Annotated in this window: 45 protein-coding genes; 9 read left to right on the forward strand and 36 right to left on the reverse strand. The window is 33.6% G+C overall.

Annotation, left to right across the window (positions count from 1 at the left end):
- Positions 1 to 609 precede the first annotated feature (609 nt).
- The 6 genes from APR43_RS11130 to APR43_RS11155 form a co-directional block, all read right to left on the reverse strand.
- The gene (locus tag APR43_RS11130; RefSeq protein ID WP_053473556.1) at positions 610 to 2,604 is read right to left on the reverse strand and encodes a DUF349 domain-containing protein; all 1,995 of its coding nucleotides are present in this window, start codon (positions 2,602 to 2,604) and stop codon (positions 610 to 612) included.
- Between the two features lie 246 nt (positions 2,605 to 2,850).
- On the reverse strand, positions 2,851 to 3,612 hold the full coding sequence (locus tag APR43_RS11135) for a hypothetical protein (RefSeq protein ID WP_053473555.1): 762 nt from the start codon (positions 3,610 to 3,612) through the stop codon (positions 2,851 to 2,853).
- A 65-nt stretch (positions 3,613 to 3,677) separates the two neighbouring features.
- On the reverse strand, positions 3,678 to 4,427 hold the full coding sequence (locus APR43_RS11140) for a shikimate dehydrogenase family protein (RefSeq protein ID WP_053473554.1): 750 nt from the start codon (positions 4,425 to 4,427) through the stop codon (positions 3,678 to 3,680).
- 2 nt (positions 4,428 to 4,429) lie between these two features.
- Positions 4,430 to 5,824, reverse strand: a complete 1,395-nt coding sequence (locus APR43_RS11145) for a tetratricopeptide repeat protein (protein WP_053473553.1) — start codon at positions 5,822 to 5,824, stop codon at positions 4,430 to 4,432.
- A gap of 156 nt (positions 5,825 to 5,980) precedes the next feature.
- Entirely contained in the window at positions 5,981 to 7,174 is a 1,194-nt protein-coding gene (locus APR43_RS11150; RefSeq protein ID WP_053473552.1) for an aspartate aminotransferase family protein, read from the reverse strand.
- Between the two features lie 312 nt (positions 7,175 to 7,486).
- Positions 7,487 to 9,163 carry an OstA-like protein gene (locus tag APR43_RS11155; RefSeq protein ID WP_088636411.1) on the reverse strand — a complete coding sequence of 559 codons (1,677 nt, stop codon included), beginning with the start codon at positions 9,161 to 9,163 and terminating at the stop codon, positions 7,487 to 7,489.
- A 339-nt stretch (positions 9,164 to 9,502) separates the two neighbouring features.
- Between APR43_RS11155 and APR43_RS11160 the strand changes: the two genes are divergently transcribed.
- A complete protein-coding gene (locus APR43_RS11160) occupies positions 9,503 to 11,374 on the forward strand; it encodes an alpha-amylase family glycosyl hydrolase (protein WP_053473551.1) in 1,872 nt (623 codons plus the stop codon).
- A 113-nt stretch (positions 11,375 to 11,487) separates the two neighbouring features.
- On the opposite strand, the gene APR43_RS11165 is transcribed toward APR43_RS11160, so the two are convergent.
- From APR43_RS11165 to rsfS, 14 genes are all read right to left on the reverse strand, one after another.
- Entirely contained in the window at positions 11,488 to 13,071 is a 1,584-nt protein-coding gene (locus tag APR43_RS11165; RefSeq protein WP_240514947.1) for an alpha-glucosidase, read from the reverse strand.
- A 284-nt stretch (positions 13,072 to 13,355) separates the two neighbouring features.
- Positions 13,356 to 15,077, reverse strand: coding sequence for a hypothetical protein (locus APR43_RS11170; protein ID WP_082356466.1), 1,722 nt, complete (start codon positions 15,075 to 15,077; stop codon positions 13,356 to 13,358).
- Between the two features lie 15 nt (positions 15,078 to 15,092).
- Positions 15,093 to 16,379: an MFS transporter gene (locus tag APR43_RS11175; RefSeq protein ID WP_082356465.1), complete on the reverse strand. Its 1,287-nt coding sequence runs from the start codon at positions 16,377 to 16,379 to the stop codon at positions 15,093 to 15,095.
- Positions 16,379 to 17,437, reverse strand: a complete 1,059-nt coding sequence (locus APR43_RS11180; protein ID WP_053473549.1) for a glycoside hydrolase family 130 protein — start codon at positions 17,435 to 17,437, stop codon at positions 16,379 to 16,381. Before APR43_RS11180 ends, APR43_RS11175 begins: the two co-directional genes overlap by 1 nt.
- Positions 17,438 to 17,621: 184 nt before the next feature.
- Entirely contained in the window at positions 17,622 to 19,169 is a 1,548-nt protein-coding gene (locus APR43_RS11185; protein WP_053473548.1) for a RagB/SusD family nutrient uptake outer membrane protein, read from the reverse strand.
- Between the two features lie 10 nt (positions 19,170 to 19,179).
- Positions 19,180 to 22,260: a SusC/RagA family TonB-linked outer membrane protein gene (locus APR43_RS11190; RefSeq protein WP_053473547.1), complete on the reverse strand. Its 3,081-nt coding sequence runs from the start codon at positions 22,258 to 22,260 to the stop codon at positions 19,180 to 19,182.
- Between the two features lie 206 nt (positions 22,261 to 22,466).
- Positions 22,467 to 26,672, reverse strand: coding sequence for a hybrid sensor histidine kinase/response regulator transcription factor (locus APR43_RS11195; protein ID WP_240514948.1), 4,206 nt, complete (start codon positions 26,670 to 26,672; stop codon positions 22,467 to 22,469).
- A gap of 234 nt (positions 26,673 to 26,906) precedes the next feature.
- On the reverse strand, positions 26,907 to 27,689 hold the full coding sequence (locus APR43_RS11200; RefSeq protein ID WP_053473545.1) for a superoxide dismutase: 783 nt from the start codon (positions 27,687 to 27,689) through the stop codon (positions 26,907 to 26,909).
- 9 nt (positions 27,690 to 27,698) lie between these two features.
- The gene (locus APR43_RS11205; protein WP_053473544.1) at positions 27,699 to 27,968 is read right to left on the reverse strand and encodes an acyl-CoA-binding protein; all 270 of its coding nucleotides are present in this window, start codon (positions 27,966 to 27,968) and stop codon (positions 27,699 to 27,701) included.
- Positions 27,969 to 28,622 (reverse strand): phosphatidylserine decarboxylase family protein, encoded by a 654-nt coding sequence (locus APR43_RS11210; RefSeq protein ID WP_053473543.1) that lies wholly within the window; start codon positions 28,620 to 28,622, stop codon positions 27,969 to 27,971.
- Positions 28,612 to 29,502: a phosphatidate cytidylyltransferase gene (locus APR43_RS11215; protein ID WP_053473542.1), complete on the reverse strand. Its 891-nt coding sequence runs from the start codon at positions 29,500 to 29,502 to the stop codon at positions 28,612 to 28,614. Before APR43_RS11215 ends, APR43_RS11210 begins: the two co-directional genes overlap by 11 nt.
- 1 nt (position 29,503) lies before the next feature.
- Positions 29,504 to 30,109, reverse strand: coding sequence for a lactate utilization protein B/C (locus tag APR43_RS11220; protein WP_053473541.1), 606 nt, complete (start codon positions 30,107 to 30,109; stop codon positions 29,504 to 29,506).
- A 116-nt stretch (positions 30,110 to 30,225) separates the two neighbouring features.
- Positions 30,226 to 32,151: an ATP-dependent zinc metalloprotease FtsH gene (gene ftsH, locus APR43_RS11225; RefSeq protein WP_053473540.1), complete on the reverse strand. Its 1,926-nt coding sequence runs from the start codon at positions 32,149 to 32,151 to the stop codon at positions 30,226 to 30,228.
- Positions 32,152 to 32,168: 17 nt separating this feature from the next.
- A complete protein-coding gene (gene rsfS, locus APR43_RS11230; RefSeq protein ID WP_012024667.1) occupies positions 32,169 to 32,540 on the reverse strand; it encodes a ribosome silencing factor in 372 nt (123 codons plus the stop codon).
- Positions 32,541 to 32,632: 92 nt separating this feature from the next.
- On the opposite strand from rsfS, the gene APR43_RS11235 reads away from it, so the two are divergent.
- Complete coding sequence (locus APR43_RS11235; RefSeq protein ID WP_053473539.1) at positions 32,633 to 33,361, forward strand: biotin--[acetyl-CoA-carboxylase] ligase; 729 nt, start codon at positions 32,633 to 32,635, stop codon at positions 33,359 to 33,361.
- A 180-nt stretch (positions 33,362 to 33,541) separates the two neighbouring features.
- Here APR43_RS11235 and APR43_RS11240 read toward each other — a convergent pair whose 3' ends face one another.
- On the reverse strand, positions 33,542 to 33,934 hold the full coding sequence (locus APR43_RS11240) for a hypothetical protein (RefSeq protein ID WP_053473538.1): 393 nt from the start codon (positions 33,932 to 33,934) through the stop codon (positions 33,542 to 33,544).
- Positions 33,935 to 34,094: 160 nt separating this feature from the next.
- Positions 34,095 to 34,739, reverse strand: coding sequence for an orotate phosphoribosyltransferase (gene pyrE / locus APR43_RS11245; protein WP_053473537.1), 645 nt, complete (start codon positions 34,737 to 34,739; stop codon positions 34,095 to 34,097).
- 7 nt (positions 34,740 to 34,746) lie between these two features.
- Between pyrE and APR43_RS11250 the strand changes: the two genes are divergently transcribed.
- On the forward strand, positions 34,747 to 35,355 hold the full coding sequence (locus APR43_RS11250) for an NUDIX hydrolase (RefSeq protein ID WP_053473536.1): 609 nt from the start codon (positions 34,747 to 34,749) through the stop codon (positions 35,353 to 35,355).
- Between the two features lie 86 nt (positions 35,356 to 35,441).
- Here the strand turns inward: APR43_RS11250 and APR43_RS11255 are convergent, their stop codons facing one another.
- The 3 genes from APR43_RS11255 to APR43_RS11265 form a co-directional block, all read right to left on the reverse strand.
- Positions 35,442 to 36,818: an energy transducer TonB gene (locus APR43_RS11255; protein WP_053473535.1), complete on the reverse strand. Its 1,377-nt coding sequence runs from the start codon at positions 36,816 to 36,818 to the stop codon at positions 35,442 to 35,444.
- A gap of 1,560 nt (positions 36,819 to 38,378) precedes the next feature.
- The gene (locus APR43_RS11260) at positions 38,379 to 38,852 is read right to left on the reverse strand and encodes a hypothetical protein (RefSeq protein WP_123924571.1); all 474 of its coding nucleotides are present in this window, start codon (positions 38,850 to 38,852) and stop codon (positions 38,379 to 38,381) included.
- Between the two features lies 1 nt (position 38,853).
- Positions 38,854 to 40,350: a hypothetical protein gene (locus APR43_RS11265; RefSeq protein WP_053473533.1), complete on the reverse strand. Its 1,497-nt coding sequence runs from the start codon at positions 40,348 to 40,350 to the stop codon at positions 38,854 to 38,856.
- 327 nt (positions 40,351 to 40,677) lie between these two features.
- Between APR43_RS11265 and APR43_RS11270 the strand changes: the two genes are divergently transcribed.
- Both APR43_RS11270 and APR43_RS11275 read left to right on the forward strand, forming a co-directional pair.
- A complete protein-coding gene (locus APR43_RS11270; protein ID WP_053473532.1) occupies positions 40,678 to 41,094 on the forward strand; it encodes a helix-turn-helix domain-containing protein in 417 nt (138 codons plus the stop codon).
- A gap of 271 nt (positions 41,095 to 41,365) precedes the next feature.
- Positions 41,366 to 42,580 carry a hypothetical protein gene (locus APR43_RS11275; RefSeq protein ID WP_053473531.1) on the forward strand — a complete coding sequence of 405 codons (1,215 nt, stop codon included), beginning with the start codon at positions 41,366 to 41,368 and terminating at the stop codon, positions 42,578 to 42,580.
- Positions 42,581 to 43,012: 432 nt separating this feature from the next.
- On the opposite strand, the gene APR43_RS11280 is transcribed toward APR43_RS11275, so the two are convergent.
- Together APR43_RS11280 and APR43_RS11285 are read right to left on the reverse strand one after the other, a co-directional pair.
- Positions 43,013 to 43,351: a cyclic-phosphate processing receiver domain-containing protein gene (locus APR43_RS11280; protein ID WP_053473530.1), complete on the reverse strand. Its 339-nt coding sequence runs from the start codon at positions 43,349 to 43,351 to the stop codon at positions 43,013 to 43,015.
- 258 nt (positions 43,352 to 43,609) lie between these two features.
- A complete protein-coding gene (locus tag APR43_RS11285) occupies positions 43,610 to 45,337 on the reverse strand; it encodes a M14 family metallopeptidase (protein WP_053473529.1) in 1,728 nt (575 codons plus the stop codon).
- 205 nt (positions 45,338 to 45,542) lie between these two features.
- Here APR43_RS11285 and APR43_RS11290 point away from each other — a divergent pair, with 205 nt between their 5' ends.
- Positions 45,543 to 46,904: a DEAD/DEAH box helicase gene (locus APR43_RS11290; RefSeq protein ID WP_053473528.1), complete on the forward strand. Its 1,362-nt coding sequence runs from the start codon at positions 45,543 to 45,545 to the stop codon at positions 46,902 to 46,904.
- A 177-nt stretch (positions 46,905 to 47,081) separates the two neighbouring features.
- Positions 47,082 to 47,528: a hypothetical protein gene (locus APR43_RS11295; RefSeq protein WP_053473527.1), complete on the forward strand. Its 447-nt coding sequence runs from the start codon at positions 47,082 to 47,084 to the stop codon at positions 47,526 to 47,528.
- Positions 47,529 to 47,652: 124 nt separating this feature from the next.
- On the opposite strand, the gene APR43_RS11300 is transcribed toward APR43_RS11295, so the two are convergent.
- From APR43_RS11300 to APR43_RS11315, 4 genes are all read right to left on the reverse strand, one after another.
- On the reverse strand, positions 47,653 to 48,231 hold the full coding sequence (locus APR43_RS11300) for a PhnA domain-containing protein (protein ID WP_053473526.1): 579 nt from the start codon (positions 48,229 to 48,231) through the stop codon (positions 47,653 to 47,655).
- 168 nt (positions 48,232 to 48,399) lie between these two features.
- Complete coding sequence (coaD, locus tag APR43_RS11305) at positions 48,400 to 48,858, reverse strand: pantetheine-phosphate adenylyltransferase (protein WP_053473525.1); 459 nt, start codon at positions 48,856 to 48,858, stop codon at positions 48,400 to 48,402.
- A gap of 118 nt (positions 48,859 to 48,976) precedes the next feature.
- The gene (locus APR43_RS11310) at positions 48,977 to 49,669 is read right to left on the reverse strand and encodes a DUF421 domain-containing protein (RefSeq protein WP_053473524.1); all 693 of its coding nucleotides are present in this window, start codon (positions 49,667 to 49,669) and stop codon (positions 48,977 to 48,979) included.
- A gap of 153 nt (positions 49,670 to 49,822) precedes the next feature.
- Positions 49,823 to 50,794 (reverse strand): D-alanine--D-alanine ligase, encoded by a 972-nt coding sequence (locus tag APR43_RS11315; RefSeq protein WP_053473523.1) that lies wholly within the window; start codon positions 50,792 to 50,794, stop codon positions 49,823 to 49,825.
- Between the two features lie 239 nt (positions 50,795 to 51,033).
- Here APR43_RS11315 and APR43_RS11320 point away from each other — a divergent pair, with 239 nt between their 5' ends.
- On the forward strand, positions 51,034 to 51,654 hold the full coding sequence (locus APR43_RS11320; RefSeq protein WP_053473522.1) for a PASTA domain-containing protein: 621 nt from the start codon (positions 51,034 to 51,036) through the stop codon (positions 51,652 to 51,654).
- Entirely contained in the window at positions 51,644 to 52,690 is a 1,047-nt protein-coding gene (locus APR43_RS11325) for an RluA family pseudouridine synthase (protein ID WP_053473521.1), read from the forward strand. Before APR43_RS11320 ends, APR43_RS11325 begins: the two co-directional genes overlap by 11 nt.
- Positions 52,691 to 52,973: 283 nt before the next feature.
- Here APR43_RS11325 and APR43_RS11330 read toward each other — a convergent pair whose 3' ends face one another.
- The 5 genes from APR43_RS11330 to APR43_RS11350 all read right to left on the reverse strand — a co-directional run bounded on the left by APR43_RS11330 (position 52,974) and on the right by APR43_RS11350 (position 57,582).
- Positions 52,974 to 54,215 (reverse strand): ATP-binding cassette domain-containing protein, encoded by a 1,242-nt coding sequence (locus APR43_RS11330; RefSeq protein ID WP_053473520.1) that lies wholly within the window; start codon positions 54,213 to 54,215, stop codon positions 52,974 to 52,976.
- 104 nt (positions 54,216 to 54,319) lie between these two features.
- On the reverse strand, positions 54,320 to 55,171 hold the full coding sequence (locus tag APR43_RS11335) for a sulfurtransferase (RefSeq protein WP_053473519.1): 852 nt from the start codon (positions 55,169 to 55,171) through the stop codon (positions 54,320 to 54,322).
- Between the two features lie 11 nt (positions 55,172 to 55,182).
- A complete protein-coding gene (locus APR43_RS11340) occupies positions 55,183 to 56,034 on the reverse strand; it encodes a ThuA domain-containing protein (RefSeq protein ID WP_082356464.1) in 852 nt (283 codons plus the stop codon).
- Positions 56,035 to 56,046: 12 nt separating this feature from the next.
- Positions 56,047 to 56,436, reverse strand: coding sequence for a DUF1398 domain-containing protein (locus APR43_RS11345; protein WP_053473518.1), 390 nt, complete (start codon positions 56,434 to 56,436; stop codon positions 56,047 to 56,049).
- 156 nt (positions 56,437 to 56,592) lie between these two features.
- Entirely contained in the window at positions 56,593 to 57,582 is a 990-nt protein-coding gene (locus tag APR43_RS11350; RefSeq protein WP_053473517.1) for an alpha/beta fold hydrolase, read from the reverse strand.
- Positions 57,583 to 57,671 lie beyond the last annotated feature (89 nt).

The following is a 57,671-nucleotide window of genomic DNA, read 5'->3' on the forward strand; positions in this document are numbered from 1 at the left end:
GAACTTATGTTTTTAAACATTCCTTAATAAAAAAATCTTTGCGGTCTTTGCGTTAAAAAAATAACGCTAAGGATTTGCGCAAAGTTTGCAAAGTTTTTGTTTTTATACTAGTATACAAAGTTCGTAAAGCTGTTATCTAGACAACAGCTTTGCGAACTTATGTTTTTAAACATTCCTTAATAAAAAAATCTTTGCGGTCTTTGCGTTGAAAAAATAACGCTAGGGATTTGCGCAAAGTTTGCAAAGTTTTTTGTTTTTATACTAGTATACAAAGTTCGTAAAGCTGTTATCTAGACAACAGCTTTGTGAACTTATGTTTTTAAACATTCCTTAATAAAAAAATCTTTGCGGTCTTTGCGTTAAAAAAATAACGCTAAGGATTTGCGCAAAGTTTGCAAAGTTTTTGTTTTTACACCAGTGTATAAAGTTCGCAAAGCTTTGTCTTGACAACAGCTTTGCGAACTTATGTTTTAAACATTCCTTAATAAAAAAATCTTTGCGGTCTTTGCGTTAAAAAATGAACGCAAAAAATGAACACAAAAAAAAGGTGCAATGAATTTCATTACACCTTTTATATTTAAATGGTTTCGACTTCGCTCAACCTGATAATTATTCTGGCTGATTTAAGTTTCTTAATTGTTTCAGTTTGTCTTTCCACACTTCAAGGCTTTCTTTGTGAATAGCAATGTTCTTACGTACTTCTGTAACAATTGAATTCTCTTTTTTAGCGTTTTTAGTATTGGTAAAGAACTGAATGTTATTTTCTAACTGGAAAATTTCATTTTGAACTTCTTCAATTTTACGCATAATGAAAATCTTTTCATTGTCTAATTTTCTTGTGTCGTTACTATCTGATAACGAATCGATTCTATTAGAGAAACGCATCATTTCAGATTCTTTTTTGCTTAAACTTAGTTTTTCAAAAAGAGCATCTAAAATTTTATTGAATTTCCCTTCAATATGACGTCTTGAAAAAGGAACTTTTCCGTAACCTTTCCAGATTTCAATATGCTGTTTTATAGCATCAAGATCTGTTTTGTGATCACCAGTTAACTGGTAAGCTCTCAAAATATCCAAATAAGCTTTTTTGTTGTCAAATGCAGCAACCTCATCAGCATTTTCTTCTGATTTGTGTTCTTTTAATTTATCAAAATAATGGTTGCACGCATCTTTAAATTCTTTCCAGATTTTATCTGAATATTTTTTAGGAACATGGCCAATCTGTTTCCATTCTTCCTGAATTTGTTTCATGATTGGAGTAGTAGAACCAAAATCAGTGCTTTCCTGCAATTCTTTGGCTTTAGCTACAAGAGCCATTTTTTTGTTTAAATTATCGTTTTGATCTTTCTTGATGTCTTTATAAAATGAATTTTTAAAGGCGTTGAAATTTCTAACAGCTGTTTTAAACGAAGCCCATGTTTCTTCATTTACTTCAGAAGGAACTTTCCCGGCAGCGAAAAACTCATTTCTTAAAGCTTCTACTTTTTGAATCTGAATAAGCCATTGCGAATGCGAGTTTACTTTCTCCGTTCCTAAAACCTCGATTTTAGAAATAATTTCTTTTTTAGCTTCAAGATTTTGTTGTTCGTTTGCTCTTTGGCTTTCGAATAAAACTTCTCTTTTATCGTGAATTTTTTTCGTCAGTTCGCTAAATTTATTCCAGATAGAATCACGGTGTTCTTTAGAAACAGGACCTATATCTTCTTTCCAAAGTCGGTGTAAATCCTGCAATTCACGGAATGCTTTGCTAATGTCAGTTTCATTTACAAGCTCTTCAACTCTTGCAATGATTTTTTGTTTTTGTTCTAGATTATGTTTAAAATCTAAATCCCTTGCTTCACGATCTAAATGCAGATAATCATAAAAATTTTCTACATGAAAGTGGTAATTGTTCCAAACGTGATTGTATTTGTCTTTTGGAATTGCTCCGGCATTTTTCCATCTTTCTCTTAAATCATTAAAATGCTTAAGAGTGTCTTTTATATTGGCCTGTGGATTTATAAGTTCCTTTAATTCCTCAACTATGGCAAGTCTGTTTTCTAAATTAGATTTTAGATTAGTTTGTAAATGTTTAAAGTGAGCATTTCTTTTCTCTCTAAAAATATTATAATATTCATCAAACTTAGATTTTAAAGGAGAATGATATTCAAATTCTTCATTTGGATCTTCTTTTGAAGCATTAAATTCTTCTCTTTTTTCTTCTATAAGATGGTTGTATTGCAGTAAAAATGATTTTTTGATTTCCTCAATATGATCTTTTACAGACATTGTTTTGTCTATATTAACCAATTTTTTAAGCTCGTCTACCAGTGCATCCAAAGAAAAAGTGTCATAATCCTTCATAGGAATATCATGACGCTCTTTTAGCGTTTCATCTTCACTTTCTTCGGCATTTGAATTTGTTATGGCATCTAATGCACTTTGATGATCAGTTTCTTCAATTTCTGCCGTTTCTTCAACTTCATTTTCAGGGCTTGAAACAGGAGTTTCAGTTACGGTTTCAGGTTCTGCAGCTTCAACTGTATCATCTTGTGTAGAATCACTAATATCGATTCCTAACTTTCCGTCTGCTTCTTGCAGGTTATCATTCTTTTCTTCTAACATTTTAAATGTATAAGGTTTTTACTTTAAACAGAGCGAAAGATAGTAAAGGTGTTTCTAACTACAAAATAAATCGTTTGTTTATGCTGTATTTTACGATGAAATTCTTATTCTTTACTATCATTTACACCTTTGATATGTTAATTTTTATAAATTGTTTGAAGGAAATAAAAATTTCAATTTCCCATTATTTTTAGAAGATTGAAGTTAAACTAATGATTTTAAACAGAAACTTTTGTCGATTCCTGATTAAAATAAAATCAGCATTCCAACTTCAATTCCCCAATTATAAGATTTATGATTTCCAAAACCAACGCTCGGATGAATATATGCCAAATCATTTGCCGTTATTTTTCGGCCAAATTCTATAAAAGCATTATTTGGAAAACCCTTATTTGTATTATTGTATCTAAATGCGGCATCGGCAGCAAACCAGTTTTTTCCAAAAATATACATAAAGTAATTTTCAAAAGAGGTTGTATTGATGTCGCTTCTGTTGTCTGATCCTGCGAAACTGGATTGATTTTCTATAGAACTTATCCATAATAATTTATTCATTACCAGATATTTTCCATAGAAAACAGCAGGAGCAACAACCCATTTTCCTGATCCCAAAGCAGGATCAACGGCCGAATTTGATATGACCCGAGCGCGAAAAGCAACTCCGCCATTTTTATGTTCCAAGTATGGAATATAGCTGATTCCGACACCAATATCTCCCATTCCGGTTTTGTTTATAGAAGAAGTATTAGTAGAAATCAAAGGAAGATCGATTCTTAAATTCCAGGCCTTATTGGCAATAGGATGTAAAAATCGGAGCTGTGTTGTATTAAATGAACCGGAATCAGTATCTAAATATTCATTAAAAAGTAAAATTGTTTTTAGATAATAATGATATCGGGCTTCTGTATACACACTACTTGCAGTCTCATTTGTGTTTTGAGATTCCTGTGCTGTGGAAGCAAGTGAAATAAAAAATAAAATGCAGAAGTAAAGTATTGATTTTTTCATAACTATCTACAAATGAGTAGACTAATTTACAAAAATTACTTTAATTTCCTACATTCCAAGTTTTTTTATTTATTCCATATTTTCCAGGCTTTCTCTGCCTGAAATATAAGCATATCATATCCGTTTTTAATTACGGCACCTCTTTCTTTGGCATTTTTAAGAAATTGAGTTTCGGCAGGATTATAAATCAAATCGTATGCAATGTGTTTTTCTGTAAAAAACTCATAAGGAAGATCAGGACAAGCTTCTATGTTAGGACTTGTACCAACTGGTGTGCAATTGATTATAATTTGATAATTGTCAAAAGTAGTAGCATTAATCAAGTTGTAATCAATGATATTTTCTTTTGCTTCTCTTGAAACAAAAGTATAAAGAATACCAAGTTCATCCAGTGCAAAAGCTACACCTTTTGAAGCACCGCCTGTACCAAGGATTAATGCCTTTTTATGATGCGGTTCTAATAAAGGTTTTAATGATTTTTTAAAGCCATAATAATCGGTGTTGTAACCTTTTAGCTTTCCGTTTTTGGTAAACTTAATAGTATTTACAGCACCAATTAAAGCTGCTTTTTTTGATAGTTTATCTAAAAAAGGAATTACCTGCTCTTTATAAGGAATCGTAACGTTTAAACCTTTCAAATCCGGATTGTTTTTTAATAATCCTGAAAAGTGGTTAATATCAGCAATGTCGAAGTTTTCGTAGCTGTTGCCGACGAAAATTTCATCATTAAATTTTTCTGTAAAATAACCTTTTGAAAATGAGTAACTAATATTACGGCCCAATAAGCCAAAACGCCTTTTTAAAATATCAATCATTATTATTTTCTGTGTTTTTCGATATAATTTCTAACTGTTTTTTTTGTCCAAACTACCGGAAATAAATCTTCGATAAGAATATAATTATCAAAGTTCAAACGCAATCCATTACTTAAATGGAATTTTGCTTTTGTATTGTCCTGAATCATAAAATACAATCCTGCCAAACGATATTCGATTTCGTTTTCTTCCGGAAAATATTCTGAAGCCTGAAGCAAGGTTTGAATAGCACTTTCAAATTCTCCTAAAAATTGAAGAATATCAACCCAATATAACCAGGTATCAAGAGCATAATCTCCAAATTCAACTGCTTTTCTGTATCCAAATTCAGCCTCTTCAAAAAAGTTCATTTGTTTATTGATCGTTGCATAACGTTTCCAATACAAACGATTTTGATTGTCGATTGCTAATGCTTTATTTACAAAAAATAATGCTTTTTGAAAATTCTTTTGGCGAACATGAAAATCTGTAATCGCAATCCAGCCTTTATCTAAAAGCGGATCTTCGTGAACAGTCTGGTTGTAATATTGAAGCGCTTTTACAGCATTTCCTAATTTTTCATAACATTTACCAATACGAAGTAAAGCATATGAAGTCGCATCGTCTAATTCAATAGTACGATTGTAGCTTTCAATCGCTTCATTGTACTTTTTAAGACGCTCGTAAGCTTTTGCCTTTTCCATAAATGCACCTAAAAACTCATCGTCGATTAGGGTTGCATAGTCAAAAGCACGAATGGCACTTTCATATTCTTTTACGCCATAATGCAGTCTTCCAAGCTGATGCCATGCAATTTCACTATATGGGTTTTTGTTGATGTAGTCGTTCAGATAAACAATAGCTTCCTGATTTTGATCTAAAAATTCAAAACAGTAAACCACGTTATATAAGGCAGATTGATCTTCTAAATCTTCTTCAAGACATTTGATGAAACTCTCTTTTGCCAGTTCAAGATTATCCATAAAAAGATATTCCATTCCAATCAAGTTGTACACGTCGGCGTAGTCATCAGTATATTGCAGGGCAATTTTAAGTAATTCTACTGCTTTTTCGTGTTGATCTCTTTTAGAACAAATATTTGCTTTTTGGATATAAATTTCCTCGTTGTTTGGTTCGATTGCATACAACTCGTTTAAAAGCTTCTCAGCGATTTCAAGTTTGTCTTCGTAAACCAGCATTTCTACTTGTACTAATTTTAAGCCTGTAGATTTTGGATGTTGGTCTAATGCAAGTTTTAAGGCCTTTTTTGCTAAATTAGCCTTGCCTATATCTAAATAATGAAGAATGATTTCTTCAAATTCTTCAGAATCAAAAAAGAGCACTTTGTTAGTTTTTAACATCGACTCAAATTTCGATAAGGATAGGTTATAATCTTCTTCTTCGTTGCTTAATTGCATACTTTGTTTTATTTGAAATTAGCCTGTTATAAATTTAGGCAACCATATAATTGATGTGGGGAAGGGAAATTAATTGTTTTGAACAATTTAATTAACAATGAATTTAGAATTTACATCCCAAATGTAGTTATAATCTTCTGATCTTTAAAAGATTATTTAATTATTGCCCGCTTTTAATATTTCATCCATAACATTTAAAATTATGGAACATCCTTCTCTTATTTCTTCTTCAGAAATCGTAAGCGGCGGCGTTATACGGATTGCACATCCTTCAAACAAAAGCCAAAACAGTATTAATCCTTTGTCCTGGCAGTTTAAAATAACCTGATTTGTTATATCTGCCGTTTCTGTCATCGCTGCAAGCATTAATCCCTTTCCTCTAACTTCCTTTATCAAAGGATGTACCAAAAGCGATCTGAACAGTTTTTCCTTTTCTAAGGCTTCCTGCATTAAATTTGTCTCAGTTAATTCCTGCAAAGTAGCCAAACAAGCTGACGCAATGACAGGATGACCTCCAAATGTAGTGATATGTCCAAGTTTAGGATTTTCGGTTAAAAGGTCCATTCTTTCTGCCGAAGCTGTAAAAGCGCCAACTGGCATTCCGCCTCCCATACCTTTTCCCATAACAACAATATCTGGAATAACATCGTAGGTTTGAAAGCCAAAAAGTTTTCCGGTTCTTCCAAAACCCGGTTGAATTTCATCTACAATCATTAACGCTCCAACTTCATCACAACGCTTGCGGACTTTTTGCAGAAAGTTATTTTCGGGCTGAATAAATCCGGCACCACCTTGTATCGTTTCTAACAGAATGGCAGCGGTTCTGGTTGTTATTTTTTCTAAATCGGCTTCGTTATTAAATGTAATGAAATCTACATCTGGAAGCAGCGGGCGAAAAGCTCGTTTGCGTTCTTCAAATCCCATAACACTCATAGAACCCATTGTGTTTCCGTGATAGGCGTTATGGCAAGAAATTAGCTGACTACGTCCTGTTGTTCGTTTGGCTAGTTTTAAAGCGCCTTCGATTGCTTCTGTTCCTGAATTTACTAAATACGTTTTGTTTAGGGATTCGGGAAGGAGTGAGGCCATTAATTTGCAATACTGAACTGCCGGACTTTGCGAATATTCTCCGTAAACCATTACGTGTGAATATTTGTCTAACTGGTCTTTTATGGCCTGATTTACTCTCGGATGCTGATGTCCAAGCGTACAAGCCGAAACTCCGGCAACAAAATCTAAATATTTTTTATCGTTTGTATCGTATATGTATGATCCAATGGCGTGCGAAACTTCCATTCCTAAAGGATAAGGAGAAGTTTGTGCCTGGTATTTTATAAAATCTGGGTTCATTTTTTTTAAGATGCTAAGTTGCTAAGGTTCTTAGATTTTTGTTTCAGGTTTAAAATTTCCAGGTTGCTGAAAACTGTGACTGCGACTGAAAATTGAAACTAAGACTATTTTTTTAACGCAAAGATCGCAAAGATTTACGCAAAGTTTGTAAGGTTAAAATTAAGATTGCATTGTTAATGCAAAGATCTCAAAGCTAAGGCTGAAAATTAAAATGTGTTTTTAAGTTTCAGGCTTCTGAAAATTGAGACTGAAAACTGCAAATAATTTTACCACAAAGTCTGTAAGCTGAAAACTGCGACTGAAAACTGAAAACTATTTAACCTTAGGTTTAGTCTCTGTTTTTACAGCTGGTTTTTTCTTGTCGTAATTCAAAGTCTCTTTCCTGACTTTCATAGGAACGTTTTTATCTTTTTCTTCCTGATCTTTTCCTTCCTTGACTAATTTGTCGTTCATTTCATTTTCTTCGGCAGTAAAAATATCGTCTTTTGATTTTATTCTTTCGTCACCGCGCCAGACAAAACCGCGCAGTTTACGGGCATTTTCAGGTAAATCTTCTTCGGGGAAAATATCTCCGTCAACACGATTAAAAAACGTAATCGTTTCTACGGCATTATTCTCCAGAATCAGGTTTATTTTACTGCTGACATTTTTATTAATTCCGATTAATTCATTGGCGTCATTCCGCATAAAATAGACGACTTCGGTATTTTTGACGACGTCAACATCGTGGAGTTTTCCTTCTTTAAACTTTCCAAATAAATTGAGTCCCTTGACCTGATTATATCCCGTTCCTAAAGTGTCCTTGGAGATCAGGAAAGTGTTATTAATAACCTTTAATGAATCTAATTTTTTAGTATTGTTATCGCCAATTAAATGCATTAAATCGCCTGTAATCTGACTGTCGCCGTTCCATAAAATCGGGCTTCCAATTAGTTTTGTTAAAGCGGTTTTAGAATTTGAATGTATCGAATCACATTTTCCGCTCATGTCGGTTTTATAAAAACGAACATTTTTAAACGCTCTCAAAATTCGTTCACCTTCTTTTCCGGTAACCATTAATCTTTGTCCGTGAATGTAAACCGAATCGTTTTCAACTAAATTAATAGCAACCGCCCTTTTGGTAACAAACATAGAATCTTTTAGTTTGTAAATCTCGGCATAATGCCCTTTTACAAGCCCTTTATTAATAGAATCCGTGATTTTTACATTTCGCGTTGCCGATGCAAATTCGGTGTTTCGATTATAAAATAAACTATCTCCTTCAATGAGTCGGTCATCGTATTTTATGTATGATTTCCGTAAAAAATGAGCGAGGTTTTTCTTGGTGTCGTAAAACCCTTTTTCAGTATAAATATAATTGGCTTTACTGGTAATTGTTGACGGACCAAGTAAATAAGTATGCCCTGAATTACTGTAATAATCCAAATGATTTGATTTTATAACATACTTCGGATTCGTAATCGTAACTTCTGTCAAAAACTGAAATTTTTTCTCAGCGACAAAATACCTTCCTGATTTACTCACTAAAGTATTGTCTTTGTTCACGATAGTACCTTTTGTATTGTAGAAAACTTCTTGAGTATTTCGGTCAAAATTAATAGTATCTGTTTGCAAAGTAGCATCTGGCGAAGTCATTACAGCATCTCCAGTTGCAAAAGCTTTTTTCATATTTCCGTTATATTCGGCATATTTACTATTTAAAAACAAAGTATCACCTTGTACTAATTGTACATTTCCAAAGGCTTTTAAATAATTTTCTTTCTGAAAATAATACGCTTTATTACAGGTAAGCACTACTCCGTCATGGTTTACTTTTACGTTTCCGGTAAGCAAGACCGCATCAGGCGCTGTAGCCTGATCCACATCTAAATAATCAGAATGTTCTATGTTGATTTTTTTTGGTCCCTGCGCTTTTTTTGGTGCTTGCGCAGAAATGATTTGAACACTTAATAAAAGCAGACAAGATATAAAAAAGAGTAATTTCTTCAAGTGATTAAATTTTTGTCAAATTTATAAAAAAGGATACAACCTTAGATTGTTATTAGCATTAATTTATATGTTTATTTTTAAGGTTCAAAGGTACAGAGAAACAAAGGTTCAAAGTTTTTCTGATTTTAAAACCTTTGTCCCTTTGAGCCTTTGTCACTTTGAACCTCATCTGAATTTATTAACAAAACCGTGAACTCTCACGTTGTAGTTAACGATTTAGTTATTGCAAAATTATAAATTGAAATGGCATTCATCGGAGTTATGAAAAATAAACTAAATTTAGGAATTGGATTTAGATTTCTAATTCAAAAAAACAGATACGTTTAGATTTAAAAAACTATGATAAAAAGTAAATTTATTGCTGCGGGAATGGCTGTGGTAATGTTGTTTTCTGGTTGTAAAACAAAAGATTTAAAAATGAGTGAAGTAAAAGAAGAAAATTCAAAAGATCATAAAATTGTTGTTTACCAGGTTTTTACCCGTTTATTCGGAAATAAAAACAAAACCAATAAACCGTGGGGAACTATTGAAGAAAACGGAGTTGGAAAGTTTAATGATTTTACAGATAAAGCGCTTCACGAAATAAAAGATTTAGGGGTAACTTATATTTGGTATACGGGCGTTCCGCATCACGCTTTGGTTCGTGATTATACGACTTACGGAATCTCAAATGACGATCCTGAAGTGGTAAAAGGCCGTGCAGGTTCACCATATGCCGTGAAAGATTATTATAATGTAAATCCTGATTTAGCAGTAAATCCCGCAAACAGATTGCAGGAATTTGAGGCTTTAATTGCACGAACTCACAAAGCGGGATTAAAATTAATTATTGATATAGTTCCGAATCATATTGCGAGAAAATACGAAGGAAAAAATAATCCTGAGGGTGTAAGAGATTTTGGTGCCGATGATGATGTAACTGCCGAATATAAACGTGACAATAATTTCTACTATATTCCAAATATGCATTTTGAAATTCCCGATGGAGATATTCCGTTAAACGGAGAAAAAAATGCACTTGTTGATGGTGTCTTTGAGGAAAATCCGGCAAAATGGACAGGAAATGGTTCGCGTAAAGTAAAACCGGATCAAAACGACTGGTACGAAACGGTAAAAGTAAATTATGGTGTTCGTCCCGATGGTACAAAAGATTTTCCTGAACTTCCGGCTGGTTTTGATCAAAAATCGTATGCCGAACATTTTGCATTTTGGCAGGATAAAGACGTTCCCGATTCGTGGAAAAAATTTAAATCAATAGCTTTATACTGGACAGCAAAAGGTGTTGATGGTTTCCGTTATGATATGGCAGAAATGGTTCCGTATGAATTTTGGAGTTATATGAACTCTGCAATTAAAATGAAAAATCCGAATGCTTTTTTATTGGCAGAAGTTTATAATCCAAATGAATACAGAAATTATATTCGTTTAGGAAAAATGGATTATTTGTATGATAAAGTAGAAACGTATGATAAACTGAAAGATGTTATTCGCGGAAAATCTTCTCCAGATGGATTATCTGATATTCAAAAAGGAATGGCAGATATTGAGCATCATATGCTTCATTTTCTTGACAATCATGATGAACAGCGTTTAGCAAGTCCTGAATTTGCAGGAACGCCGGAGCGCGGCAAACCTTTAATGGTAGTTTCGACAACTTTGAGCACTTCGCCAACAATGCTTTATTTTGGACAGGAAGTAGGAGAGGCCGGAAATGAAAATGCAGGTTTTGGGACTCGTTCCAGAACTTCGATTTTCGATTATGTCGGAGTTCCAAATCATCAAAAATGGATGAATGAAGGAAAATTTGACGGAGGACAATTGTCTGATTCTGAAAAGCAATTACGAGATTTTTACAAACGATTATTGAATTTTGCTATAAAAAGTCCGGCTTTGATGGGAAGCTTTCAGGAAATTCAATCAGTAAACCATCAAAATAATGTTGGTTATGATGAATTGATTTATTCGTTTGTTCGCTGGTCTGAAAATCAAAAACTGATAATTGTTGCTAATTTCTCTTCAGAAAAAACAAGTGAATTTGAATTAAAAATCCCATCAGATATTATTTCAAAATGGAATTTAAAAGATGGTTCGTATGTGCTTGTTGATAAATTATATTCTGAGAACAAAACCTATTTTACTGTAAAAAATGGTGAAGGTTCGGCAAGAGTTAAAATAAAACCTTCTGAATCTTTTATTTATGAAGTGAAATAGTCGACAATTAAACTTGTCAGATTTGCTAGTCCTGCAAGGTTTTCGAAACCTTGTAGGTCTTAACTATTTTAGAACCATACCTACAAGGTTTCGAAAACCTTGCAGGATGAAAACTAATTTTTATAAATAATAAAACTATTGGGTTTTAGAATTTTGCTTCCCATTAATACTTTGACATTCGCAGGCAGTGTTATTTCTTTTTTTATACCAAAATTAATTAGAACAGTAATTTTTTCATTTTCAAAAGATCTTGTAAATGAAATTTTATCTCCCTCAAGTTCCAGATTATCATAAATTCCATATTGCAAAACTTTTTCTTTATTCCGTAAAGCGATCAATTTTTTATAGCTGTTAAGAATAGATTTTTTTTGAGGTTTTAAAGCATCAACATTTATTTCTTTATAATCGGGATTGATTTTAATCCAGCTTTTTTCTGTTGAAAATCCTGCAAACGCTTCTCTGTTCCATTGCATTGGGCTTCGGGATTTATCGCGATTGTGTTCGTTTGCTTCAAGAAGTGCTTCTTTGTCGTTTTTGCCTTGCGCTATTGCCAGTTGATAATGGGTTTTCCCTTGTATGTCGACCATTTCGTTTATGTTTTGGGCGATAATATTATGCATACCAATTTCTTCGCCATAGTAAATAAACGGAACTCCTTTTGCTGTAAGTGTCAGAGCAGCAAGGGCAATGGATCTGTCTGTATTTCCGTCTGTAAGCCTGTCGATCATTCTGGGCATATCATGGCTTCCGAAAAATAAAGTGGGATAATTGCTCATGTTTTTTTCCATACTTTGCAACTCGTCAAAAATACGCTGTGTCGAAAATTCTTTGATGCTTCCAAAATTGAAATTAAAAACAACATCCAGTAAATCCTGTGATTGATATTGTTTTAATACCTCGATTTTATCGCTCCCAATTTCTCCTACAATAAAACGGTTATCATATTCATTTACAGTCGATTTTATAATTTTCATGGCATTTTTTACGCCTTCCTGATCAATATCGTTTAGATGTTCCTGCTGTCCGTTTTTCATCGGATTATCTTTTGTAATTCCATTAGTAGTCAGGAAATTGATTACATCTAATCTGAAACCATCTACACCAGCATCGAGCCAAAAACGAAGTATTTTTTGAACCTCAGTGACTACTTTTGGGTTTGACCAGTTCAAATCGGCCATTCTTTTATCAAATTTATGATAGTAATATTGATTGGTCGCAGCGTCTTTTTCCCAAGCTGTTCCTCCAAAAAAAGATTCCCAATTATTCGGTTCGTCTTTCCAGATATAATAATCCCGATACGGATTGTCTTTTGATTTTCTCGATTCCTGAAACCATTTACAATCTGTAGAAGTATGATTTAAAACCATATCGATGATGACTTTTATTCCTCTTTTATGGGCTTCATTTAAAAAAATATCAAAATCGGCTTTAGTACCATATGTTGGGTCTACTTCGTAATAATTGGCAATATCATAACCGTTATCGACTTTTGGTGAAGTAAGAAAAGGCGTAAGCCAAATGCCTTTTATACCTAATTCTTTTAGATAATCTAATTTTTTGGTCATTCCTTTAAAATCACCGTATCCGTCTCCGTTGCTATCAGCATAACTCGGCATATAGATTTGATAAAAAACGGATTCTTTCCACCGTTTTTTATCAGCTGTTTTTTGCGCGATCGCTGTATTTATATTAAACATTATTAGAAAAATGAATATATAATTCAAGGTATTAGATTTCATAGTATTATTGTCGATTATAATTGCGAAGAATGGATTAAAATCCATCCCTACAATATGTTTTGTTCCTTCGGAACGCTATATGAAATTCTGGATTTTAATCCATTATTTGTACCCAATCTTGTCATTCCGAGGAACGAGCAATCGCACGAAAAACTCCGTAAAGAATGTCGCCAATCTTTGTCGATTCTCTTGTGCGATTCCTCGTTCCTCGGAATGACAAACTAGGCGTGAAACTTAATGATTTATTTTTTTTGCTGATATTGATAATCTACAACTATACCATCAACTAACATTTTTGAGCCTTCATAGCTTACCTTTCCATTAGAAGGAATTTGTACAATTACAGCGGCACTTAATGCATCCATTTTTATTTTTGCAGAAGCAGAAACATTCTTGGCTACAAAACTTCCCGAAACGGTATTGTATAAATCTACTTTTGCATCTTTTTCAACTTTTACAGTTACTGTTTTACTTACAGAATACGGATTATAATACAGATAAGAAGGATAGGCTTTATCGCTATAAAAATCGGTTGCTAATAAATTTAATTGTAATATTCCTGTAACATTGGTTTCACGAATAATACTTCCAAAAATACCAACGTGACCGCTTCCGTAAACACTAAATTGAGATTCTTTTGGATTTTCGCCAAGTACCCAAAGCGGACCATCACCTTGCGCTACTGGACCTTTTAGGTTTTCATATTCTTTATAACTGGATTGCTTTATTATCCCTTCGTAACCAATAACGCCTTTCGTAACTTTAGCTAATTCAGGTATTGTTTCATGTTCGTCCGGCGTATATTGCGGATAGAAAAAACGAGAAGCATTGGCAGCATTCAGCATCCATTTTCCTATTGCTCCAGCATACGACTGATCGTATCTTACCATAGGTATAAGCGGCCAGGCAGCGTCATAAGTATTCATTAAAAAACCGTATCCGCCGTGATCTACCGTACTTCCAAAAACACCCGAAATATCGATACCGTTCCAGTTTCCAACTAATGAACCCCAGCCTTCACGACAAATTGGTGTTCCGTCAAAAGTCCAGTCCAGCATTTTGTTTGTATCGTATTTTGTACCTTCTTCAGCATTAATTCTTGCTGCTAAATAAGCTCCAAAAGGCATTAAAACTTCATAAGTTGGATTTTTAGATTGCGATTCTAATGCTGCTAACGCGCTTTTAGCTCCTTTTAAGTATTTCGCATCGCCGAATTTTTTATAGGCCATATACAATACCCATGCATGTCCAGCTGCTGCATCTGGCTGCGCACAGATTTGGTTTGTCATAGGCTTCATTTTGTTGTAATCAAAATAGGAGTATTCGTAGTTGCCGTTTAAAATTACATCGGCCTCATAAAATTTGTCTGCAATACTTCTGGCTATTTCTGTAAAACCGGGTTCGTTAGGATATTTATCATAAATGGCATAAAACAAAAGATTCGGATATACGTCATACCACCAATCACGGCCATAACCTCCGCCTAGTAAAGCAACTTCGGGGCAGGTATTATTCATCATAATATTCCAGTTGGTTTCTTTGTTGAAATAGTTTTTCAACATCGCAACATAATTTAGGTTTTGCGAGTTGTTTTTGTCTATTCCAACTAATGTGGCTCCAAGTGTTGCGCCCATTGTTGCGAGAGCTTCATGAAACATTCCTTTATTGTGATTAGGGCCTTGTCTTACATCTGCAACAGCAGTATATAATCCAACAACGGTCTGCGGGTAATTTTTTTTGCTGTCATCCATCCAGACCATCGGCCAAAATTTACCTTTTGCATTAAAATCATAAACTGTTTTATCAAAATCTAAAGCCAGTTTTTTATAGTCAATAATTTTTAATGGCTGTGGTAAATCCGGCATTTGTGCCACACGGGGTATGTTTTGTTGTTTTACTTGTGCGGCTGCTGTTAAACTTAAAACTAACAGGCACGAAGTGCTTATTTTTATAAATGTATTCATTTTGTTCTTTTTAATTTAAAGAAGTCCTGCGGCTGTTTCTTCTAATACTTTAGCTTCTATTTCTTCATCTGGTGAAAGTTCAAGACCTTGTTTAATGATTTTTTTGCTGATGTAAATGGAGCATAACTGCAATAGTGCGATAATACCAATGGCATATCTTAAAGCAATATCTTCAGATACAACAAAATATAAGGTTAAGAAAGTTCCGGCGCCTAAAAGTCTTCCAAGGTATAAACCGGCTTCATGGTTTAGGATATAAGCGAATTCGCCTCTTTTTTCGATTCTGGAAACAATGTCAATTACTTTTAACTGAATAGGGAAGTAGGCTAAATCCATCAAAGGTTTTGCTATAAGCAATAAAAGTAAAAAGATTATTACACCAATTTTGTTGAAAAGGAAACCATTTAAACAAGCGCCTAAAGCAAATAGGATTAAGCCAACAGAAAATGTTTTAATCCTGTCTGATGGTTTAGAAAAACGACCAATGAAATAAATAATAATTGCGGCTAAAACAGCCCCTATAGATTGCGCTTTTCCTAATGCGCCTTCTTCTCCCAATATTTTAAAAATAAGCATGGCAGGAGCGGTAACTAAAAATCCTTGTGCCAAACCTTTAAATGCAGCCAGCGACAGTAATTTGTACCAAAGCGGATGAAATTTGAAAAATATGTATTGCTTTTGTACGGGATTTATAAATTTACCTCTATAACAAACCATTGAAGCAATAATGGTAATTAAAAAAACAACAGCGGTAATAATTTCATATGCGCGGTGTTTTTCGTCTTCACCTATTTTTGACTGAATAAACAAACCAATTGCTGCCGGTATTGCAATGGCAATTATGGTATAAATAAAGGTTTCTAATCCGTAATAATAATTTCGATTGTTGTCATTTGTTATAGACAAAGCCAGATAATCGCGATTTGACCAGTATAATCCAAATGAAAGCCCCATGGTAATCCCGGCAACACCAATCCCGATTAAATCGAGTGTTTTTAAAGACATCATTATAATCATCGAAACGCCGCTGAGCATCATCCCGATTGAATATAATTTTTTGATATTGATATGTTTCAGCAAGAATCCATTTAATAAAAATGTAAGCGGAATCCCTGTATAAATTGCCAATTGGTATATGACTACTTTTGAGGTGTCATTTGAGTTTCGCATAATATAAGCGGCAACAAATATATCGATAACCGGCAGTACTAGTGCGTAGACTAAGTTGGTGAAAATAAGAATACGAAAATTATGAGTCTGACTTTTAAAATGATCAATTTCTGATATAAGTTTTTTAAACATTAGCTATTTTTTAAAAGTAAAAGGATTTCTTTAATCGAAAACTGAGCACCGCATACAAATTCATCTGATGCACCGTAATACATGGTAAGAGTGTCTCCGTCAGGCTCTACAATGTGGCCGTTGGTGAATACTACGTTTCCGAAAAAACCGCTTAATTCATATTCTTCAGCAGGAACCATAATAGGATCTATTGTTCTTGCAATTACTTTTGTGGGATTTTCAAGATCCATTAAAAAAGCACCTAAACAATACATATGATTTTCATTGGCTCCATGATAAATTTCGAGCCATCCTTTTTCTGTTTTTATGGGAGCGGCTCCGGCACCAACCCTTTTACTGTCCCAGATTCCTTTTCTTGTTTTTATGATGCAGTGATGATTTCCCCAGTGAATACCATCAGGAGAAGAAGCAATCCAGATGTAATTACCGCCAATATCTACGCTGCTTGGGCGGTGTAAAGCGTAAAATAATCCGTTTATTTTTTCTTCAAAAATGGCGCAGTCTTTATTGTGTGCGGGTAATATCATACCGTGTTTGGTAAAGTTTTTCCAATCGGTTGTAGTACGCAAACCAACACCAACACCATTGTCTGATACAGAAGTGAAGGTTAGGTAATATGTTCCTTCAATCTGGGCGACGCGGCAGTCTTCTATTCCAAAAGTTTCGAGCATACCTTCGCCAACCAAATGCGGATAGTTTTCGGGTTCATAAAAATTATGTCCGTCTTCACTGCATAAAAGTCTAAGATGGGAAAGCGTGGTTAAATAATCCACTCCTTTATAATTGATAACGCGTGCATCTGTAGCAATAAGTTCAGGATCGTTTTTTTCTATTTCGATAATGTGAATTTCACCTGTTTGAGTTAGTATGGGAAACGAAATAACAGTATCCTTTTGTTTTGGTCTTTCGGCAACGCGCACTATCAGCCAGGTTTTATTATCATATTGAAATACGCCGGGATTTAATAAGCATGTAATTTCTAATCCTTCTCTGCTTGCAGGAATGTCTACAGGCGATAATAATGGGTTGTCTGCAAAACGTTTCGCTATATCTTTCATGATTTTTAGTTTTATTTTTTTATCGTTTTTAATTACCTCCAGCTTTAGCTGGAGGTTGAAGAATTGATAATAAATTCGGCTTTAGCCAAAATAATTAAGTGTTTTGGCTAAAGCCTAGTTCTCATTCCCTTTTTGATCCCCAGCTAAAGCTGGAGGCAATTTAAAAGTTGGAAATAGATTTATCTTAATATCCAGGATTTTGTGTTAAAAGTCCTGCTGAGGCATCTACTTCTGCTTGCGGAATTGGATAAAGCATATGTTTGTCTAAGAAAACTTTTCCGTGCGCCGTCATTACTTCCTTAGCAATTCCCCATCTTTTTAAATCGGGCATTCTTTGATTTTCAAAGCCTAACTCGGCTCTTCTTTCAGCAATCAGCCAATTTTTTATAAGAGCTTTATCTCCAGAATTTGGTCTGTCTGGCAATGTTCCTGCGGGTGGAGGAGGACCAACTGAAGTTACCGGAATAGTTTTACTTGGGTCAGCTGGAAAAGCCGGATCCTGAACTCTAACCGTAACAGTTGTAACTGTATTTCTCGCTCTTGCTCTAATTTGGTTTATAATGTCAATCGCACCTGAATAATTTCCTGTTTCATTAAGTGCTTCTGCTTTCCAAAGTAAAACATCAGCATAACGAATGAAAACTTTATTGTTTGGAGCGTCATCATCGCCTTTGTTTCCGCCGTCTGTAGTTCCTAAAAGTTTATTAACCCATTGTTCAGGAGCATTTACGGTATATAATTTTCTAGGGTCATTAGGCTCAAACGAAGCTAAAAAATCAGTGCTTGGAGCAAAAAATCCCCATCCAAGAGGTGCACAAATTCCGTTTCCTTTTCTCGGATCAGCTTGCTTAACATGGTTATAAGAGAAAATCACTTCATTGTCTGCATATTCCTTGTTCATATTAAAGTTATCAAAATAATTCGCATCAAGGCTATAAAAACCTGTTGTTTCTAATTCTGATACTAAAGTATTTACAGCCGCCCAGTCTTTATTGTATAGCGCAGTTTTGGCCAAAAGTGCAATAACCGCTCCTTTTGAAACTCTCCATTTTTCTGTATTTGACGAATATTTTAAGTTTGGCAAAAGTCCTTTTGCTGTTTCTAAATCCGTCTTAATTTGGCTCCATACGGTTTCTTTTGGTGCTCTTACGGCTTTATCAAAAGCTTCCTGATATGTTTTTATGGGAGCCAGAATTAATGGTACATCGCCAAAATTAGTTACCAATGAAAAATAATAGTACGAACGTAAAAAATAAGCTTCGCCCAGTAATTGGTTTTTTCTTTGGGTAGAAATTCCGGTAAGCGATTCAATTTCCGGATTTAATAGAAAATTCAATGCAATATTGGTTCTTTTGATACCTTCATAATCGTATTTCCACAATCCGTTTGGACCACCATTTGTCGAAGTAAAAGTGAAATTATTGATTTCATCCATCCAGGATTGATCACCATCTGGAGACCATTTTTTCTCCATATCATCTGATGCGATATCATCTATAATAATATCATTTTGAAATACTAGACCTCCGTTCCAATCCCATTCAGCCAGCTGATTTAATCGATTGGATAACATATCGTAAGAAGAAGTTACAGAACTTTCTACAGAAGCTAATGTTGGTTTAGAATTAGCTTGTTCCTGAGTTTGCGCTCCGATAGGATCTGTAGTAAGTTCATCTTCGCAGCTTGTTAAGGCAAGCGCAATAAGGATTACTGTTATATATTTATATTTCATGATTCGATTATTAAATTTTAAATTTTAGACCTATTAATATTGTACTAGATTGAGGATAAGTACCCTGATCTATAAAAGAAGTCGATTCTGGATCTAAACCAGTATATTTCGTAAAAGTCAATAAGTTTTGTCCGGATACATACATTCTTAAATACGTATCGCCAATTATTTTAGGATTAAACGTATATCCAATTTCAAGATTTTTTAATCTCAAATAAGAAGCATCTTCTACAAAAACACTTGAAACCTGACTTCCTCCGTTATCATTCAGTGTATTACGAGGAATTGTGTTACTTGTACCTTCGCCATTCCATGCGTTTAATACAGAAGTAGTAGAATTAAAAGGACGGCTGTCGTAATCTAAAATTTGTTTTAAGTCATTGTAACGATCTACACCTGAAACTCCTTGGAAAAGAAATGACATGTCAAATCTTTTGTATTCGGCATTAAATGAGAATCCGTAAGTTATTTTCGGGATTGAACTTCCTATAAACGTTCTGTCATTCGCATTAATCTGCCCGTCTCCGTTTAAGTCTTTAAACTTAATATCGCCCGGTTTTGCACCGTTTGAATTAGAATATAAAGCAGCATCTATTTCTGCCTGATTCTGATAAATTCCGTCAAACTTCAATCCATAATACGAACTAATTGGCTGTCCAACTACTGTTTTGGTGTGCGTTTTGTCATCATTGATTTCAGAAACATATTGCTGCAACTGTTCTACATTGTTTTTTAAAGTGGCAATATTTCCGTTGATACCGTATTTGAATTCGTGATCGTTGTTTTGAAAATTAGCTCCAAACTCAAAACCTTTATTAGTTACAACACCGGCATTAACGTAGGTTTTATTGATTTGACCAACTGTTGCAGACGGAAGCCCTACGGCTAGTAAAATATCATCGGTTCTTTTATCAAAATAATCGACAGAGAAAGTCAGTTTATTTTCTAATACACCTAAATCAAGACCAAAGTTAGTTTGCGTAGTCGTTTCCCATTTTAAGTCAGGATTACCGTAACGAACCACATTTATGATTCCGCCAGTTTCAGTAACAAGAGTTTCATAGGCATTATTAGGGATTTCCTGATTTCCTGATTGTCCCCAGCTGGCTCTCCATTTTAGATTAGAAACCCATTTTGCATTTTCCATGAATTTTTCTCTCGACATTACCCAGCCTCCGGAAATCGAAGGAAAATAGCCCCATTTATTATTAGGTCCAAAACGCGAAGAACCATCGGCTCTTATTGTACCTGAAACTAAATATTTATTATCATATGCATAATTTGCAGAAGCAAAAAAGGAAATAAGATTCCAGCTTTGTGCTGATCCTGAACTGTTTTTGTTAACATCGCTTCCGTAATCCAAATAACGGAAAGGATCTGTCGTATTGTTATAATTCGTTCTGCTTCCACCAACTGCAGATTGGTCGTAACTAACGGTTTCTTCACCTAATAAAGCATTGATACTGTGTTTCTCTGCAAGAGTTTTAGTATAGTTTAAAGTATTGGTAAAGGTAAAAGTCGTTGCTTCTCCTCTGTTTTCGTTTAAGTTTGAAGGTCGGTTTTGTCTGCCTTGTCCCGGATATAATTCATTTGGGTCGTTGTCATTATCATCTCCAAAATTTTCTCCAAAAGCTTTATTGTGATCAAAAGTGATTTCGGCACCAAAATTACTTCTGAATTTTAATGATTTATCAGCCAGAAAAGCATATTCTGCATAAACATTTCCAAAGGTTTTAAAAGCAGACCGTACATCATCTGTAAAATTAACGATCGCAATAGGGTTAGATGTCAGCTCATAATTACGGCTCCATCCGCCATTAGGATTATTGTTTAAGTAGAAAGGCAAATCAGTATAAGGATCATTTGCTTTATACGTTGGATCGTTTACATCTTTATAAACTCCTAAAACAGAAGGACGTAATAAAGCATGTCTAATTACTCCCGGAGCATCTCCGCTAGAAGACATTTTATCCTGCCTGCTGCTCGTAATTTGGAAGTTTGTACCCACTTTAAGGCGTTCTGTAATTTCGGTATTAATATTTGCTCTAAAATTGATACGTCTGTAAGTATCTTTATCTCCCACGACAATACCATTTTGTCCAAAATAACCTCCGGAAATTAAATATTGTGTTTTATCAGTACCTCCGCTGGCCGAAATCTGAAAATTGTCCGTTCTTCCTGCACCAAATAATTCGTTTAACCAGTTTGTATTTGATAACGGAATTCCGTTAACCTGTCCGTTAGTTCTATCGGTTTGATAAGGACTTATGGCATTAGCAGGATTATTGTTAGAATTGTGCCAGGCCTGATCCATTACGGTCAAATACTGGTCTGCGTTTAGCATTTTTGGAAGGTTAGTAGCATAACTTGTTCCGCCAAAATAATCTACGTCAATATTTGCTTTTCCTTTTGCACCGCTTTTGGTAGTAAGAATAACAACCCCGCCCGAAGATCTTGATCCGTATATAGCTGTTGCAGCAGCATCTTTTAATACCGTCATCGATTTTACATCAGACATGTTCAGGAAGGAAATATCGCGGGTCGCAACACCATCTACAACATAAAGTACTTCGTTGTTACCCAATGTGCCTTCACCTCTAATACGTATTTTAAGTCCGTCGCCGGGAGCACCCGTATTAGCCGAAACTGAAACACCGGCAACTTGCCCTTGTAATGCTTGTCCAACATCAGATACTTTTGTTTTAGCTAATTCGCTCATATCTACAGTTGCAACAGCACCTGTTATGGACGATTTTTTTTCACTTGTATATCCTACAATAACAACTTCATTCAAAGCATTTGAATCTGCTGCCAGCGTAACATTTATTTCTTTTCTGCCAGATACGGCAACTTCCTGAGTTTGATATCCTACATAGCTAAAAATAAGGACAGCGTCTGATCCAGCATTAATGATATAATTACCATCAAAATCTGTTATGGCATAGGTTGAGGTTCCTTTTACATTGATATTAGCCTGCGGCATTGGCCCATCAACATCAGAAACTACACCTTTTACGGTTTGAGCATTCATAATGCTTCCCACCATCATTATTCCAAACAGGAATAACTTATAAATATATTTTTTCATCATGATAAGGAAGTGTTAATTGGGTTAGTGTTTTGATTGTTTTTTTTCATGGTTAAAAAGGTTAGAGATGTTTGTAAAGTTTTACGATAACGATTGAAATAATTATCGTTTATAAAATTAGCTGGTGTGTACAAGAAACGGTGTACACTATTTCTTCAAAAGTGTACACTGGTGTTTATTGTGTTGATATTTAGTATTTTGTGCTTTTTTTAGCTCTTATTTTTGTATTTGAGCTGGTAATTTTTGGGCGTAGTATTATATAGTTTTTTAAACTCGCGGTAAAAATAAGAGCGATTATTAAAGCCGGAACTATAGCAAACTTCAGATACGGTTAAAATATTCTTTCGCAATAGTTCTGCAGCGTATTTTAATCGGATGGTTCGAATCAAATCGCCTGGTGTAAAACCAAATATTTGTTTGATTTTTCTATACAATTGCGAATTGCTGATGCCTAGTTCTTTTTCGATAAATAAACTTTGAAGATTTTCATTGTCGATATTACGGCGAATTAGTTCTATTACTTTTTTTATGAAGTCTTTTTCGTCATTATTAATAGGCAGAGAAGCCAGATTTTCGATAGGATTATCTTGTGTAAAATGTCTTGAGATCAGCTCTTTTTCTTCCAGCAGTTTTTGAACCCTTATGAGTAAATGATCCGGATAAAATGGTTTTGCGATATAGGAATTGGCACCGCTTTCAATTCCTTCAATTCGATGCAGCACAGAATCTTTTGCGGTTAGCATGATAAACGGAATATGACAGGTTTTAAGGTCATTTTTGATTATTTTACAAAAGTCAATTCCGTCCATAAATGGCATCATTACATCGCTGATAATAAGATCAGGGATTTCATTTTCAATAATTTTTAAAGCTTCTAAGCCATTATACGCTGTAATAAGTTTATACTTTTGATCTAATAAATCTTTAAGAAGTAAATGGATTTCTTTTTCATCTTCAACAATTAATATGGATTTTCGATCATCTGTAATGTGACTTAATGATGAAATTTTATCCGGAGTTTCTTCCTCTTTGGCCGGAGTTTCTTCGAGAATATTTTTTAAATGATTCGAAATTAAAATGGCGCTTGCAGTACTGTCCAGTTCTTTTTCATCAAAACAGGCTTTATTGCAAGGCAGTAAAACGGTAAATGTTGTTTCGACATTCTCCTGACTTGAAACCGAAATTTCGCCTCTTAATGCCGTAATTAATTTTTTTACATATGCCAGACCAATACCTGTTCTAAACATGGTATTATCTGCATCTGTATTTAATTTAGCTAAGAAAAACTGATCAAACAACGAATCTGATTCTTCTTTTGAAATTCCTTTTCCTGTATTGGTTATGGTGATATTTAATTTTTCCGAACCAATATCCTGAATACTGAACTTCAAGGTTATTTTTCCGTTTTCAGGCGTATATTTAAAAGCATTCGACATTAGATTAAATACTATTTTTTCGATTTTATCTTTGTCAAACCAGCCCAATAAAACAGGTGGAATATCAAGTGAATAACTAATGTTTTTTTCAATTGCCCATTCATCAAACAATTCCGCAATTTGTTCGATTAAATTTACCAAATCAAAATTTTTCACATTTACTTCGATATGGTCAAATTCAGCTTTTCTAAATTCAAGTAATTGCTGTGTCAGGAACAATAAACGTGAAGAATTGCGCTGAATCATGTGTATAAATTTCGTGTTCCTTTCGCTGAGGTTGGTTACTTCAGAAAGTTTTTGAATTGGGCCAACAATTAAAGTAAGCGGCGTTTGAAATTCATGCGCTATTTCTGTAAAAAAAGTAAGCCTGTTTTCATGTATTTCCATTTCCCTTTTCCTAAATAAGATATTTTGGTTTAGGGACTGACGTTTTTTGTAATAGCTCTGAATGAAAAACGCAAAAGCCAATAGGAGCAGGGCATAAATTAAAAAGGCAATGTTGGACTGCCAGTATACCGGTTTAACGCGTATATCAACAGCCTGAACCGGTTTAGTCCAGACACCATCGCTGTTTGACCATTTTATCCATAAAGAATAATTTCCTTTAGGGACGTTTGTAAAAGAGATAATTCTTCGATTATCAATAACATTCCAGTCCTTGTCAAAATTCTTTAATTGATAAGCATATTGACATTTTTCAGTATTGATAAAAGTCAGTGCAGTCAATTCAATGTCAAAGAAGTTTTGATTATGATTTAAAACAATTGAAGGATGAGAAGTAGAATTTGGCGCAATAACCAATCCTTGATAATAGGGCAGCGGCTGATTCTGTCCACTTATTTTATCAATAAAAAGATCTGGAATTATGTTTGACTCTTTTATATTTTGAGGTAAAAAATAATTAAATCCTTTTATACCGCCCATAAATATAAAATCTGATTTTAGATTTTGATAAAAAGCGCCGTCAGCAAATTCATTGTTTTGAAGCCCTTCGTTTTTAGTATAATTCGTAAAGTTTAATTCTTTGACATTAAAATTAGAAAGACCGAAATTGGTGCTTAACCAGAGATTGTTTTTTTTATCACAAACAATTCCGTGAATCGTATTATTAGGCAAACCGTCTTTTACCGTAAAACTTTTAAATACAGGCTTGCCATTTTTTGTTTCCAATAAGTTTAAACCGAGACTGGTTCCTATCCAAAGCCTGTTTTTAGCATCGGTAACCAAACATAAAATATCATTGTTGGATAAACTTTCAGGATCATTTTTATGGTTTCTGTAAGCATAAAAACGTTCTGATTTGATATCAAATAAATTTAATCCGCCTAAACGAGTCCCAATCCAGAGCTGGTTTTTGTTCTTTGGAATTATCGAAAAGACAATATTGCTGCTCAATGCATTACTTTGATTATTATTGGCCGCATAGTTTTTAAAATCAGAAACTTTTAGATTATTTCCTAAATGCTCAATTTTAAATCGAAACATACCATATCCGTTTGTTCCAACCCATATAAAACCATTTTCATCCTGATAAATAGAATAAACAGATTTAAAGTACGAACAGGCGTCGCTGCCTATAATTTCTTTCCACGTAACTAATTTTGATTTTTTCGAATCATAAACGGTAATACCATCGCCATCTGTACCAATAAAAATTAGATCGTTTTGTCCTTTGTGTAAAGAAAAAACTGAATTGTTTATGGCACTGTTGCTCTCGTTATAATTTTTATAATCTAATGGTTTCTCAGGATTTAAATAAAAATTTGGAGAGAATTTAAACAAACCTTTTCCTTTTGTACCAACCAGAAAAGAATGATCTTCTAATTCTAAAAATGCCCTCACAATAGCACCATCAAGTTCTGGAACCTCTGTTTTAGAAACGAGATTAAAAGGTTTTTTAAGCGGACTTATTTTAAAAATTCCGTCGCCATCTGTTCCTGCCCAAAACATGTTTTCGTTTCCCTGAATGAGAACGGTCGTTTTGTTTTTTAAATGTTTTAGCCAATCCTTTTTTACCTCAACACCATTTTGATCTAAAACTGCATATCCTGATTTGTCCAGAACGATAAGGCCTTCAGCAATTTTTCCTATAATTTTTTCAATATGATTTTTATGGAAGGGAGTAATTTCATTGTTTAAAGAGTATAAATTGCTGTTTCCGTTTAGTGATACTGTAACAATTTTTTGTTTCGAAATTTCATCAAACGACTGAATGTCTTTTGAAATTAGTTTTATTCCTGAAATTGTTTTTTTACCGCTTTTGGCAGTTTCAATGGATAATTTGTAGAGATCATTATTTTCAAACAAAACCAGCAATTCACCTTTTTGTGTAAACTGCATTTTTTTTACTGCCTTTTTAGGGAGATTTTTTGAATTTAATAATTGAAAACTATCGTTTTCAAAATAGCCAATTCCCCAATTTTTTGCAGCACAAAATACTGTTTTAGAAGAGTCCAGTGCCATGTTAAACTCAGATTCAGATAACGGCGAGATATCTTTTCGCGAAAAATAATAGCGTTGAAAAATACCCGTTTTTTTATCAAATCGGTTTATACCGTGTATGGTAACAACCCAGATGTTTCCATTATTGTCTTCGTCTATTTTTAAAATAACCTGATTACTCAGACTGTTCTCATTATTTGCTTCCGGTCTGTAAATTTTAAAGTTACTGCCGTCATAACGGTTTAAACCGTCCCAGGTTCCTATCCAGAGTAAATTGTCAGAATCCTGAAAAATAGTATTAATAGAACTATTTGAGAGTCCTTTGTTATTATCCAACTGCTCAGATGAATACTCTACGTCAATTGTTTTAGAGTTTTGATTGTGGATATGTAATGGAGTGGTTTTTAAAAACGGACTCTTTTGAGTATTATTTATAGAAATGGTTTTCTCTTTATTGTCACATGAAAAGAAAATCATTAAGACAAAATATAAGAGAATAGCTTTAATCTTCACTGTACTTTTTTTTAATAGTTTCATTCAGAATAGCTATTTTTTCCTAGCATATTGGTTTGCTCGAAATAGCTATATAGATCTTTGTGAAATGATTCTTGATTTAAAAAAGTATTTCACGATGCTTAAAGATATAGGAATATACAATGATACGCTATGATTTTAGTCATATTTTTTTATCTTTCATTAATAAGAAGACTGAGTTTTAAAATAAGGGAATAAAAAAAAGCTGATACTTTTTTTAGTACCAGCTTTACTTTTTTATACTTTCTTGACCTTTTTGAGGGCTTCTACATAATACTCGTTTACTTTTTCCCAGTTTATGTGTTCGTAAAAAGCATCAATATAACTTCCTTTTCGGTTTTGATAATCCAGATAATACGCATGTTCCCATAAATCAATGCCTAAAATTGGCGTTCCGGGAATCAATGCATTTTTCATTAACGGATTATCCTGATCTTCTGTAGTTGTAATTTGTAACTTTCCATATCGGTCTACAACCAGCCAAACCCAGCCAGAACCAAATTGTTTTTCAGCCTGACCTTTAAACTGATTGGTAAGATTATTAAAAGATCCAAATTCTTTATCAATTGAACTCGCAAGTGTATCTTTTGGAGTCTGCTGCTTTGGAGTCAAAACATTAAAATAAAGCGTATGATTGTAATATCCGCCCGCGTTTTGACGAAGCTTAGCGTTATTAAGATCCATCTTTTTTAAAATATCCTCAATTGGCATATTTTCAAATTCAGTAGATACAATCTCTTTATTAAAATTATTTGTATACGATAAATAGTGCTTAGAATAATGGGTTTCTAAAGTTAAGGAACGTAACGCAGGACTTAATCCGTCGTAAGCAAAAGACAGTTTTGTAAGTTCAAACGAACCCGGATCTGCTTTTACATCATTTGGAGAACCAATCGTTATTTTTTCTTCTTTAGTTGGCAGCGGAACTTCTACAACTTCGGTTAGCTTATTGTTATCATTACAAGAAAATAATAGAAAAAATGAAGCTAAAATGCTGAAACGAACAATGTTATTCTTCATAATATTAATTTATTTTGATGTTAGTGAATTAATGATTTCGATGTAACACTCCTTAGCTTCATCAATCGATAAATGACTAATCTGCATCCAGGCATTCGTTTTAAAAGCATTTCGTAAATCAAAATTCTCAGACTGATTGTAAACCGCGGTTCCAAAAGTAGCCTGTTTATAAAACGCATAAAGTCTTAGCTGCACATCTTGCGGCAGTGAGGCCTGAGTCATTTTCAATGCAGTTTCAACAGCCTCGTTAAAGCGTGTATCTAAATCTTTTTCTGCCATTTACGCTTTTGTAGCAATAATAGTTTTTCCTCCAATTGCTTTTTGGTCTAAAACCACGTTAATTGGTGTACCTAAAGGTAAAAATAAATCTACTCTCGATCCAAATTTAATAAATCCGGCATCAGTTCCCTGAATAACCTGCATTCCTTCCTGAGCGTAGTTTACAATTCTACGTGCCAAAGCACCGGCAATTTGTCTATAAAGAATGGCACCAAAAGTGTCATTTTCGATTACTACAGTTGTTCTTTCGTTTTCCTCACTGGCTTTTGGGTGCCAAGCAACCAAAAATTTTCCAGGGTGGTATTTGCTAAATTTTATAATTCCGTCCATCGCATAACGAGTAACGTGAACATTGATAGGCGACATAAAAATAGAAACCTGTAAGCGTTTATCTTTAAAGTATTCACCTTCGTAAACTTCTTCAATAACCACAACTTTTCCATCAACAGGAGCAAGGATGTGATCGCTGTTTCTTACAGCAATTCTTTTAGGATTTCTAAAAAATTGTAAAATAATGATCAAAATCAATAATGCTGCTATCTGAACTAGCATTCTCAGCCAATTGATATCAATAAATCTATCAGCAATTACAAGTACGGCAACAGTGAAAACTGTTCCTAATAAAATAGATGGGGCTCCTTCTTTATGAAACATAATATAAAATTTGATAAAATAAAAATATAATTGGTGCTACAAATATAACACTATCTAGTCGATCTAAGATGCCTCCGTGTCCGGGCATAATCGAACCGCTGTCTTTAATGCCTGCAATTCGTTTAAATTTTGATTCGATCAAATCACCGATCGTTCCAAAAACACTCACAATTAAAGCAATAATTGTCCATATGAGGATAGATTTACCGCTAAAAGCCGGATTAGGCTGTATGTATAATTTTGAAATCAAGAACCCTGCAAAAGCCGCAAAAACCATTCCGCCCAGAAACCCTTCAATTGTTTTTTTAGGCGAAACACGCTCAAATAACTTATGTTTTCCCATTGATTTTCCAACCAGATAAGCAAAAGTGTCATTTGTCCAGATTAATACAAACAGACCTATGATGATTTTTGGATTGTAATCATTTGTTCCAAAGGAAATTTTTACGATAAAAAGAAATGGTAATGCAATGTATCCTAAAAGATATAGATATTTTGAGGAGGTGCTTATTTTTTGAACAGAGTCATAAAATAAAAAGATAATACACTTAATAGATACAACCAGTGTAATGGCTAAAAGTACAATATCTAATTGCTGAATATTGGTTTCTAAATCAAGATTTAATTTAAAAATATTATTTAAATAAGCAGAAGTTTGTTTATTGTAATGACTAATTAGTATTACTATGGTATAAAGTAATGTCCCAAATAAAATCGAAAAGACTTTGTTAAGATTTACAATATTTGAAAATTCATAAATGGTAATAATTAGGAAAATTCCAAAGAGAATGATAAAGCTTTCGGTAGAAAACAAGATTGAAGTTAACAACAGAGCAATATAAACAGCACCAGAAATGGTTCTTTTAAGCGTTTCGTTCATCTTAAAGATCTTCTAAGAGCAATAAATAAAGATTTTTGGCAACACTTCCGTATTGGGTAAAATCTTCTTCTTTTGCTTTTTCGAAATATTTTATAGTGGTGATATTTGTCGGGATATCTCGATCATATTTACGTTTAATGGCACTTAAACCATCACTTTTCATTGGGAGAATCTGACTAGTTGTTGCAAGAATTACAATATTTGCGGGTAATTCGTTCGGTTTGTTTTGTCTAATCTGTTTTGAAGAGAAAAGAATAGAACCTTCATCTGCAATCAGGTTTTCGCAGCTTGCTAATAAAAATTTTGGTTTAGATGGGGCAATATAAAATAATTTGTTTTCGTCCAATAAATGAAAAAGAGCCGGTTCGTAACATAATACTTCACTTTCAAACCAGTCATTTTCTTCTAAAATATTTTCGAATTGTTCTGCAGCTTCCTGATTGTTTTCACAATACAAAAATTTACCGCCATTTTTCTTAAAGTTAAAGATGAATTGTTCGTCTAAAGACAAATGACTATTTGGAGCAGGAGTTCCTGCGTACTCACTTTCGTGTTCTTCGTCAGAAGCAGATTCGCTGGAACCAAATATTTTTTTGAAAAAATTCATTTTTTATATGAAATACTTTACATGTTAATTGAAAACGTTCAAAGATAAAAAAATCTTAATTCAAAAGGGTATTTTGAATTAAGATTTTAAAAAATATTGTGTATTTAATGAATAATTTACGAAACGACTTCTTCTAAATTTTTGTCAAAAGTACGTTTTCCGAAAATTGCTTCTAAGTCATCTTTAAAAATAACTTCTTTTTCAATTAATATATCGGCAAGCTGATTTAGCTTGTCTTTGTTTTCTTGTAAAATTTGAATAGCTCTTTGGTATTGACCTTCAATTAATTCTGAAATTTCTTTGTCAATAACTTTTGCTGTTTCATCAGAATATGGTTTTGAAAAGTTGTACTCACTTTGTCCTGATGAATCGTAGTAAGTAACATTTCCAATTTTATCGTTCAAACCATAAATCGTTACCATAGCACGAGCCTGGCGTGTTACTTTTTCTAAATCGCTTAATGCACCAGTCGAAATTCTGTCAAAAGTTACCTTTTCAGCAGCTCTTCCTCCCATAGTAGCACACATTTCGTCAAGCATTTGATCAGTTCTTACGATTTGTCTTTCTTCTGGTAAATACCATGCAGCACCTAAACTTTGTCCGCGGGGAACAATAGTTACTTTAATAAGCGGAGCAGCATGTTCCAGCATCCAGCTTACCGTTGCGTGACCAGCTTCGTGAATTGCGATTGCTCTTTTCTCTTCTGGAGTAATAATTTTATTTTTCTTTTCAAGACCTCCAATAATTCTGTCAACAGCATCAAGGAAATCTTGTCTGTCAACTGCAGGTTTGTTGTTACGGGCAGCAATTAAGGCAGCTTCGTTACAAACGTTTGCAATATCAGCACCAGAGAATCCCGGAGTTTGTTTTGCTAAGAAATCAAGATCTAAACCTTCAACTTTTTTGATAGGAGCTAAGTGAACTTTGAAAATTTCAGCTCTTTCGCGAATGTCCGGTAAGTCAACAAAAATTTGTCTGTCAAAACGTCCTGCACGCATTAAAGCTTTATCAAGAACGTCGGCTCTGTTTGTTGCAGCCAAAACAATTACGTTAGAGTTTGTGCCAAAACCATCCATTTCTGTCAGTAATTGGTTCAAAGTGTTTTCTCTTTCGTCGTTTCCGCCAGACATATTGCTTTTTCCACGGGCTCTACCTACAGCATCAATCTCATCGATAAAGATAATTGCCGGAGATTTTTCTTTTGCCTGTTTAAACAAATCACGTACACGAGATGCACCAACTCCCACAAACATTTCAACAAAATCAGAACCTGATAATGAGAAAAACGGAACCTGTGCTTCACCCGCAACAGCTTTTGCTAATAATGTTTTACCAGTTCCAGGAGGTCCTACAAGTAAAGCTCCTTTAGGGATTTTACCTCCAAGATTGGTATATTTTTCAGGGTTTTTAAGGAATTCTACAATTTCTTGTATTTCTTCTTTAGCACCTTCTAAACCAGCAACATCTTTAAATGTAGTTTTGATATCTGTTTTTTCATCAAAAAGTTTAGCTTTTGATTTTCCAATATTGAAAATCTGTCCGCCTCCGCCAGCGCCTCCGCCAGACATTTTACGCATAATGAAAATCCATACACCAATAATGATGATGATAGGAAGTAAGCTGATTAAAATATCGCTCCAGTTATTTTTTTGAAGGAAATTGAAATCTTTTAGTTTGCCTTCTCCAACTGCTTTTTCAAGTTTAGTTTGAAAGATTTGGTCGTTACCAATCTCTAAAGTATAGTGCGGCCCTTTGTTAGGGTTTTTGAAAATATCTTTAGAAACCTTTTCGTTTGCCGGATCTTTAAGAGCAGCGGCAGTCAGGTATACTTCAGCTTCGGCTTTATTGTAAACGATCACTTTTTCAATTTGACCTTTTTCTAATAAAGTGTTGAATTTAGAAGAAGTCAATTGTGCAGGTTCGCTTAAATTAGATCCACCGGTTGCAAAACTTATAAATAAAAAAACTAGAAGAATTGCGGTATATATTAACCAGGGACTTATTTTAAATTTACTCGGATTTGGATTATTATCTTTAGCCATTTAGAAAAATTTTTCTTTTAGTATTTGTTTTCGATTGTAGTTATTTTGGCGTCACCCCAAAGGCTTTCGATATTATAGTATTCACGAATGTGTTTTTGGAAAACATGTACCACGATATGCACATAATCCATAAGAACCCATTCTGCATTATCGGTTCCTTCTACGTGCCAGGGTTTGTCTTTTAAGTCTTTTGAAACTGTTTTTTGAATTGAGTTTACAATGGCGTTAACTTGGGTATTTGAGCTACCGTTGCAAATGACAAAATAGTCACAAACTGCTGTGTCTATATCTCTTAAGTCAAGAATGTCGATATCATTTCCTTTTACTTCCTCAATCCCTTTGATTATGTTCGCCAATAGAACATCATTATTAATAGTCTTTTTCGCCATGAATTATTTTATATGAATTTGTAAAGTTACCAAATTTTGTGATTATTTTTGAACCTTAACAAAATATTAAATTAAGATATTTAAATTATTTAATGAAACTAATCAAACTCGATGCCATAGATTCCACAAATGATTTCTTAAAATCATTGTCAAGTCAGGATGAACTGGAGAATTTTACGGTGGTAACGGCTGAAAATCAGACAAAAGGCAAGGGGCAAATGGGAGCGAAGTGGAGCTCTGAGACGGGTAAAAACTTAATTATGAGCGTCTTGGTGAAAGATTTTCTGTTTGATAATGAGCAGGTTTTCAATTTGAGTATTGTAGTTTCCTTAGCTGTTTTAGATGCGTTGAAATCATTAAATATTCCTGATTTATGCATAAAATGGCCAAACGACATAATGTCATACAATAAAAAAATTGGTGGCATTTTGATAGAAAATACTCTAAAAAGTGATGGCAGGATCGTGTCAGTTGTCGGAATCGGAATAAATGTCAATCAAACCAATTATGAAGATCTGCCTCGTGGTTCTTCTCTGGCAGTTATCTCCGGAAAAACTTTTGACAAAGAGAATCTGGCAATTTTAATTACTGAAAAAATCGAAGAGAAAATTGAATTATGGATTACCTCATCATCTCTTTTTTGGATAGATTATTTTAATTCGCTGTTCAAAAAAGGAGTCCCAATGCCTTTTAAAAATCTTCAGGATAAAAATTTTATGGGAATTATCCAAGGCGTTTCCCCTATTGGAAAATTGCAGGTTTTACTGGAAGATGATTCTGTTTCTGAATTTGAGATAAAGGAGATTCAGATGCTTTATTAGGAGGTTCAAAGGTGCAGAGAGGCAAAGGTCCAAAGGTTTTTTGTTTAAAATAAATCTGCGGAATCTGCAAGATCTGCGAGAGAAAAAAATCATTTTAATCTTTTTAATCTGTGGTAAAAAAAAGCCCAATCTATCAGATCAGGCTTTCATTTATAATTCACAATTAATAATTTACCATTATTAAAGTTTGTTCATATTGTTTGCTAAAGTTTCAATAAACTTACTGATTGGTCCTTTAATCATCATCGCCATCATAGCGTTGAATTCGCCTTCAAAAAATAATTGAACAGCACTTTCTGAATCAGAAATAGAGTCAATATTTGAAGTTAAAGTAAACGGAAGTTTATCACTTGCAGCACCCAAAACAATTTTGTTTGGCGCTGATTTGTCTTTCATTTTTAATTTGATTTCAGGCATACCTTTCAATCCAAAAATAAAAGCATCTTCGCCAATTACTTCAAATTTAGCGATGTTATCCGGCATTAATTTTTCAAAATTCTTAACATCAGTCAGTTGATCGAATAAATCCTGAGCTGATTTCTGAACGGTAACTTTTGGACTTTCTAAGTTCATATAATATTTTGTTTTTTTATTTGTATGTAGCAATCAAAATAAATTCCAATTTTTTAAATTCCAAATCCCAAAAAGAGCGAAGCGATTTTTAGAAAATCTAAAATCTAAAATCTAAAATCTAAAATCTAAAATCTAAAATCTAAAATCTAAAATCTAAAATCTATTCCTGTCCCCAAGTCGATGGGCTTACGCTCCATTCTTGTAGAGTAGACTGCTGGTCTTCTGTGATATATTGTTTTTGAACTGCTAAATCTAAAAGATTTTCGTAGTTGCTTAACGTAAACAAGTCAACATTGGCATTTTTGAAATTTTCTTCGGCAACATTAAATCCGTAGGTAAAAATCGCCGCCATTCCTTTAATATTAGCACCTTCATTGCGTAAAGCTTCAACAGCAAGCAAACTGCTGTTTCCTGTGCTGATTAAATCTTCAACAACTACAACATTTTGTCCTTTTTGAAAAAAACCTTCAACTTGGTTTTGTCTTCCGTGTTTTTTTGGTTCCGGACGAACATATACAAACGGAAGTCCAAGACTTTCGGCAACTAAAATTCCAATTCCAATGGCTCCAGTAGCAACACCGGCAATCACATCAGGCTTTCCAAATTGTTTTTCGATGTTCTTTGCAAACTCATCACGAACATAGTTTCTAATGCTCGGAAATGAAAGAATTAACCTGTTATCACAATAAATAGGAGATTTCCAACCAGAAGCCCATGTAAAAGGATTTTCGGGATTCAATTTAATTGCATTTATTTGCAAAAGCAATTCGGCTGTTTTTTCGGCAGTATCTTTATTAAAAATCATAGTACAAATGTATAAAGTTTTTGTGAACGACAAACCACTTTTTTTGACAAATGAAATCTCCCGCGAGACAGATTTTCAATTGTTCTTGTTGGAAAGTATTGATATAGAACAGCTTATCATAAAAATTTTTCAAAATAAAATTCAAAAAGCTATTTTATATCATCCTGACGAAAGTGAGATAATGAAAACCCTCAAAGCCAAAATTCCGGTAAATAAAGCCGGCGGAGGTTTTGTTTATAATAAAAAAGGCGAGGTTTTATTTATCTTCAGAAACGGAAAATGGGATTTACCTAAAGGCGGAATCGAGAAAGGCGAGGACATTGAAGCCACCGCCATGCGTGAAGTCGAGGAAGAAACGGGCGTAAATAAACTCCGTATTGTCCAAAAACTCCAAAAAACGTATCATATCTTTAAACGCAACGGAAAATACAAACTCAAAATTACGCATTGGTTCGAAATGCATTCTGATTTTGAAGGAACTCCACATGGACAAATCGAAGAAGGAATCGAAAAAGTTGCCTGGCTAAATCCGGAACAAATCAAAGAAGCGCTTAAAAACTCGTATGAAAATATTAAGCTTTTGTTTGCAGAAGAAATAAAAGTCAAAGCAGATTAATATAAAATTAAAAGCCCCAAATGCTAATTGGGGCTTTTTATTATAATTTATTTAGAGCATCAATGTTAATCCTTTTATTAAGACAATTAATTTAGTCGGTCCAGTTTTTTTATTTCCTGTTTTAATTTTTCAGGAGTTACTTCTTCAAAAGCCAAATTATTCAATTTTTGTTGCGAAGTTTCAGTTTCCTGAGTCGCTAAATAAGGCTTGTCGTCAACATATTTAATGGCGAAAATAGTAATCTTTTCTCCAGATGGTATATTGTTGAATGAGACATTATCAGCATTTGAATATCCTGTCATTACAGATTTTATACTATGAAATATAATGCTTACAGAGGTATTGCTGTCATTTTTAAAATTAATCACATAATCAATTTTAGACGATTCGTCATAATCCAAAAATCTGTCACAATTTATAAAACCTAGTTTCGCACTTTTAAATAAGTAAGAACCAAATTCCTCTGCTTTTGTTTTTTTTACATCATAATTACTAAATCCGCTGCTGTTAGTAGTAGAACTTAAATAGCCATTATTACCATCTTCATCTGAGTGGATATTAACGGGAAGTGAATATTGAACATTTACAGGAATGCCATTTACTTTGCCCGGAATAAACTTTGAAAGCTTTTTAAAAGCCTTAACCACAGCTTCATCAACCTGTTTGCTTAAGCCTTTTATTATTTTAATATTCGTTACATTTCCGTCTTTATCTACAACAAAAGTAGTTATAACTCTCCCTGAGATAATTTCGTCCGGCAAAACTATACTGTTGCCAAGAGTTTTATATAACACTTGATTACCACCCGGATAAATAGGCATTTCATCAACTTTATTATAAACCTTATTCAAATTAATTGAAACCTCAGCAAGCTGCCAATTAACCTGATCATTTGTTCTCTTTCCGTTAAAAAGCTGCATTCCCTCTTTTTCTTTCTTTTTAGGCATTTCAATTTCAATACTTTTTCCCTTTTTTAAATCACATTTTTCCACACCAGAAACAGCATTTATATCCAGCATTCCTCCAGTTTCCAGTAACTTTCCGTTTGAAGTTGTCGAAAGTCTGCCTAAAAGAATATCCGAAATACTATAATATTCTTTAACCGATATTTTAATTTGTCCCGAAACTTCTTTTTGTGTTTTTGAAATAATAAAACTATTCGCAGTAATCGTTATTTTGGTTTTTTCGGCGCAGACAATCGTAGTATCTTTATTGTTGTTTATTAAAAAGTATTGCGGTTTTTTGTCGTTTTTAAGATAAAAATCCAACAATAATTTTTTGTTTTCTGCCAAATTATTGGTTGAAGACTCCACCGCTGCCGAATCACTTTTTATGCTGTCTGATTCAGTTGTATTTGTGTTCGATTTTTGAGGTTCTGCAATAGAATTACTTTCTTTAGTTTCATTTTTACAAGAAAAAATAATGAAAACCAACACGAATAACGAAATTAATTTGTGTTTCATCAGCAGGAATTTTGATTGGGATTTGGTTAGATTTATTTCAAATATAAAATATTATAACCAACCATTTTTACGGAAAGTCACATTGTGGGGATTTTTTTTAGAATTTCAAATTGATATTCGTTTTCCGTTGAAACTTAATAATTAGGGCGTGCCACCATCCCGATAAAAGGGCTAATTCACTTTACGCATATTCGCCCTTTTATCGGGATGCTGTCGGGCTTTCGCTGCTACTTCGGTAGCTTAGCTCTATCCCTCACGCAGCTGCACTTTGAGGTTAGATTCGTTTCAGGTTTGAAGTTCGTGTTGTTATTTTGAATCTTACGTTTTACTTGCAGATTTTTTTTTAGTTTGATTTTACAATTTAAATATCCTAAGCTAAAATTAACCTTAACGATTACGCGGATTTGTAATCCGTGCCCGTAAAGAGAAGCATTATCAAGACAAAAAGACGTAAAGATATACTTTGCGGGCACGGATTGTAAATCCGCGCTATAGGTTTTCAAGTTTTTTTCGCCGGCGAGCGCGCCAGTGAGAATTCATTCCGTTAGAAATGTTTGGTTGGTAGCCAAAAAAAGATTTGTGTTTATACGTTCCGTAGGAACGTTTGAATAATGTAATCGATATATTTCCGCAAAACAAGTGTCCCTAGAGGACACAATGCAAAACGATTAACGATAGCGCGGATTTGTAATCCGTGCCCGTAAAGAGAAGCATTATCAAGACAAAAAGACGTAAAGATATACTTTGCGGGCACGGATTACAAATCCGCGCTATCGGTTTTAAAACTGATATTCTTTTTCCAATTAAAAAGCCTAATAAAACTTATGTTTATTAGGCTTTTTTAGATTGCGTTCACGAGCGAGATGCTTACGCTAGTAGAGCACAAAGCTTATTTGACTTTTTTGTAAATTTTATACAATAAGTATACTATTGCTGCCAAAAAACATATATAAAATATTTGCCAAATTAGCAATGATATTGAGAAGTCATTAATTGTTACATCTTTCATAATTATATAGTTTAAAGTCTTTTACCTGTAATTATTTCGCCAGTCTTATTATTAATTAAATGATCCATTAATTATTCTATCATTTTTTAATTTAATTTAGGCACTATAACATCAAGATGCTGTTTTTCTTGCCAACGCTATGGCATAAACCGAAGATATTATAAATAGAACTAACGGGATTACAAAAGCAGTGTTTATCCTGTGGTAATTGTACAGTATTCCTGTGATGTAAAACATTATAAAAAATAAGATTACAAAACAGCTCAGCAAAATTTTATAATTTCTGCTTCTTAAAAATAAAACAAGCAGACCAGATGTAGGAATGGCTATTAATCCTTGCCAAAGTATTGACGACGTGTTATTAAAGAGGTCGTACAAAAACTGGTAGAAATAGATCAGTAACAGGGCAAAATTTGGAACCCCATTCTCTTGGACGCCGCTGATTAATAAAAAAGACAGCACTGCGATGAATTTTACAACTCGTAAGTTTATGGACATGATTTATTTGTTTTAGGTGCGTTATTGATATCTCGCTGGCGCAAGTACTCATTTTAGAAGTCTGAATACTCCCAGTCTACCTCATATCTAATTACTTTATTATTGCCTATTTCTTCTAATATATAAACCTTAAAATAAGACTGGCAACCCTTGGGAGGGTAAATCAATGTAATATTTTTTTTCCTTTCCACTTCTTCTTTTTTCTTTTTGAAAAATTCACAAGCCTCATTTTTCAAATTAGTTGTGTTTTCAAGTGTAAGTTTTTTTAAAATATCAACAGAACAAGTGTCTTTTTTGTGCCTTTTCATATCAAAAATGAAACTTTCACCTTTTGTGTTAAAGTAAATTTTACTTTTATTTTCTTGTTTTTCAAGTCCACTATTTTTTTCTCTATCAAATAGTATATATTTTTTGGGTTTTAAATATTTTTCTCCTCCTTTGTATAGAGTAAAATAATCATTTGATTTTGTTTGTGCATTTATAAAATTAATTGTTAGAAATACTAACAGACAAATATTTTTTTTCATATCAGTTACAATTTGAGGGTCCTTTATAAATATATTCATTAATTAATTTTGTAGTCATTGCTTTTTGTTCTGAAGATTGATTATCCCAAGCAATTGTTGTAATATTTGTATCTAGTCTTCCTAAACCAAGCCACGCTATCGATTCATATGTAGATCGAGGCAATCGACTATTGTCAAATTGCTGAATAATACTAGCAATTGTACTTCTATAATGATTAGCCATCATTTCGTGATTCCATGTTGGCTTCCATCTTTTGTAATAATAATCATATAATCCTGGAAAGTTGTCTTTTAGGGAGTTAACATAACTTACTTGTTGTTGAGGATTCATATTGCTACTGTCTGGCATTAAAGTTCCTAGTTGAGCGGCAGATAACATTTTTCGATATATCTCAGCATGAATAATTTCGTGAGCAAATACTGTTGCACTTCCCAAATCTGATAAATTATCCAAGCGATTATTATTTATCTGAACTTCTATTACAAAATTAATAGGTAATAGAGTTTGACCATATACATTTGCAGGTAATGCATTATTAATAGTCAATCTCATGTGACTTACTGTAAATTCTCCGTCAAATTTTTTAATTGCATTTTCAAATCCAGAGCTTGAGTTTTTTAATTTTTCAAAAATGCATTTTGCCTTCCCAGTAAGTTCATCAATAATTTTTTCAGGTGTGGGCGCTGTTATTCCACTTCCTCCACCTGTAGGAGTACCTGAATTCCCACTTGAACCTCCATCTCCAAATGCGCCAGCAATACTAAAGTCCCTAGGAGCTAGAGAGGGAGTTGGAGCTGGAGATTTCTGTGTAACAATAACATTATTTAATGGAATAGCTGTACTCCCTCCTCTTGTGGTTACTATTCTTTCTGCTCCGGGGCCATCTCCTTCGTCGAACATGGGAGCCATTTTACCTGTAACATTTCTTTTTGTATTTGCATCTATGTCAAATACCATTGTCACATCTTTTATCTCTCCCGTAATGATGTCATTTTCAAATTTAGCTCCTTTTAAAAAGCCTTTTTTAAAATCCCAATGAATGATATAACCGCTAAAAAAAGTTAAATCCTCAAACCCTTGCTTTTTTTGCGCATCATCAATTTTATCTTGCGACTCTGGAAATATCTCCTGTATTAGAGCTTGATACTTTGAATCCGATTCATACAAATATAACATTTTCTGTCCTTTGTAATCTGGATCTTCGGGGTTGTCCTTAATAGGTACAGTGATTCCTGTAGAATTATCACTCAGTTGGATTACTTTGGCATTTTCCCAATAGTAATCAAGATTTCTAAATGCTTTATTAAATTCTCCTTCTTCTGATTTATTGGTTGTGGAGTTTGATTTGTAGTTTTCAAACCAATTTTTAGCCTGATCAATTTTAGCATTTTGGCTTATTAATTGACCTGTGTCATTTTCTTCATTGTCACAGCCAGCAGCTAAAACAATAGTGCCAAAAACCAAAAAAGGCATTAGTACTTTTTTTAATCTTTTCATAATAAAATAGTTATAAGGTTAGTATTCTTAAAACTAACCCTTCGAAAAACTATTCAACTACCATATAAGTCATTTAAATGTCAGAATAAGGCATTTTTTTATTACGGAAATACCTGTTTCAAGTTTGACATAATCTCATGCCGCAATCGCATTTAAAAGATTTTTTTAGATATTTAGTAATTTTTTGTTTTTTACTATTTCATGTCTCAAAAATCGTACTTTTGTTTTGATAACGAAATGATACAAATCATTGAAAAATGTATCACACATAGCAAAATATGTTTTTTACATATTGATTGTTGTGAACCTTAATATTATCTTTGACTTATGAACACATTTACAAAACCAAACCATATAGGGCGAAAAATAAGCCGAATTCGTGAACTTAGAGATATGAAGCAGGAAGCTTTGGCGCAGGCTTTAGGAATGAGCCAGCAGGCAATTTCAGTTATTGAAAATAGTGAAGAGGTTGATGATGAAAAACTTAATGCAGTAGCAAAAGCTTTGGGAGTTAATGTTGAAGCTCTTAAAAACTTTTCAGACGAAGCTGCAATTAATTACTTCAATAATTTCTATGATAATAGCGGTAATAATGGTGCATTTTCACATGGACCAGTATTTACTTTTAATCCATTAGATAAATTAATGGAATCAATAGAAGAAAATAAACAACTTTACGAACGTTTAATTCAAGCTGAAAAGGATAAAGTTGAGTATTTAGAAAAAATATTGAAGGATAAATAATTATTCTTTTTACAATATAAAAAGCCTAATAAATTTTAATGTTTATTAGGCTTTTTTTGTTGTTTGGATTTATATGTTTGTCGCTAGCGCGAGCGTCCCGCTCGTGACTATTTTAAAATATCTTAATTTGATTTTGATTGTGTTCACGAGCGAGACGCTCGCGCTAGCGGGGGTAAATTTCAAAAACTAAGAAATAGGAAAATACACAGCTTTATTGTGTGTTTTATTATGTATGTTTGTTGCAAATTAACTATTTACCCAACATATATAAATGAAATTAGTTATCAATTCCTTATTTTTTCTTTTCGGTTCTGCTGAAAAGTTTCAAAATGTTGTATCAAATAAAAACAGGCAAAATGCTCAAGATGAAGACATTAGCCTTTATGCCCAGTTGGTATTGTTTGTAGCTATATTTTTGATTGTTTTTACTATTTTATTATACCTAATGGACCAATGGTCAAAGCATTGGGATTTTTTAAAGAAATTGAAAGGAGTTCTAAAAAAGAATTACTTTGTATTTTTTTTCTTATTTCCAGCTTTTTATCTAATTTATTATTACTCCTATTATTTGCCTCAAAAAAATACTGAATCATATTGGGTAAGACCGGAAACAGTAGATTTTTTATTAAAAGCATCTTTAACCTTTTTAGGCACCGGGGTTTTAACTGGTGGGTTGAAATGGTTGAATAACCTTGCTTTTTTTAAAAAACAATTCTCGGATCTAATAAAATCAGAGGATTTTTCTAATGTTTTGAGTCAGAAAATGAAAGAACTAGCTTTGTCAGATAATTATCTATTACAACGTAATGACCTCGAAGAAATATGGAAAAGGGTTACAATATGTAAGTACGAACAAAAATTTCCAGAATTAGGAGAAGAAATTCAAGAAAAAGTAGAAAACGATCTTTATGTGGATAAATATTTAGATTATTATTATAAAAACTTCAGGATGCAGATAAATCTTAGTTTGGATGGTGACGTTGTTAAAATAATTGAAATTTCTAGTTTTACAATTGTGAGCCATTCAGAGAATGAAATTGAGGTTGATTTTGGAACTACGTCACCAGTTGAAGATACGGAGTTGATTTATTCAAGGTTAAATGGGGAAGAATGTAGGTGTGATGGTGAAAAGCTAATATTTAAGACAGACAAAAATAAAAATGAAAGAGGAGAAGACATACCTAAGACTACACATTTTACCACTAAACTAAGTGGTAAAAAGAAATATGTGATTGAAAGACAAATTGAAATGACACAAGATTTAAAAGATGATCGTGTGTATTCTTTTGCATCTTCAAGAATTATAGAAGGTCTTTCTATAAATATCAAACCTGATGAAAAATTAGACATATTCTTTAGTGCAGTAGGTAAAAATATTTTTCATTTAGATAATCAAATGAGAAGTGTCAACTCAACAGGATATATAACTCGTGAGTTATTGCTTTCAGGAGAAAAATTTAAAATCTTTATTTTTAAGAAGAATTAAAGCTAAAAAAGTTAAATTTATTTTGTAAAGTATTAAATATGTATATCTTTGTTTAAAACAAAAATACTGTAAAATAGTAATTACTTAAAAAACGGGAACCATGACAACTAAAACGATTATTGAAAAAGGAACATTTGTTTAAATTTTAACCTTTTAAAATATATAAAAAAAGCCACTCTAAAAGTGGCTTTTTTTAATACCATAAATTTAGTCGAGTGATTAATTTCATCCCAATAAGTAATTTGTTCTTTAAAAGGTATTTTATTAAACCACCCTGCATGTCTTCTGAATTTGAATTATCATTTTGACATAATTCTTCCTATGTTGGCGCTAGCGTTCCGATAGCGCGGATTTGTAACCGTGCCCGAAAAGTAAAGCAAACTTTGTTTTTTTATTATTGTTCTCGTTTCGATCACGGATTGCAAATCGACACTATTGAGATCTCAAATATCTAATATAATTATCAAGCAAACCCTGAATTTGCTTACTAGCAACAGGGTTAGCGGAATAAACATTGAATTTTAAATTCAGTAAATCTATTCCAGATTCATAAACCAGCCATTTCGCGCAAGCGTAACCATCTTCGGCAACCTGATCATTTTCATCAAGACCTAAATCATTATCAAAACTAATTAATTCAGGAAGTCCTTTTTCAAGAATAACTTTTTTGAAATCATGAGAATTTCTAACCACAACGAAATCATCATTAGTTAGTTTTTTGTAAACCATATTTACGTCTCTAATATCATCGAGAAAGAGTTTGTATGTCATTTTAAAGTTTTAAAAATTATTGAATATTTTGTCATTTCGACGAATGAGAAATCGCACTAGAAGCTCGACAAAGATTGGCGATTTTCGTTGTAGACTCACGAGTGCGATTTCTCCTTCGTCGAAATGACAAACTTTGTGCAAAAACTTTGACAAAGTTCTATGCACAAAGCTTTGCGATCTTAACGTTTTTTAAAACCACTCAAAATCAAAAAAATCTTTGCGCACTTTGCGTTAAAAAATATCGGCAAAATAAAAAAACTAAAGCACTCGATAAACAGGATACTGCATATGCGCCTTTTCATAATAAACAGAATGCTTATAAATCCAGTCCAACTGCGCGTCAGGATTTTTAGCAAATTCAGCATCAGTTTGTTTTTTAGAATCTAGTTCCGCTTTTAGAGCAGGATTTTCTTTTAAAAGATTTGCAGCGGTATCTTCAAAAATATATTCAGAATAATGTTCTTTTTGCTGTAAAATAGGGTCGAAGAAATTCCAGTTAAAAAATGAATCAACGCCTTCTGGTTCAAAAGCTTCTACGAGATATTTTACACCTTTTTGATTCGTTGGAACGATATAATCTCCTTTGGCGAAAGCCATTTTAACAATTTTAGAAGTTACCGTTGTATTTCGATGTGCATAATGTCCTTCATAAGCAGACGGAACGGTTTTAAAATCAGCAATTCTATAACTTTCAACTTCAATAATCGTGTCGTTTTTAAGCTGTGTAAACGAGATATTATTGTTTTTTAAAAGGTCAATAATATTCCAATATCCTCTCGGAATAACATAAGCCGTAGGAATCACAATTTCCTTAACCGATTTAAATTCTTTGATATACGGAACGTCTTTTTTATAAGGTTTGCTTCGGTCATAATACAAACGATTTCCGGTTGTGGCGTCGCTTTTTTTGTAACCTGCTTCATATCCTAAAAATGAAAATGTAGTGGCTTTTGTGCTGTCTAATTCCCATTTTAAAGTGTACGATTTTTTAGGCTGATATTGTTCCAGATTTTTCACTCGAAGTTCTTTGATTTTCTGATAATTGGCATCGGTAAAATCCAAAGTCGATTTCATGTATTCGTAGGTCATTTTTACACGTTCGGCATATTTTTTCAACATGTGCGTTTCCACCACAAAACCAATCGTATTAAATAGGGAAGTGTAACCCGTTGTATATCGCGGACTATCAACAAACTGCCCAAAACCTTTGTCTGGAGTATCTTTAAAAGAATCTACATAAGGTGTTGTTTCGATTTTCTTTTTCTGAAGATCTTTTACCAAAGCCGGCATCATTTCATTGTTCATAAAATCGCCCAAAACAGTTCCCAGTTTATTATGCTGTGTCATAATATAAGTCAGTTTGTATTGATAATCAGAACCGTTACTTACGTGATTGTCAATAAAAACATCGGCATTTATTTTTTGGAAAATCTCGACAAAACTTTTTGTATTTCTCGTATCCGATTTCATTAAATCACGATTCAAATCGTAGTTTCTGGCATTTCCTCTAAAACCATAAACTTCCGGTCCGTCCTGATTTGCACGCGTTGTCGAATTACGATTTAAAGCACCGCCAATATTATAAACAGGAATGCAGACTAAAACAGTATTTTTTGGAGCTTTCAGTTTTCCAATTGCTAAATCTCTGTAAAATTGCATTGTGGCGTCGATTCCGTCCGGTTCTCCGGCGTGGATTCCGTTATTTACAAAAAGAACTGCTTTTGTTTTCTGGATTTTATCAAAATCAAATTCCTTGTCAGGATTAAAAGTTACCATGTGCAAAGGTTCACCAGAATCTGTTAAACCCATTTCTTTAATTTGAATCGTTGGAAAATCATTTGCTAAAAGCTTAAAATAAGCAATAGTTTCGGGATAAGATGCGGATTGATTTCCGTTTCCTTTTTCAAAAAAGGTATCGTATTTTTTATTGTTTTGAGCGAAAATGGTAAGCGTAAAAAGTGAAATGATAATGGTAAAAAATCTCATGATTTGGGTTTTTAATAGAAATCAAATATAGAGAAATTTAGATTTAAAGTTAGCCACGAATTTCACGAATTAGCACGAATTAATTTGTGGAAATTCGTGAAATTCGTGGCAAAAACTATTCAATCGTAGCTGAAAACTGTGACTGCGGCTGTAAACTGAATACTAAAAACTGTACACTGCCAACTATTTTCTCTACTTTTGCAAAATGAATAAAAAACACCATTCTAACAATATACTTTCGAATTTAGGCATTGAGAACCTAAACGAAATGCAGGAAACAGCTCAGGACACAATCCTGCACGATAACAATGTTTTATTACTTTCTCCAACCGGATCTGGAAAAACACTTGCTTTTTTGCTTCCTGTTTTAGAATTATTACAGCCTGAAATTTTATCGGTTCAGTGTTTAATTTTAGTTCCGTCTCGTGAACTTGGACTGCAGATTGAGCAGGTTTGGAAAAAAATGGGAACGCAGTACAAAGTAAACATTTGTTACGGCGGACATTCGATCGATACTGAAATCAAAAATTTAAGCAATCCTCCGGCAGTTTTAATTGGAACGCCTGGAAGAATCGCCGATCATATTGACAGAGAAACTTTTAGAACAGATAAAATTCAAACGCTGATTTTAGATGAGTTTGATAAATCGCTTCAGCTTGGGTTTCACGAGCAAATGTCTTTTATTATTGCAAGATTACCGAAAGTCAACAAAAGAGTTTTAGTGTCTGCAACGTCAGATATTGAAATTCCGAAATATACACGAGTTGTAAATCCAACGGTTTTGGATTTTATTGTAGAAGAAGAAGAAAAAGCAAATCTTTCGATGAAAATGATTGTTTCGCCTTCTAAAGATAAATTAGAAAGTTTATTCAATTTAATTTGTTCATTAAAATCACAGTCGGCTATTATTTTTTGTAACCATCGTGATGCTGCAGAACGTATCAGCGACACTTTAAACGAAAAAGGGATTTACGCTACGTATTATCACGGCGGAATGGATCAGGATGAACGTGAGCGTGCTTTGATTCAGTTTAGAAACGGAAGTATAAGTTATCTTATCACAACAGATCTTGCCGCGCGTGGATTAGATATTCCTGAAATGAAACACGTAATTCATTATCATTTACCATTAAAAGAAGACGAATTTACACACCGTAACGGACGTACAGCGCGTATGCAGGCAACGGGAACGGCATATATTATTGTTCACGAAAGCGAAAAACAATTAGATTACATCGATTATGGTATGCAGGTTTTGGATGTGAAAAATGTGACTTCATTACCAAAACCACCAGAATTTCAAACCATTTATATTAGCGGCGGAAAAAAGACAAAACTGAATAAGTTTGATATCGTAGGTTTCTTTTCTCAAAAAGGAAAACTTGAAAAAGATGATTTGGGTCTTATCGAAGTAAAAGATTTTGTTTCGTTTGCGGCGGTAAAATTTGGAAAAGTAAAAGAGCTTCTGAAAAACATTAAAGATGAAAAAATGAAGGGTAAGAAGTTTAAAATTGAAGTTGCCCGAAATGTCATAAAGAAAGAAGAAGAGAAAAATAAGAAATTTTAGGCTTTTTGAGATAGTTTTAGAAAGTTAGAATTATGTTTATACTTCTGTATATCAGGTTTTTATTGTTTATTGAACAACATTAACAATTTTGTGTTAAAAAAATAATGAATTGATAGCTGTTTTTTCAATATTTCTGTGTTTTTTTGTTGCAGTAAAATTGTAAACCCCAAATCCACTATGAAAAAGATTATTACCATTGCCATTTTGTTCTTTAGTTTTGTTTCGTTTGCACAAATTAAAGTTATTGAAACAGTTCCTGTAGAGAAATTAGGAAAAGTAAATAACAACTACATTCAGAAAATTGGAGACGAGTATACTGTATACTACACAAGTATCTTAAACGATGATGATTCTTCTCCGTTAAGAAAATTTTCTTTTAAAAACGTTAATAATGATTATACTAACCTATATAACATTATTATTGGCGGTTTTACAGCGAGTCCGTTATATGACATTAAATTAGAGTTGCCAAACAACTACATTTGGCTACACTACACAGGAAATGTTGTTCCAGACAAAGCTACAGTTCAATTTATGGTTTCAAGCAAAGATAGAGATGCAGCAACAAACAGCGTTTCTGAGCCATTAGTTAAAGATCAAATCAGCAAATTATTCCAAAAATAATTTGTTATCAAAAACAATATATTGAAAAAGGCCGTTCAGTTTTTGAACGGCCTTTTTTAGTTTACAGTTTGCGGTCTCAGTTTACAGTTTTACTTGACTGAAAACTGCGACTGCGACTGAAGACTTATATCTTTTTCACGTACTGTGTAATAATAACAATTTGCTGTCCATCGACTTTTCCTTCAATGTATTCAGCGTTTTCGTGGTCTAAACGAATGTTTCTTACGGCAGTTCCTTGTTTGGCTACCATACTCGATCCTTTTACTTTAAGATCTTTAATTAATACAACCGAATCTCCGTGCTGTAAAACTACGCCGTTACTATCGCGGTGAACCAGTTTATTTTCATCATCTTCGCCTTCGCCAGTTGCTTGTGCCCATGCCAGTGTATCTTCGTCTAAATACATCATATCCAGTAATTCCTGAGGCCAGCCGGCAGAACGTAAACGGCTTAACATTCTCCAGGCAACAACCTGAACCGGAACGTTTTCATTCCACATACTGTCGTTAAGACATCTCCAGTGATTTAAATCAACATTATCAGGATTTTCAATTTCGTCAATACAGGTGTTACAAGCTAATATAGCTTCGTCAATACCGCCTTTTTGTGTTGGTAATACTTGATATACTTTTAGGTTTTCTTCGGCGCCGCAAAGTTCACATTTAGATCCGCTTCGTTTGCTTAATTCTCTTTCGATGCTCATTATTTATTGTTTGTTTTAAAAATGCGAAATTACTTATAATTTGCTTCGCTTGCAAGTTTGTTATTTTTGGTCGTTGCGAGGAACGAAGCAATCTCATTTGCTGAATTTTAGCAGAGTGAAAACTATAGTGTGTTTGCTTCGTTCCTCGCAATGACTTTGCAGATGTAATTATTTTTTTACCCTAACCGCATCCGGAACCAATAATTCATATTCACCGCCATTTCGTAATACATCACGAACGATACTCGAACTGATATAAGACGTTTTTGCAGCAGTCAATAAAAATACCGTTTCGATTTTAGAAAGACGTCTGTTAGTATGTGCAATAGCTTTTTCAAATTCGAAATCGGCAGGGTTGCGCAAGCCTCTTAAAATGAAATTTGCTTTTAGTTTTTTTGCTAAATCTATGGTTAATCCTTCGTAAGTTATAACCGAAATTTTGGGTTCGTCTTTAAAGGTTTCTTCAATAAAGCGTTTTCTTTCTTCTAGTGAAAACATGTATTTTTTTTCGGCGTTGACACCAATGGCAATTACGATTTCATCAAATAAAGAAATCCCTCTTTTGATAATATCTTCGTGTCCAAGTGTTATAGGGTCAAAAGAGCCCGGAAATATTGCTTTTCTCATTTTTTTGAGGTTCTAAGGTTCTGAGTTACTAAGATTCTAAGTTTTAATTGGATTATGCTAAATCTTAGTTTTTTTGGAATTTGGAATTTATCCCGAAACTTCGGGATTGGAATTTATTTTACGTGATTCTAAGTGTTTTTATTGCCGAAACCCATTCGTCTTTTTTACAGATTTCGCAGTTTGTGGTTCCTTTTTTAACTTCTTGTGTATGACCACAGAAAGTGCAGGCGTAAATTCCGTCTGTTGAAATTATTTTACTTTTTTTATTGAACAAAGCCGGTAAAATAGGTAAGCCGTATTTTACATCTTTTTCTTCATAGAAAAATACACTTATTTCGCCGCTTGGTTCAATAAAGGCATGTTTTACCTGTCCTAAATGTTCGATTGATTTTACGCGAAGTTCTGAGAAAAATTCGTCTTGTGCCAAAGTTTCTTTTTTAAAACTCGTTATAGAAAATTTTCCATCGTTAATTAAGCATTCGGTTTTGCCTTCTATAAACTCTTCAAATTTTTTGCTTTTTCCGGTAAGCCATGTTACAGAACGATACAAAATGATAATAACTAAAAATACAATGGCTGCAGGTGCAATTCCAACATCTTCATAAAACATTGGATCGCCGGCAGCAGAACCTAATGCAATGATAATTACGGTTTCGAAAATCGATAATTGTTTTACACCTCTTTTACCGGCCAGTTTTAACGTTAGCAGTAAAATGGTAAACATTACTGTTGAACGAAATATTACTTCCAAAAGAAAAACTTGTGGCAGTTCATTAAAAAATAGTCTATTCCATTCGAAGATTTCTTTCATTTTTTTAGGTGCTAAGGTTCTGAGATTCTAAGTTACTAAGTTTTTTGGAGATTTCTTGAGAAGGACTTCGACTTCGCTCAGTCTGACAGTTGTATAAATTAAAAAATAAAGGTGCTAAGATCTTAGAAACTTAGCACCTTAGTATCTTAGGAACTATGCCAAAGCTAGTTCAATCGCATTTGTAAATAATTCTTCCAGAGAAATTCCGGCTGCTTTTGCTTGCTGCGGAATCAAACTTTCGGTTGTTAAACCCGGAATTGTGTTCATTTCCAGCATGTATGGTTCGTTGTCTACAATGATGAATTCGCTTCTTGAAAATCCTTTCATTTTTAAAACTTCGTAGGCACGTTTTGCTGTTTCTCCCACTTTTTTTGTCAACTCGTCAGAGATTCTGGCTGGTGTGATTTCTTGTGATTTTCCTTCGTATTTAGCTTCGTAATCGAAGAAATCATTGTCTGATACAATTTCGGTAATTGGTAAAACGATAACTTCTCCTTTGTAATTAATTACACCTACAGAAACTTCGGTTCCATCAAGGAAACTTTCAATGATAATTTCGTTATCTTCTTTATACGCTACTTCAATTGCGATAGGAAGTTCAGCTTCGCTTTTTACTTTTGAAATTCCAAAACTTGAACCCGCTTTGTTTGGTTTTACAAAACATGGCAGGCCTACTTTTTTAACGATTTCGGCAGTATTGATTTCGTCTCCTTTATTCAAATAATAAGAAATTGCCGTTTTGATTCCGTATGGTTTTAAAACAGATAATAAGTCTCTTTTGTTGAAAGTCAATGCCGATTGGTAATAATCGCAAGACGATTGCGGAATACCTAATAATTCAAAATAAGCCTGCATTAATCCATCTTCGCCCGGAGTTCCGTGAATGGCGTTGAAAACACAGTCAAATGTGATTTTTTCTCCATTTACCGTAACAGAAAAATCATTTCTGTCAATTGGGAATTCGGCGTCGTTTGCGTCTACATAAACCCATTTTTCTTTAAAAATATGAACACGGAATCCGTTGTATTTTGTTTTGTCAAGATATTGGTAAACAACGTTTCCGCTGATAAGCGAGATTTTGTATTCGCTTGAATATCCGCCCATGATGATGGCAATGTTTTTCATTTATATGTTTTGTTTTATATTTTGTTTCAGGTTTTCTTTGTTTCAGGTTTCAGGTTTTTTGTCACGAATTTCACGAATTATTTTTTTCAAATCTGTTTACATCTGTAAAATCCTTGTGCCAACTACATCCAGCATTCACTAGGGTTATCTGCCTAATTGAGGAGTTTATTGTTTTAAACAAAATTATCATTTTTTTTGAAATGAAATACTTTATCTTTGCGACAACTAAAAATAAATTTATGAGTTTACGTAAGTATTTAACTAGCCGAGTGTTTTTCTTGCAGGTATTAAGTGCGGCTGCTATTGTTGCGGTTTTGGTTTATTTGTTTATGCATTGGTTGACTTTTACAACTGATCACGGACACGAAATTGCTGTTCCTAATTTAGCCAGACTGACTGAAGAACAAGTTGAAGAAAAACTGGATGAGCTGGATTTAGATTATGTGCTTTTGGATAGTGTTGATTACCGAAGTGAATTTCCGAAATATAGTGTTGTAGAGCAGGATCCGCTGCCGGGAACTAAAGTTAAAGTAGGAAGAAAAATATATATTAAAATTAATTCTTCGGGATTTTCGTCTGTGAAAATTCCTGATTTAATTGAAAAAACATATCGTGAAGCGGTGCCAACTTTAAAAGCTTTAGGACTTGAGCCGGGAACAATTACTTATATCCCGAATCTTGGAAAAGATATGGTTTTAGAAATGCGTTTAAAAGGCAGAAATTTAAAAGTAGGAGACCGTGTTTTGAAAGCGTCTAAAATTGATTTGGTTTTAGGTGACGGAAAAGCGAGTTATGTAGATGACAGTCAGGCAGCAGATAGTACAGCAGTGCCTGAAGAAACCCCAAAAGATGAACAATAATATTGAAGAAAATTTAGATCTGGAAGACGAATTATTCGAACATTACAGATTTGAAGTACCAAAAGGTCAGGCGTTTTTACGTATTGACAAATATTTGCTGAATTTGATTCAGAATGCTACGCGTAACAAAATTCAGAACGCAGCATCCGACGGAAATATTTTTGTAAATGATATTCCGGTAAAATCAAACTATAAAGTAAAACCTTTTGATGTGATTACGGTTATGTTATCGCATCCGCCGTATGAAAACCATATTCTGCCGGAAGACCTTCCGATTAATATTGTGTATGAAGATGACGCCTTTTTATTAATCAATAAAGAGCCGGGAATGGTGGTGCATCCGGGTCACGGAAATTATACCGGAACTTTGGTAAATGCCTTGGCACATCATTTTGATAATCTGCCAATGAACAGCAGCGAGCGTCCTGGTTTAGTGCATAGAATTGATAAAGATACTTCTGGACTTTTGGTTGTTGCCAAAACAGAAGCGGCAATGACGCATTTGGCGAAACAATTTGAAGCTAAAACTACAGAGCGTGAATATATTGCGCTTGTGTGGGGAAATGTTGCGGCAGAAAGCGGAACAATTGAAGGAAACCTTGCAAGGCATTTAAAAGACCGCATGCAAATGGCCGTTTTTGCTGATCCTGAAATAGGTAAACCTGCCATTACACATTATAAAGTTTTAGAACGTTTTGGTTATGTGACTTTGATTTCCTGCAAACTGGAAACTGGAAGAACGCACCAAATTCGTGCGCACATGAAACATATCGGACATCCGTTATTTAATGACGAACGTTATGGCGGACATTTGATTTTAAAAGGAACTACGTTTACAAAATACAAACAGTTTATAGAGAATTGTTTTAAAGCTTTGCCACGTCAGGCACTGCATGCTAAAACGCTTGGATTCGTTCACCCAAATACGGGAGAAATGATGCGTTTTGATACGGAGTTACCGCAGGATTTTCAGGATTGTATTGAAAAATGGCGCAATTACGTGAAATCGCATAATACGGAAGATGAAGAGAATTAATTTTTTAGAAAATAGAGGATAGATTAAAGAATATAGAAAAAGCTCCAACTTGGGCTTTTTTTATTTTACCATTAAGATATTAAGTTAATTAAGCGTGAGTCTCAATAAACTTAATATTCTTAAAAAGAAAATTAAGCTCAACACTATAATTTTATCATCGTTCCAATTTTCTGTAGAGACGCACTGCAGTGCGTCTAACGTATTGTGGATATTCGTTGCGGAGACGCACTGCAGTGCGCCTCTACAGATATACTTTGTGCTATAATGCTATTGGCAATCTTTTTTAATTTAATTCTGAATGATATTTTATTTTACCGATTGATCCCGTTGGATTTGGTAGAAGTTCGAAAACAGAAGTAGGAGCGAGGCCTTGTTCTATTCTATGCGAAACGTACAGAATTGTAACGTTTGTTTCTTGTTTTATGGTGTTGATAAGCTGAATTACCAAATCTACATTTTCGTCGTCCAGACCTTCTACAGGTTCGTCTAAAATTAATAAGGGCGGATGTTTTAAAACGGCACGAACAATTAACGCCACTCTTTGCTGACCGATAGAAAGATCAATGAAACGTTTTTTTCTTAAATGTGTCATTTCAATAACTTCAAGCCATTGCGAAACAATTTGTTTTTGATGCGTTGTTGGTTCAATATAAAGTCCGATGGAATCGAAAAACCCGGAAAGAATCATTTCTTCAAGAGTGTGTCCTTTTTGAAATAAATCGGTCATAGATGTTGTGAAGATTCCGATTTGTTTTTTGATGTCCCAAACGCTTTCTCCACTTCCTTTTTTTCTTCCGAATAAAAATAAATCCTGACCAAATCCTTTTGGATTATCGCCTGTAATTAAAGATAAAATCGTGCTTTTTCCAGAACCGTTTGGGCCAATTAACTGCCAGAATTCGCCTTGTTTAATTGTCCATGAAATATTGTCGAGAATTTTTCTTTCGTCATAACTAACCGAAACATTTTCCAGTTTTATTAATACACTTTCGTGGAAAGAATGCGGTTCAATTGCTTTTGGAATTGCCGATGTATTTAAGGTTTTAAAATGACTTTCGGTTTTTGAAATTGGATGTAATTCAAATGTATTATCGTTTATCTGTGCTTTATTCGGAACAAACGCCAAAACATCAACAACACGATTTAGCAGCTGGATAATAGCGATTTCGGTAGTTAAATCTTTTAACGAATCGGCTAAAATTACTCTCGAAGCCTGATCTAAATGATCAAACGGATTATCGAAAATGATAAAATCCGGTTTTTGATTAATGCAGTATTTTAAAAACTCTTTTTTACGTTCTCCAGATGAAAATGTGCGTAATTGTCTGTGTGATTCTGGAGATGCTTCTACGCTGTCGTATTGGTATTCTTTTTCGATGAATTTTTCAATTGCAATGTCTGAGAATAAAATCCCTTTTTGAGTATTAAAAACGGCTAATTCTCCTTTTGCTTCTCCATTAAGTAAACTGTCTATGAATGCTTTTTTATTTACCTGATTAGATAAAAGTATATCCCAATGTTGCATTGTGGTATTTTTATATTGATTGTATTATTTTTTTGCCACAGATTACACAGATTTAAATGATTAATCTTTTTAATCCTTTTAATCTGTGGCAAAAAAAATATAGTTTATTCTAATTTTTTCGTTGCCATTTCGCGGTCATTTCTTGACCATTCGCTCCAGGAACCTACGTAAAGTTTTGGAATTTCTATTCCTGCATAATCCAAAGCTAATAAAGTATGACAAGCCGTAACGCCCGAACCGCAATGTACAATTACATTTTCTGACGTTTTATTATTTAAAACTTCTTCATATTTTTTGGATAAAACTTCAGGAGATTTGAAAAGACCATTTTCGTCAAGATTTTCACTAAACGGAACATTTACCGCTCCGGGAATATGTCCGGCGATTAAATCTAAAGGTTCTGTAAGCCCGTCAAAACGATTTTTATCCCTTACATCGATTACGATATTTTCGCTGTTATTTCGGGCTTTTTCGATTTCTTCAATAGCAGCCGTTTTTAAATTCCATTTTGAAATTGGATAATTTTCTGTTTTTTCAAAATTTTCTATTTCTGAACTTATAGGAAAACCAATTTTTACAGCTTCTTGTAAGCCTCCATTTAAAACCTGAACTTTTTCATGATTTACGGCTTTTAGCATCCACCAAAATCTCGCAGCGGCATTTGAGCCATTTTTATCATCATAAATGACAACATGAGTTTCTGGTGAAATTCCTGTTTTTGAAAGTACTTCTGAAAATTTTTCTAAAGATGGAAGCGGATGTCTTCCGCCATTTTTCGGATTGCAGTCGACTGTTGCTAAATCTTTGTTTAAATCGACATAACGAGCACCTTTTAAATGTTCTGCTTTGTAATTTTCCTCGGCATTAATTCCTGCTCTGGCATCGATTAAAATGATTTCTGAGGAATTAAGTTTTACTAATTCTTCAGCGTTTATAATGGGTGAAAGTTTAGACATTTTTAATCCATTTATTTTTTAGAAGTTCCTAACCAAAGCAATGCATCAAGAATGAATTTGCTTTCGTTTTTATTTTCAAAAGTGTATGAAAGCGTTTTGTTAGTTCCGCCTTCATAATCAATATCATTGTGTCCCATATTGACATACAGCATTTTGTAGTTTTTGTTTGTCCAAACTACAGGGTAATAGCCTTCATGCCAAATTTCATGTGCTTTTGGTCCGGTTCCTAAAGGGAAACTACTTTCGTCAATTGCGAGAAGAATTTTTATGTCCGGATTTTTTCTAAGATCGTTGCTCCATCTGTACCATTCGTTTGGTGCTGATGTAAATGTTTTAGGCAGATTTTTGACTGCCGGATGCTGGTTTTCAACTCTTAAAACTGCCGATGTCGGGCGCCATGTATTACTTCCGTATTCTCCCGAACCTAAAAAGGTATTATGATACCAATCCCAATTTTGAGGATAACTCGAATTGTTTAAAGCAAAGGCCGAAAAATGAAATCCCATAAAACCGCCGCCGTTTTCCATATATTTTTGAAAAGCTTCACGCTGTTCCGGAGTTTCTGGCCTTGTATCTAAAAATAAAACAACCTGATAATTGGCTAAAAATTTTGCGTTTAGATTGTTCCAGTTATCTGTAGAGTCGTAAACAAAATGATTTTCTTCGGCTGCTTTTGGGAACCATTTGTTGGCTTCATGCACAAAACTTATGTGTGCCTGATCATTTTTTGCGGTGTAAAAAGCAATTACTTTAAATTTTGATTTTTCTTTTTTATGCTGAGAAAAGCCTGAAAAGCTTGCTAAAAAAAGCAATACTAAAACAGCTTTTTTAGTCAGCGAATAAATTGGATTTAAATTTGCCATCGATTTTTTAGATTAACCTGGAATTTTTTCAATTAAAATTTCGTTTTCTGCGCTGTCAAAATAAGTACAGGTCATTTCGATAATATCAACTCTCCATTTTGCAATTCCGCATTGTCCTGCATGATTGCAAAAAGTAAGATAATCTGTTTCACCGTTCTGGTGTTTTACTAAAAACTCGATAAAAAGTTCTTTGTTGACACTTACAGCAATCGAAATTGGATTGTATTTTTCATCAGATGTAACAGAATAACCATTAACACCATAATATTCAACGTGTCCGTCATTCACAAAAGTGTCGTAACCTTTTACGCCTAGAATGATTAAGTCTTGTATATAATTTGGAAAATCAGCTCCGCTTTTTACTTTAGCATGCGCTTCTTTGATTTGGTCGATTGTAAACATATTATTTAATTTTTAGATTATTAGTTAGTTAATGTTTGCCACGAATTACACGAATTTTCACGAATTATTTTTTCAGCATTATGTAAATAAAAATTAGTGTAAATTAGTGAAATTCGTGGCGAATAAAAATATAATTTGTGGCAAACCAAAAATATATTATTTCAAAAATACGATTAATGGTTTTATAAATTGATCGAAAGATTCTATGTGTGGTAAATGTCCGGTATTGGGAACTTCAACCAATTTTGAATTCGGAATTGCTTTTTGAGTTTTTTTGCCCAATTCAGCATAATTTCCCATTGTTTTTCGAATTTCTTCAGAAACTAAAGGTTTTCCTATTGCAGTTTTATCTCTTGTTCCGATGATTAAAAGCGTTGGACTTTTGATGTTTTTGAATTCGTATAAAACAGGCTGTGTAAAAATCATATCGTACATTAAAGCAGAGTTCCACGCCACTTTATTATAATCTGGAGCAGAAGTCCAACCGGCAGAAAGTTCGGCCCATTTTTTATAATCGGGATTCCATTTTCCGTCGTAATAATTTTCCATTTGGTATTTTTTGATAGCCTGATAATTTTGTTTTAATTCAGATTCATACCACCAATCGACTGGTTTGTAAGGAACGACAAGTTTCCAGTCTTCTAAACCAATTGGGTTTTCGAGAACTAATTTTTCGGCAGTTTCAGGATACATTAAAGTAAATCTTGTAGCTAACATTCCGCCCATAGAATGTCCTAGAATCGTTGTTTTTGTAATGCCTAAATGATCCAGTAATTTCTTGGTATTTTCGGCAAATTGCTGAAATGAGTATTGATAATTTTCTGGTTTTGATGATTTCCCAAAACCAATTTGATCCGGAACAATAACTCGGAAACCTGCTGCCGTCAAAGCTTTTATTGTAGTTTCCCAATAAGCGCCGTTGAAATTTTTTCCGTGAAGTAAAACAATGTTTTTGTTATTGTAGTTGTCTGGTTTAATATCTATATACGCCATTTTTAAATTTTGGCGCTGATTATTCAATTCTAAAAACTGAACTGGAAACGGATATTCATAATTACTTAAATTGATATCTAAGGCCTTTATTTTTTCTTCTTGCGAAAAACAAAATAAGGGTAATACTAATATGATGAGTTTTATAATTTTCATTCTGATGCATTTTTATTAAGAATTATAAATTTACCGCTATGCATTTTGAAAAGCAAAAATTAAAGTCTTAAAATTATCAGAAAAAAGAG

The sequence above is a fragment of the Flavobacterium sp. NLM genome, assembly GCF_002210235.1.
Classification (GTDB): Bacteria; Bacteroidota; Bacteroidia; order Flavobacteriales; family Flavobacteriaceae; genus Flavobacterium; species Flavobacterium panici.

What these genes read in the sequence shown, in the direction of transcription:
- APR43_RS11240 (WP_053473538.1), bottom strand. Translation starts at nt 33,934, where the DNA reads ATGAACTTAGAAAGTCCAAAAGTTACCGTTCAGAAATCAGCTCAGGAT.
- rsfS (WP_012024667.1), bottom strand. Translation starts at nt 32,540, where the DNA reads ATGGCGAAAAAGACTATTAATAATGATGTTCTATTGGCGAACATAATC.
- APR43_RS11340 (WP_082356464.1), bottom strand. Translation starts at nt 56,034, where the DNA reads ATGGCAAATTTAAATCCAATTTATTCGCTGACTAAAAAAGCTGTTTTA.
- APR43_RS11325 (WP_053473521.1), top strand. Translation starts at nt 51,644, where the DNA reads ATGAACAATAATATTGAAGAAAATTTAGATCTGGAAGACGAATTATTC.
- APR43_RS11315 (WP_053473523.1), bottom strand. Translation starts at nt 50,794, where the DNA reads ATGAAAAACATTGCCATCATCATGGGCGGATATTCAAGCGAATACAAA.
- APR43_RS11220 (WP_053473541.1), bottom strand. Translation starts at nt 30,109, where the DNA reads ATGAATTTTTTCAAAAAAATATTTGGTTCCAGCGAATCTGCTTCTGAC.
- APR43_RS11200 (WP_053473545.1), bottom strand. Translation starts at nt 27,689, where the DNA reads ATGAAGAATAACATTGTTCGTTTCAGCATTTTAGCTTCATTTTTTCTA.
- APR43_RS11175 (WP_082356465.1), bottom strand. Translation starts at nt 16,379, where the DNA reads ATGTTTAAAAAACTTATATCAGAAATTGATCATTTTAAAAGTCAGACT.
- APR43_RS11170 (WP_082356466.1), bottom strand. Translation starts at nt 15,077, where the DNA reads ATGAATACATTTATAAAAATAAGCACTTCGTGCCTGTTAGTTTTAAGT.
- APR43_RS11140 (WP_053473554.1), bottom strand. Translation starts at nt 4,427, where the DNA reads ATGATTGATATTTTAAAAAGGCGTTTTGGCTTATTGGGCCGTAATATT.
- APR43_RS11290 (WP_053473528.1), top strand. Translation starts at nt 45,543, where the DNA reads ATGAATAAAAAACACCATTCTAACAATATACTTTCGAATTTAGGCATT.
- APR43_RS11135 (WP_053473555.1), bottom strand. Translation starts at nt 3,612, where the DNA reads ATGAAAAAATCAATACTTTACTTCTGCATTTTATTTTTTATTTCACTT.
- pyrE (WP_053473537.1), bottom strand. Translation starts at nt 34,739, where the DNA reads ATGATTTTTAATAAAGATACTGCCGAAAAAACAGCCGAATTGCTTTTG.
- APR43_RS11285 (WP_053473529.1), bottom strand. Translation starts at nt 45,337, where the DNA reads ATGAGATTTTTTACCATTATCATTTCACTTTTTACGCTTACCATTTTC.
- APR43_RS11145 (WP_053473553.1), bottom strand. Translation starts at nt 5,824, where the DNA reads ATGCAATTAAGCAACGAAGAAGAAGATTATAACCTATCCTTATCGAAA.
- APR43_RS11260 (WP_123924571.1), bottom strand. Translation starts at nt 38,852, where the DNA reads ATGAAAAAAAATATTTGTCTGTTAGTATTTCTAACAATTAATTTTATA.
- APR43_RS11300 (WP_053473526.1), bottom strand. Translation starts at nt 48,231, where the DNA reads ATGAGCATCGAAAGAGAATTAAGCAAACGAAGCGGATCTAAATGTGAA.
- APR43_RS11295 (WP_053473527.1), top strand. Translation starts at nt 47,082, where the DNA reads ATGAAAAAGATTATTACCATTGCCATTTTGTTCTTTAGTTTTGTTTCG.
- APR43_RS11185 (WP_053473548.1), bottom strand. Translation starts at nt 19,169, where the DNA reads ATGAAATATAAATATATAACAGTAATCCTTATTGCGCTTGCCTTAACA.
- APR43_RS11320 (WP_053473522.1), top strand. Translation starts at nt 51,034, where the DNA reads ATGAGTTTACGTAAGTATTTAACTAGCCGAGTGTTTTTCTTGCAGGTA.
- APR43_RS11255 (WP_053473535.1), bottom strand. Translation starts at nt 36,818, where the DNA reads ATGAAACACAAATTAATTTCGTTATTCGTGTTGGTTTTCATTATTTTT.
- coaD (WP_053473525.1), bottom strand. Translation starts at nt 48,858, where the DNA reads ATGAGAAAAGCAATATTTCCGGGCTCTTTTGACCCTATAACACTTGGA.
- APR43_RS11350 (WP_053473517.1), bottom strand. Translation starts at nt 57,582, where the DNA reads ATGAAAATTATAAAACTCATCATATTAGTATTACCCTTATTTTGTTTT.
- APR43_RS11270 (WP_053473532.1), top strand. Translation starts at nt 40,678, where the DNA reads ATGAACACATTTACAAAACCAAACCATATAGGGCGAAAAATAAGCCGA.
- ftsH (WP_053473540.1), bottom strand. Translation starts at nt 32,151, where the DNA reads ATGGCTAAAGATAATAATCCAAATCCGAGTAAATTTAAAATAAGTCCC.
- APR43_RS11215 (WP_053473542.1), bottom strand. Translation starts at nt 29,502, where the DNA reads ATGAACGAAACGCTTAAAAGAACCATTTCTGGTGCTGTTTATATTGCT.
- APR43_RS11235 (WP_053473539.1), top strand. Translation starts at nt 32,633, where the DNA reads ATGAAACTAATCAAACTCGATGCCATAGATTCCACAAATGATTTCTTA.
- APR43_RS11205 (WP_053473544.1), bottom strand. Translation starts at nt 27,968, where the DNA reads ATGGCAGAAAAAGATTTAGATACACGCTTTAACGAGGCTGTTGAAACT.
- APR43_RS11280 (WP_053473530.1), bottom strand. Translation starts at nt 43,351, where the DNA reads ATGACATACAAACTCTTTCTCGATGATATTAGAGACGTAAATATGGTT.
- APR43_RS11335 (WP_053473519.1), bottom strand. Translation starts at nt 55,171, where the DNA reads ATGTCTAAACTTTCACCCATTATAAACGCTGAAGAATTAGTAAAACTT.
- APR43_RS11345 (WP_053473518.1), bottom strand. Translation starts at nt 56,436, where the DNA reads ATGTTTACAATCGACCAAATCAAAGAAGCGCATGCTAAAGTAAAAAGC.
- APR43_RS11160 (WP_053473551.1), top strand. Translation starts at nt 9,503, where the DNA reads ATGATAAAAAGTAAATTTATTGCTGCGGGAATGGCTGTGGTAATGTTG.
- APR43_RS11195 (WP_240514948.1), bottom strand. Translation starts at nt 26,672, where the DNA reads ATGAAACTATTAAAAAAAAGTACAGTGAAGATTAAAGCTATTCTCTTA.
- APR43_RS11150 (WP_053473552.1), bottom strand. Translation starts at nt 7,174, where the DNA reads ATGAACCCAGATTTTATAAAATACCAGGCACAAACTTCTCCTTATCCT.
- APR43_RS11310 (WP_053473524.1), bottom strand. Translation starts at nt 49,669, where the DNA reads ATGAAAGAAATCTTCGAATGGAATAGACTATTTTTTAATGAACTGCCA.
- APR43_RS11130 (WP_053473556.1), bottom strand. Translation starts at nt 2,604, where the DNA reads ATGTTAGAAGAAAAGAATGATAACCTGCAAGAAGCAGACGGAAAGTTA.
- APR43_RS11250 (WP_053473536.1), top strand. Translation starts at nt 34,747, where the DNA reads ATGTATAAAGTTTTTGTGAACGACAAACCACTTTTTTTGACAAATGAA.
- APR43_RS11265 (WP_053473533.1), bottom strand. Translation starts at nt 40,350, where the DNA reads ATGAAAAGATTAAAAAAAGTACTAATGCCTTTTTTGGTTTTTGGCACT.
- APR43_RS11275 (WP_053473531.1), top strand. Translation starts at nt 41,366, where the DNA reads ATGAAATTAGTTATCAATTCCTTATTTTTTCTTTTCGGTTCTGCTGAA.
- APR43_RS11165 (WP_240514947.1), bottom strand. Translation starts at nt 13,071, where the DNA reads ATGTTTAATATAAATACAGCGATCGCGCAAAAAACAGCTGATAAAAAA.
- APR43_RS11210 (WP_053473543.1), bottom strand. Translation starts at nt 28,622, where the DNA reads ATGTTTCATAAAGAAGGAGCCCCATCTATTTTATTAGGAACAGTTTTC.
- APR43_RS11190 (WP_053473547.1), bottom strand. Translation starts at nt 22,260, where the DNA reads ATGATGAAAAAATATATTTATAAGTTATTCCTGTTTGGAATAATGATG.
- APR43_RS11330 (WP_053473520.1), bottom strand. Translation starts at nt 54,215, where the DNA reads ATGCAACATTGGGATATACTTTTATCTAATCAGGTAAATAAAAAAGCA.
- APR43_RS11180 (WP_053473549.1), bottom strand. Translation starts at nt 17,437, where the DNA reads ATGAAAGATATAGCGAAACGTTTTGCAGACAACCCATTATTATCGCCT.